This is a genomic window from Pseudomonas sp. ZS1P83, from assembly GCF_054897825.1.
The window spans coordinates 1,024,633-1,082,054 of the sequence record NZ_CM142706.1 but is presented as its reverse complement, the minus strand read 5'-3'; the positions used below and the strand labels follow the sequence as shown (position 1 = coordinate 1,082,054).

Annotated in this window: 51 protein-coding genes and 1 pseudogene (2 of these 52 only partly in view); 18 read left to right on the top strand and 34 right to left on the bottom strand. The window is 58.1% G+C overall.

Annotated features, from left to right (window positions below):
• A protein-coding gene (locus tag ACYZT0_RS05230) for a hypothetical protein (RefSeq protein ID WP_462044917.1) crosses the window boundary here: on the top strand, window positions 1–435 show its 3' portion. It extends 150 nt beyond the left edge of the window; only the last 435 of its 585 coding nucleotides appear in the window; its start codon lies off the left edge, out of view; it ends in the stop codon at window positions 433–435.
• Between the two features lie 68 nt (window positions 436–503).
• Window positions 504–1,817 carry a PQQ-dependent sugar dehydrogenase gene (locus tag ACYZT0_RS05225; RefSeq protein ID WP_462044916.1) on the top strand — a complete coding sequence of 438 codons (1,314 nt, stop codon included), beginning with the start codon at window positions 504–506 and terminating at the stop codon, window positions 1,815–1,817.
• 4 nt (window positions 1,818–1,821) lie between these two features.
• Here ACYZT0_RS05225 and ACYZT0_RS05220 read toward each other — a convergent pair whose 3' ends face one another.
• The 7 genes from ACYZT0_RS05220 to ACYZT0_RS05190 form a co-directional block, all read right to left on the bottom strand.
• A complete protein-coding gene (locus ACYZT0_RS05220; RefSeq protein WP_462044915.1) occupies window positions 1,822–2,475 on the bottom strand; it encodes an O-methyltransferase in 654 nt (217 codons plus the stop codon).
• A gap of 15 nt (window positions 2,476–2,490) precedes the next feature.
• On the bottom strand, window positions 2,491–3,027 hold the full coding sequence (locus ACYZT0_RS05215; RefSeq protein ID WP_462044914.1) for a C40 family peptidase: 537 nt from the start codon (window positions 3,025–3,027) through the stop codon (window positions 2,491–2,493).
• Between the two features lie 165 nt (window positions 3,028–3,192).
• A complete protein-coding gene (locus ACYZT0_RS05210) occupies window positions 3,193–3,843 on the bottom strand; it encodes a C40 family peptidase (protein WP_462044913.1) in 651 nt (216 codons plus the stop codon).
• 214 nt (window positions 3,844–4,057) lie between these two features.
• Window positions 4,058–4,762, bottom strand: coding sequence for a DnaA regulatory inactivator Hda (gene hda, locus ACYZT0_RS05205; protein WP_008148645.1), 705 nt, complete (start codon window positions 4,760–4,762; stop codon window positions 4,058–4,060).
• A gap of 305 nt (window positions 4,763–5,067) precedes the next feature.
• Window positions 5,068–5,409, bottom strand: coding sequence for a hypothetical protein (locus tag ACYZT0_RS05200; protein ID WP_462044912.1), 342 nt, complete (start codon window positions 5,407–5,409; stop codon window positions 5,068–5,070).
• 459 nt (window positions 5,410–5,868) lie between these two features.
• Complete coding sequence (locus tag ACYZT0_RS05195) at window positions 5,869–6,942, bottom strand: AI-2E family transporter (protein WP_462044911.1); 1,074 nt, start codon at window positions 6,940–6,942, stop codon at window positions 5,869–5,871.
• A 39-nt stretch (window positions 6,943–6,981) separates the two neighbouring features.
• Window positions 6,982–8,040, bottom strand: a complete 1,059-nt coding sequence (locus ACYZT0_RS05190; protein WP_462044910.1) for a DUF2066 domain-containing protein — start codon at window positions 8,038–8,040, stop codon at window positions 6,982–6,984.
• A 382-nt stretch (window positions 8,041–8,422) separates the two neighbouring features.
• On the opposite strand from ACYZT0_RS05190, the gene purM reads away from it, so the two are divergent.
• From purM to ACYZT0_RS05175, 3 genes are read left to right on the top strand one after another with little or no spacing between them, the layout of a single operon-like run.
• The gene (gene purM, locus ACYZT0_RS05185; protein ID WP_133836547.1) at window positions 8,423–9,481 is read left to right on the top strand and encodes a phosphoribosylformylglycinamidine cyclo-ligase; all 1,059 of its coding nucleotides are present in this window, start codon (window positions 8,423–8,425) and stop codon (window positions 9,479–9,481) included.
• Window positions 9,482–9,492: 11 nt separating this feature from the next.
• Window positions 9,493–10,143 (top strand): phosphoribosylglycinamide formyltransferase, encoded by a 651-nt coding sequence (gene purN / locus ACYZT0_RS05180; protein WP_462044909.1) that lies wholly within the window; start codon window positions 9,493–9,495, stop codon window positions 10,141–10,143.
• 8 nt (window positions 10,144–10,151) lie between these two features.
• A complete protein-coding gene (locus tag ACYZT0_RS05175) occupies window positions 10,152–10,865 on the top strand; it encodes a DUF3108 domain-containing protein (RefSeq protein ID WP_462044908.1) in 714 nt (237 codons plus the stop codon).
• A 64-nt stretch (window positions 10,866–10,929) separates the two neighbouring features.
• On the opposite strand, the gene ACYZT0_RS05170 is transcribed toward ACYZT0_RS05175, so the two are convergent.
• Window positions 10,930–12,108 carry a cystathionine gamma-synthase gene (locus ACYZT0_RS05170; RefSeq protein WP_462044907.1) on the bottom strand — a complete coding sequence of 393 codons (1,179 nt, stop codon included), beginning with the start codon at window positions 12,106–12,108 and terminating at the stop codon, window positions 10,930–10,932.
• Window positions 12,105–13,481 carry a pyridoxal-phosphate dependent enzyme gene (locus ACYZT0_RS05165; RefSeq protein WP_462044906.1) on the bottom strand — a complete coding sequence of 459 codons (1,377 nt, stop codon included), beginning with the start codon at window positions 13,479–13,481 and terminating at the stop codon, window positions 12,105–12,107. Before ACYZT0_RS05165 ends, ACYZT0_RS05170 begins: the two co-directional genes overlap by 4 nt.
• A 276-nt stretch (window positions 13,482–13,757) precedes the next feature.
• Here ACYZT0_RS05165 and ACYZT0_RS05160 point away from each other — a divergent pair, with 276 nt between their 5' ends.
• Window positions 13,758–14,174, top strand: coding sequence for an OsmC family protein (locus ACYZT0_RS05160; RefSeq protein WP_462044905.1), 417 nt, complete (start codon window positions 13,758–13,760; stop codon window positions 14,172–14,174).
• A gap of 61 nt (window positions 14,175–14,235) precedes the next feature.
• Window positions 14,236–15,096: a pirin family protein gene (locus ACYZT0_RS05155; RefSeq protein WP_462044904.1), complete on the top strand. Its 861-nt coding sequence runs from the start codon at window positions 14,236–14,238 to the stop codon at window positions 15,094–15,096.
• Window positions 15,097–15,225: 129 nt separating this feature from the next.
• Here the strand turns inward: ACYZT0_RS05155 and ACYZT0_RS05150 are convergent, their stop codons facing one another.
• The 4 genes from ACYZT0_RS05150 to ACYZT0_RS05135 all read right to left on the bottom strand — a co-directional run bounded on the left by ACYZT0_RS05150 (window position 15,226) and on the right by ACYZT0_RS05135 (window position 18,933).
• On the bottom strand, window positions 15,226–15,954 hold the full coding sequence (locus ACYZT0_RS05150) for a dienelactone hydrolase family protein (RefSeq protein ID WP_462044903.1): 729 nt from the start codon (window positions 15,952–15,954) through the stop codon (window positions 15,226–15,228).
• Between the two features lie 67 nt (window positions 15,955–16,021).
• Window positions 16,022–17,926, bottom strand: a complete 1,905-nt coding sequence (htpG, locus tag ACYZT0_RS05145) for a molecular chaperone HtpG (RefSeq protein WP_462044902.1) — start codon at window positions 17,924–17,926, stop codon at window positions 16,022–16,024.
• Window positions 17,927–18,007: 81 nt separating this feature from the next.
• A complete protein-coding gene (locus ACYZT0_RS05140; protein ID WP_462044901.1) occupies window positions 18,008–18,460 on the bottom strand; it encodes a PaaI family thioesterase in 453 nt (150 codons plus the stop codon).
• A complete protein-coding gene (locus ACYZT0_RS05135) occupies window positions 18,457–18,933 on the bottom strand; it encodes a PaaI family thioesterase (RefSeq protein ID WP_462044900.1) in 477 nt (158 codons plus the stop codon). The genes ACYZT0_RS05140 and ACYZT0_RS05135 overlap by 4 nt, the downstream gene beginning before the upstream one ends.
• Before the next feature lie 157 nt (window positions 18,934–19,090).
• Between ACYZT0_RS05135 and ACYZT0_RS05130 the strand changes: the two genes are divergently transcribed.
• Window positions 19,091–19,324, top strand: a complete 234-nt coding sequence (locus ACYZT0_RS05130; protein WP_064679026.1) for a hypothetical protein — start codon at window positions 19,091–19,093, stop codon at window positions 19,322–19,324.
• A 77-nt stretch (window positions 19,325–19,401) separates the two neighbouring features.
• Here the strand turns inward: ACYZT0_RS05130 and ACYZT0_RS05125 are convergent, their stop codons facing one another.
• From ACYZT0_RS05125 to sdhC, 13 genes are all read right to left on the bottom strand, one after another.
• Window positions 19,402–19,803 (bottom strand): MAPEG family protein, encoded by a 402-nt coding sequence (locus tag ACYZT0_RS05125; protein ID WP_462044899.1) that lies wholly within the window; start codon window positions 19,801–19,803, stop codon window positions 19,402–19,404.
• The gene (locus ACYZT0_RS05120) at window positions 19,803–20,540 is read right to left on the bottom strand and encodes a DUF599 domain-containing protein (RefSeq protein WP_462044898.1); all 738 of its coding nucleotides are present in this window, start codon (window positions 20,538–20,540) and stop codon (window positions 19,803–19,805) included. The genes ACYZT0_RS05125 and ACYZT0_RS05120 overlap by 1 nt, the downstream gene beginning before the upstream one ends.
• Window positions 20,541–20,665: 125 nt before the next feature.
• The gene (locus ACYZT0_RS05115; protein ID WP_462041914.1) at window positions 20,666–21,934 is read right to left on the bottom strand and encodes an IS110 family RNA-guided transposase; all 1,269 of its coding nucleotides are present in this window, start codon (window positions 21,932–21,934) and stop codon (window positions 20,666–20,668) included.
• A gap of 415 nt (window positions 21,935–22,349) precedes the next feature.
• A complete protein-coding gene (gene brnQ / locus ACYZT0_RS05110) occupies window positions 22,350–23,663 on the bottom strand; it encodes a branched-chain amino acid transport system II carrier protein (protein WP_462044897.1) in 1,314 nt (437 codons plus the stop codon).
• Window positions 23,664–24,085: 422 nt separating this feature from the next.
• Entirely contained in the window at window positions 24,086–24,967 is an 882-nt protein-coding gene (gene sucD / locus ACYZT0_RS05105) for a succinate--CoA ligase subunit alpha (protein WP_003210566.1), read from the bottom strand.
• On the bottom strand, window positions 24,967–26,133 hold the full coding sequence (sucC, locus tag ACYZT0_RS05100; protein ID WP_103498765.1) for an ADP-forming succinate--CoA ligase subunit beta: 1,167 nt from the start codon (window positions 26,131–26,133) through the stop codon (window positions 24,967–24,969). The genes sucD and sucC overlap by 1 nt, the downstream gene beginning before the upstream one ends.
• Window positions 26,134–26,333: 200 nt before the next feature.
• Entirely contained in the window at window positions 26,334–27,770 is a 1,437-nt protein-coding gene (gene lpdA, locus ACYZT0_RS05095; protein WP_462044896.1) for a dihydrolipoyl dehydrogenase, read from the bottom strand.
• Window positions 27,771–27,880: 110 nt separating this feature from the next.
• A complete protein-coding gene (gene odhB, locus ACYZT0_RS05090) occupies window positions 27,881–29,113 on the bottom strand; it encodes a 2-oxoglutarate dehydrogenase complex dihydrolipoyllysine-residue succinyltransferase (RefSeq protein ID WP_462044895.1) in 1,233 nt (410 codons plus the stop codon).
• A gap of 42 nt (window positions 29,114–29,155) precedes the next feature.
• Window positions 29,156–31,987: a 2-oxoglutarate dehydrogenase E1 component gene (locus ACYZT0_RS05085; RefSeq protein ID WP_462044894.1), complete on the bottom strand. Its 2,832-nt coding sequence runs from the start codon at window positions 31,985–31,987 to the stop codon at window positions 29,156–29,158.
• A gap of 275 nt (window positions 31,988–32,262) precedes the next feature.
• Window positions 32,263–32,967: a succinate dehydrogenase iron-sulfur subunit gene (locus tag ACYZT0_RS05080; protein ID WP_140681891.1), complete on the bottom strand. Its 705-nt coding sequence runs from the start codon at window positions 32,965–32,967 to the stop codon at window positions 32,263–32,265.
• Between the two features lie 11 nt (window positions 32,968–32,978).
• Window positions 32,979–34,754 (bottom strand): succinate dehydrogenase flavoprotein subunit, encoded by a 1,776-nt coding sequence (gene sdhA / locus ACYZT0_RS05075; protein ID WP_140681893.1) that lies wholly within the window; start codon window positions 34,752–34,754, stop codon window positions 32,979–32,981.
• A 3-nt stretch (window positions 34,755–34,757) separates the two neighbouring features.
• Window positions 34,758–35,126: a succinate dehydrogenase, hydrophobic membrane anchor protein gene (gene sdhD, locus ACYZT0_RS05070; protein WP_054049453.1), complete on the bottom strand. Its 369-nt coding sequence runs from the start codon at window positions 35,124–35,126 to the stop codon at window positions 34,758–34,760.
• Window positions 35,120–35,494, bottom strand: a complete 375-nt coding sequence (sdhC, locus tag ACYZT0_RS05065) for a succinate dehydrogenase, cytochrome b556 subunit (RefSeq protein WP_462044893.1) — start codon at window positions 35,492–35,494, stop codon at window positions 35,120–35,122. The genes sdhD and sdhC overlap by 7 nt, the downstream gene beginning before the upstream one ends.
• A gap of 363 nt (window positions 35,495–35,857) precedes the next feature.
• Here sdhC and gltA point away from each other — a divergent pair, with 363 nt between their 5' ends.
• The gene (gltA, locus tag ACYZT0_RS05060; RefSeq protein WP_401358427.1) at window positions 35,858–37,147 is read left to right on the top strand and encodes a citrate synthase; all 1,290 of its coding nucleotides are present in this window, start codon (window positions 35,858–35,860) and stop codon (window positions 37,145–37,147) included.
• Between the two features lie 532 nt (window positions 37,148–37,679).
• Here gltA and ACYZT0_RS05055 read toward each other — a convergent pair.
• From ACYZT0_RS05055 to ACYZT0_RS05045, 3 genes are all read right to left on the bottom strand, one after another.
• Window positions 37,680–39,338, bottom strand: a complete 1,659-nt coding sequence (locus ACYZT0_RS05055) for a cation acetate symporter (RefSeq protein WP_462044892.1) — start codon at window positions 39,336–39,338, stop codon at window positions 37,680–37,682.
• Window positions 39,335–39,646 carry a DUF485 domain-containing protein gene (locus ACYZT0_RS05050; protein ID WP_462044891.1) on the bottom strand — a complete coding sequence of 104 codons (312 nt, stop codon included), beginning with the start codon at window positions 39,644–39,646 and terminating at the stop codon, window positions 39,335–39,337. Before ACYZT0_RS05050 ends, ACYZT0_RS05055 begins: the two co-directional genes overlap by 4 nt.
• Window positions 39,647–39,884: 238 nt before the next feature.
• Window positions 39,885–40,736: a glycine betaine ABC transporter substrate-binding protein gene (locus ACYZT0_RS05045; RefSeq protein WP_462044890.1), complete on the bottom strand. Its 852-nt coding sequence runs from the start codon at window positions 40,734–40,736 to the stop codon at window positions 39,885–39,887.
• Window positions 40,737–41,037: 301 nt separating this feature from the next.
• Here ACYZT0_RS05045 and ACYZT0_RS05040 point away from each other — a divergent pair, with 301 nt between their 5' ends.
• The gene (locus tag ACYZT0_RS05040; RefSeq protein ID WP_462044889.1) at window positions 41,038–42,633 is read left to right on the top strand and encodes a glycoside hydrolase family 17 protein; all 1,596 of its coding nucleotides are present in this window, start codon (window positions 41,038–41,040) and stop codon (window positions 42,631–42,633) included.
• Window positions 42,634–42,758: 125 nt separating this feature from the next.
• On the opposite strand, the gene ACYZT0_RS05035 is transcribed toward ACYZT0_RS05040, so the two are convergent.
• Window positions 42,759–45,389, bottom strand: coding sequence for an RHS repeat-associated core domain-containing protein (locus tag ACYZT0_RS05035; RefSeq protein WP_462044888.1), 2,631 nt, complete (start codon window positions 45,387–45,389; stop codon window positions 42,759–42,761).
• A 196-nt stretch (window positions 45,390–45,585) separates the two neighbouring features.
• Entirely contained in the window at window positions 45,586–45,954 is a 369-nt protein-coding gene (locus ACYZT0_RS05030; RefSeq protein ID WP_462044887.1) for a hypothetical protein, read from the bottom strand.
• 224 nt (window positions 45,955–46,178) lie between these two features.
• Between ACYZT0_RS05030 and ACYZT0_RS05025 the strand changes: the two genes are divergently transcribed.
• Both ACYZT0_RS05025 and ACYZT0_RS05020 read left to right on the top strand, forming a co-directional pair.
• Window positions 46,179–47,477, top strand: a complete 1,299-nt coding sequence (locus ACYZT0_RS05025; protein ID WP_462044886.1) for an alpha/beta fold hydrolase — start codon at window positions 46,179–46,181, stop codon at window positions 47,475–47,477.
• Window positions 47,470–48,258: an MlaA family lipoprotein gene (locus ACYZT0_RS05020; RefSeq protein WP_462044885.1), complete on the top strand. Its 789-nt coding sequence runs from the start codon at window positions 47,470–47,472 to the stop codon at window positions 48,256–48,258. Before ACYZT0_RS05025 ends, ACYZT0_RS05020 begins: the two co-directional genes overlap by 8 nt.
• 7 nt (window positions 48,259–48,265) lie before the next feature.
• Here ACYZT0_RS05020 and ACYZT0_RS05015 read toward each other — a convergent pair.
• Window positions 48,266–48,844: pseudogene (locus tag ACYZT0_RS05015) on the bottom strand (DUF808 domain-containing protein); the annotation flags it as partial.
• 134 nt (window positions 48,845–48,978) lie between these two features.
• Here ACYZT0_RS05015 and ACYZT0_RS05010 point away from each other — a divergent pair.
• The gene (locus tag ACYZT0_RS05010) at window positions 48,979–49,584 is read left to right on the top strand and encodes a TetR/AcrR family transcriptional regulator (protein ID WP_462046502.1); all 606 of its coding nucleotides are present in this window, start codon (window positions 48,979–48,981) and stop codon (window positions 49,582–49,584) included.
• Between the two features lie 129 nt (window positions 49,585–49,713).
• Here the strand turns inward: ACYZT0_RS05010 and ACYZT0_RS05005 are convergent, their stop codons facing one another.
• Entirely contained in the window at window positions 49,714–50,172 is a 459-nt protein-coding gene (locus tag ACYZT0_RS05005) for an REP-associated tyrosine transposase (RefSeq protein ID WP_462044884.1), read from the bottom strand.
• A 196-nt stretch (window positions 50,173–50,368) separates the two neighbouring features.
• Complete coding sequence (locus tag ACYZT0_RS05000; RefSeq protein ID WP_462044883.1) at window positions 50,369–50,809, bottom strand: GlcG/HbpS family heme-binding protein; 441 nt, start codon at window positions 50,807–50,809, stop codon at window positions 50,369–50,371.
• 266 nt (window positions 50,810–51,075) lie between these two features.
• On the opposite strand from ACYZT0_RS05000, the gene gcl reads away from it, so the two are divergent.
• From gcl to pyk, 5 genes are all read left to right on the top strand, one after another.
• A complete protein-coding gene (gene gcl / locus ACYZT0_RS04995; RefSeq protein ID WP_462044882.1) occupies window positions 51,076–52,851 on the top strand; it encodes a glyoxylate carboligase in 1,776 nt (591 codons plus the stop codon).
• 126 nt (window positions 52,852–52,977) lie between these two features.
• Window positions 52,978–53,760: a hydroxypyruvate isomerase gene (hyi, locus tag ACYZT0_RS04990; protein ID WP_461973454.1), complete on the top strand. Its 783-nt coding sequence runs from the start codon at window positions 52,978–52,980 to the stop codon at window positions 53,758–53,760.
• A gap of 50 nt (window positions 53,761–53,810) precedes the next feature.
• A complete protein-coding gene (locus ACYZT0_RS04985; protein WP_462044881.1) occupies window positions 53,811–54,701 on the top strand; it encodes a 2-hydroxy-3-oxopropionate reductase in 891 nt (296 codons plus the stop codon).
• A 160-nt stretch (window positions 54,702–54,861) separates the two neighbouring features.
• Window positions 54,862–56,142: a glycerate kinase type-2 family protein gene (locus ACYZT0_RS04980; RefSeq protein ID WP_462044880.1), complete on the top strand. Its 1,281-nt coding sequence runs from the start codon at window positions 54,862–54,864 to the stop codon at window positions 56,140–56,142.
• On the top strand, window positions 56,132–57,422 hold the 5' portion of the coding sequence (gene pyk / locus ACYZT0_RS04975) for a pyruvate kinase (RefSeq protein ID WP_462044879.1). It continues 125 nt past the right edge of the window; only the first 1,291 of its 1,416 coding nucleotides appear in the window; its start codon is at window positions 56,132–56,134; its stop codon lies off the right edge, out of view. The genes ACYZT0_RS04980 and pyk overlap by 11 nt, the downstream gene beginning before the upstream one ends.

Here is a 57,422-nt window from a genome sequence, read left to right as displayed (position 1 = left end):
TCCGCCGCTGCGTGGATGGCGGAAATGGTTACACTGCAACAAACACCGACCCGTAAACAGACCGAAGAAGGCGAACGCAATGGCCGCGCCGATCTGTTTATCGCTACCCGCGAAGAACGCGCTTACCTTCAGACGAGCCAGCGCTGGCCACGCGTCAACAGCCTGAACCTGACTCAAGCATTGCAGGACATCACCAGCGACGCCAAGCGCATCAGCTACGCCAGCGACCTGAAACTCGGCTGCCTGTTCGTTGCGCCACAAAAGGCTCAACAAAGCACTACTCCGGAAGAACTCCAGGACATGGTCCACGACCTGCAAAAGGAACACACCTGCGCGGTGGCCTGGTATTTCCCCTACGCCTATCGCAAGTTGCGCAACGAAGCCGGCAACTATCACCCCGGCATTGCCGTGCTGCTCAAGGAAGCCCGCGGCTGACCGGTTGAACCATCGCGCACCTGCGCTTCTCTATTGATTAGAACAATGCATTCATAGGGAAGATCAGCATGCGCAAGCCTCAGTTCGCTCTCGTCATCGTGTTCGCCGGAGGGCTTGCCGCCTGTGGTGAAACCTCCAGGCTGCAAGTCTCCGACGGCACCGGCCCGTCGCCCAAGCTGCCAGAACCAAACAAAACCCTGATCCCGACGGTGAACATCGCCCCGGCGATCGGCTGGCCGAACGGCGCGAAACCCATCGCTGCGACAGGGACTCAGGTGGCGGCCTTTGCTGAAGGTCTCGATCACCCGCGCTGGCTCTACGTGTTGCCCAACGGCGACGTGCTGGTCGCCGAAACCAATGCCCCGCCCAAACCCGATGACGGCAAAGGCATCCGTGGCTGGGTCATGGGCAAAGTCATGGGCCGTGCCGGCGCCACAGTCCCGAGCCCGAACCGCATCACGCTGCTGCGGGACAAGGACCACGACGGCATCGCCGAAACCCGAACGGTGTTTCTGGAAAACCTAAACTCACCCTTCGGCATGACCCTGGTCGGCAATGACCTGTACGTCGCCGACACGGACCGCTTGCTGCGCTTCCACTATGAAAACGGCGAGACGGCGGTCAAGTCACAGCCAATGAAGGTGATAGACCTGCCGGGCGGTACGCTGAATCACCACTGGACCAAAAACGTCATCGCCAGCAAGGACGGCAGCAAGTTGTACGTCACGGTGGGCTCCAACAGCAACGTGGCTGAAAACGGCATGGACAAGGAAGAAGGTCGCGCGGCGATCTGGGAAGTGGATCGTGCCACCGGCAACCATCGAATCTTCGCCTCGGGGATTCGTAATCCGAACGGTCTGGCCTGGGAGCCTCAGAGCGGCGCACTGTGGACGGCGGTCAACGAGCGCGACGAAATCGGCAGCGACCTGGTGCCGGACTACATCACTTCGGTCAAGGACGGCGCGTTTTATGGCTGGCCTTACAGCTATTACGGCCAGCACGTCGACATTCGCGTCGAGCCGCGAAACCCCGACCTCGTGGCCAAGGCCATTGCTCCGGACTACGCGGTCGGCCCGCATACCGCATCGCTGGGCCTGACGTTCGCTGAAGGCAACACGCTGCCAGCGCAGTTCAAGGAAGGCGCATTCATCGGCCAGCATGGCTCATGGAACCGTAAGCCGCACAGTGGCTACAAAGTGATTTTCGTACCGTTCAACGCGGGGAAACCGATCGGGCAGCCGATTGATGTGCTCACAGGGTTCCTCAATGACGAGGAAAAAGCCATGGGCCGTCCCGTAGGCGTGGTGATTGATCAGCAGGGTGATTTGTTGGTAGCGGATGACGTGGGGAACAAGGTGTGGCGCGTATCGGCGGCCAAGTAAACGCTTAGCGCTTACGGCACAGGGTCAATCCATCGCCCAACGGCAACAATGACAGATCCACACGCGAGTCATCCTTCAAGGCGCGATTGAGCGCCTGGATGGCTCGGGTGTCTTCGCTCTCGGGATTTTCCTCAAGCACCCGTCCGCTCCACAGCGTGTTATCAAACACCGCCAGACCACCGACGCGCAGCAGTCGCAGGGCGTGCTCCAGATAACGTGGGTAGTTGGCTTTGTCGGCATCAATGAAGATCAGGTCGAACGGCTCTTGCTGATCCAGCAGGGCCAAGGTTTCCAGCGCGGGCGCCAAGCGTAGGTCAATCCGCTCGGCAAGCCCCGCCTCCTGCCAGTAACGACGTGCGATGGCATTGTAGTCGCCGGGAATGTCGCAGCAGATCATCGAGCCGTCATCCGGCAATGCAGCCACCATGCACAAGGCGCTGTAACCGGTGAAGGTGCCGACTTCCAGTAGACGCTTGGCGCCGGTGAGTTTCACCAGTAACGCGAGGAACTGGCCCTGCTCCGGCGCCACTTGCCAGCGAGCCATGGGCAGCGCCTGGGTTTCATCACGCAGACGCTTGAGCAGCGGCGTTTCGCGCAGGGAAACGTCGAGCAGGTATTGATACAGGGAATCGTCGAGATTGAGTGTGCGAGCGGTCATGACAACCTCTGCAATTTAGGGGTTGCGTGCCAAGTGCTCCGGTTGCAAGACGCGCTTGGCACTCAGATAGGCTTTCTGCCAGTAAGCTTTGGACAAGCTGTCAAGCTTCACCGTGCCGCCGGTGGCGGGCGCATGGACGAAGCGACCTTCGCCGACGTAGATCCCGGCGTGGCTGACCTGGGAGCCGCCATTGGTGGCGAAGAAGATCAGGTCGCCGGTTTGCAGTCCTTCCTTGCCCACGTTGGCCGCCTGCATGCTAATCATCTCGCGCGTGGTACGCGGCAGGGAAATGCCGGCGACGTCACGGTAGACATAACCGATCAGTCCGCTGCAATCGAAACCCGAATCCGGCGTGTTGCCACCCCAACGATACGGCGTGCCCACCAGGCCGAGCGCGCGGAACAATACGTCTTCTGCCTCAGGGGAGAATGCTTGGGAGGAACCGAAAACAATGGGCGCGCGAACCACCGGCGCAGGAGGCGGTGTACGGCTGGCGCAGGCGCTGAGCAGCGCTGCGAAGCACATGATTGCGAGGCGGGCCGACGTCGACATAAGGAGAACATCCTGATCTGGCTGCGGCTTTTTCTGCCGGGAGGACAGAAAAGAAAACCGCCTGCGCAGGACGCAGGCGGTTTGCCATCAATAATAGATCAGGATTCTAGCGGCTACGCGGCAAACTTCAAGTAAGACTTTAAGTTCACCTTACAAAATGTCCGCTTACTTGCGTGCCGTGACGATAGTCGGGGCTGCAGTTGGCGCCATCGCCAGTGCGCGCTTGGCTTCGATGAAGGTCTTGCTCCAATAGCTGTCGCCCAGACTATCGATCCGGACACCACCGCTGCGGCGGCTGCTGGAATGGATGAACTGGTTGTCACCCAGGTAGATCCCGGCGTGACTGACGCGGCCGCGACGGCCATTGGTGGCGAAAAACAGCAAGTCGCCAGGCTTCAGTTTGCTGCGCGAAACCAACGGAGCGTCCACGTTGATCATTTCGCGAGTGGAGCGTGGCAGGTTGAGGCCGGCTTCTTCACGAAACAGGTAACCGATGAAGCCACTGCAATCAAAGCCGGCTTCGGAGGTGCCGCCGAAACGGTAACGGGTACCGATCAGGGACATGCCGCGTTCGAGGATGCTGTCGGCCAGAACCGGAAGCTGGTACGACTTGCCGCCAGCGAAGTCTGCCAATTCTTTTTCGGTGGCCGCCTCTTCCTGTTCAAGCGCTTGCTGATAAAGAACGGAAGATTGGGCAGTAACAGAATTTTTAGCCTGCTGTTGCTGCTCTTGCTGGGACACTGGAGAGTGAGCAGCGCAACCGAACAACAGGGTGACGAATGCGAGGGGCACGAGGGGTGCAAAGCGATTTAGCATGGGCACGACCGTGGCTGATAGTTGTAAAGAAGGCGAGACTATGCCCGCTATCAACCTCATTTGCAAATTCAATCGATCTTGATGTGACTTATCGGTTTCTCGTTTACATCTAAGCGCTTAAGTCCGTTTTAGACGTTGGCGCAGCCTGCAACCCCGCAGGAAAGCTGGATTCTTGACGCCTGAAATATGCCAAAACCCGCGACAGGCTTGGGTTTTACCAGCCTAACGTTTCTTTCAGAAAGGGGATCGTCAGCTTGCGCTGAGCTTGAAGGGAGGCCTGATCGAGGCGTTCAAGCAGCTCGAAAAGCGCGCTCATGCTGCGCGTACCGCGGGTCAAAATGAAATGCCCGACTTCATCGGTCAAGTGCAGACCGCGACGAGATGCGCGCAGTTGCAAGGCACGCAATTTGTCTTCGTCGGAGAGCGGACGCATCTGAAAGATCAACGCCAACGTCAGACGGGATTTGAGGTCCGCCAGCTTCACCGGCAGTTCGCGCGGGGATGTCGAAGCGGCGATCAGCAGGCGTCGACCGCTGTCACGCAGACGATTGAACAGATGGAACAGCGCCTCTTCCCAATCCGCCCGACCGGCTACCGCCTGCAAATCATCCAGGCAGACCAGTTCGTACTGTTCGAGGTTGTCGAGGATGGCGATGCCACGATCAAGCAGCTCGGCCAACGGCAAATACACCGCTGGCTCACCCAGTTGTTCGAAGCGCAGGCAGGCCGCCTGCAACAAATGCGTACGCCCTACCCCGTCCTTGCCCCAGAGATAAATCAGGCTTTCGGTCCAGCCGGCGTCGGCTTCGCATAGCCGCTCGACATAGCCGAGTGCAGCGGCATTGGCGCCTGGATAGTAATTGATAAAGGTAGCGTCATCACGCAGACGCACACCTAGGGGCAGCTGAATCGGTTTCATGCTGACTGAACAGTTCCAAAGGAACCGTTAGTGGCCTCTGTGTAAAGTTTGCGAAGTTTATACCCGTGAAGCTGACCGCACAATGCGACAGACCACAAGCAAAATCAAAGGTTTGCGTTAACACACTGGTTTTATGACAGTTTCTTTGCCGGCGCATGTGACAGCCGCGCGAGGGATTTGGGTCAACCTGGCGTTGAACCAGGCTGCCCGCGACGCGTGATCAGAGCCCCTTAAAGCTTAATGCTGTTCACTTGAGGTTGGGTACATATCCGTTTCTGCGGTCACGGCGGCTTATGGTTCCGCTTTTACAGCGGGTCACTTGGAAAAGCGCCAAGTAACCAAACGCTCTCGCCCCTGACGTACGGTGCCTCGCCTAGGCTCGGCATGCCCTCGCTCCGGTCCTGCTCCGTGGGCCCGCCGCCATCGGCCATCCATGGCCGGGGGCGGCTACCGCGGCATCCTTGCCGCGGTGCCCACTGCGCAGAACCTGCGCTCGGCCTTCCGACGGGGCAGATCAAGATCAAAAGCCAGAGCCAGAGCCAAAGCAACAGCAACAGCAACAGCAACAGCAACAGCAACAGCAACAGCAACAGCAACAGCAACAGCAACAGCAACAGCAACAGCAAGATCAACAGCTTCGCGAGCAAGCTCGCTCCCACATAAAGCAGATCAGCGTACGGCTTTCGCTCTTCACCACTCAACAGGCCGAGCGTTAGCTCGCCAGCAGTTTTTGATCTTGATGCACCGCCCCCTCGAGAGGCCGAGTGGAGGTTCTGCGCAGTGGGCAACCCGGCATGGATGCCGGGTTAGCCGCCCCCGGCCATGGATGGCCGATGGCGGCGGGCCCACGGAGCAGGACCGGAGCGAGGGCATGCCGAGCCTAGGCGAGGCACCGAACGTCAGGGGCAAGAGCGCTTGGTTACTTGGCGCTCTTCCAAGTGACCCGCTGTAAAAGCGGAACCATAGGCGGCCGTGACCGCAGCAACGGATATGTACACGATCAACAAAAGCCAGGTCGGCCGCCTCGCTTTTGCGCTTGATCCACCGCCCCATCGCTACGCAAGTGTGTGCCTGGAAACATCGAGCTTAAGTGAACAGCATTACCCTTAAAGCTCGGGCTCATCAACACCGCTGTACATATCCGAATCTTTATACAAATCATGCACATGGCGCACTAGAACCATGATCACCGCCGCCACCGGCAGCGCCAGCAGCACACCGGTAAAACCGAACAACTCACCCCCTGCCAAAATCGCGAAGATCACCGCCACCGGGTGCAGACCAATCCGGTCGCCCACCAGCAATGGCGTCAACACCATGCCTTCCAGCGCCTGCCCGACCATGAACACCGCGACGATACCGATCATGGGATACAGATCGCCACCGAACTGGAACAACCCGGCTACCAAGGCCGCACCAATCCCGATGACAAACCCCATGTACGGCACGATCGCCGCCAGACCGGCAATCAAACCGATCAACAGTCCCAACTCCAGCCCGACCAGCATCAGGCCCGCCGCGTAGATGACGCCCAACGCCACCATCACCAGCAACTGTCCGCGCACGAACGCACCCAGCACTTCATGGCATTCACCCGCAAGGATCACAACGCGCTCTTCGCGATCACGGGGCAGCAGGCTGCGGATCTTGGCCATCATCAGGTCCCAGTCTCGCAGCAGATAGAAAGCCACTACCGGGATCAGCACCAGATTCGCCAGCAAGCCAATCAATGCAAGGCCGGAAGCCGTTGCCTGACTCAGCACCACACCGACAATGTCGGTGGTCTGGCCCATGTGCTCGCTGATCGCAGCCTTGAGTTTGTCGAATTTCCAGAAGCCATCCGACAACCCGAACTTCGATTGCGCCCACGGCAGGGCGGTGTGCTGTAACCAGTCGAGCATCTGAGGCGCCAGTTCGTACAAGCGAAACAGTTGCTTGGCGAGCATCGGCACCAACACCAGCAGCAATGTCGTGAAAATCAAAGTAAACAGCGCGAACACCGCCACCACGCCCCAGGTCCGCGACAGCCCGGCCTTCTCCAGCCGATCCACCAATGGATCGAACAGATAAGCCAATAGCAGCGCCACTAGAAAAGGCGTCAGGATCGGATGCAACAGCCAGACAAACGCGCAGAGCAGGATTATCCCGCCCAACCAGAACCAACGCCGCGTATCGGCCATGTACAACTCCCTATGCATCTATATAAAGAAAAAAAACCGTTACCAACGGAATCGCAACTGCGGCACAGGTGCCGGAGTGGGCGCTACTACCGGCGCCGAACCCTCGGCCGGCTGAACCGGTGCGACTGGCGCCGGCGCTTCACCGGCCGGAACCTCCTGCAACTTCGCCAGTGACAATTGCGCCTTCAATTGCTCGGCGCTGCCATTGACCCGGTAGAGAATCCGGTCACCGTCGACACTTTGCAGACGCGCACCAAACGGCTCCAGCAAACGCCCCAGCGCCGCGTAGTGCTCCAGATTCATGCCCTGCACTTCGAGCAATTGTTCGCCCGAAGCACCTGGCTTGACCACAAACCGCGGCGCCAGCCGTTGACTGACCGCCAGCATCACCGCATCGGCCACAGCGGCCTGATCCGCGCCCTGAACACTGCCCGCCTCCTTCTTGTCACCCAGCCACAACTGCCACTTGGCTTGCCACTGGCCGCCCTCTTCACGGGCATGCACCGCGAGCAAAGCGTCAGCGTTGTAACGCTCCGATGCCCCGCGCAGTGGCGTTGCATCCGCACTTTCCAGAGTTGGCGCAGTGGCGACAATCTGCTCATTCAGATCGGCCAGCGGCAGGCGCAGCGGCAGACCACGGTGTTGCGCCGCTCGACGCAGCGGTGCAGCACTGGCCTGGCCATCGCCCACCAGGCTCGAACCCTCGGTGGAATCGTTCAACCACCAACTGAGTATCGATGGCCGGTTCGCCCCCCACAGAGACAGCCCGGCGCGGCGCAACGCTTGCTCGGTGGTGGCCGGGTCGAAATCGACTTTCAGCACTTCCGGTGGGCCGGCGTCAAAGCCGTACTGACTGATGATCTGCTGCGGGTCCTTGCGCAATGCCGCCAACCCCGGGCTTTGCGCAGCCTTGGGATCACCGGTCAGACGCAACACCAACGTATCCAGCGCTTGCTGGGTCGCCTGATCGCGTACCTCAGGGGATTGACCACTGACAGGCTGTCGCACCTGATACAGGTTTTTGACGGTCTCGGCATGACTCGCCAGGCTGACCAAAGACAAACAGCCCGCAAACAAATATTTAGAAAAAAAACGCATGGAGGATTCCTGACGACAAGAGCGGCTGGAACAGGCCGCGTGAACCAGATTGAGCAAGGCTGTGACCACGCCCCCAAGCAAAACATTCACCCGACCCCGGTAAGTTTTTGCACTGTCATAACGATAGACGGTTAATAGCGATACCTTATACAGCCATGAAGGATGCGGCCAACACGGGCAATAAAGGTTTTTTTAAGCCGATATGCCCCTGCCGTCGGCGTGAGGATGGCCGCTGCCCCTCAAGCCTGATAAAATCGCGCGCCTTCGCAGACCGGCAACAGCCGGGCACTCTGAAATATGCGCTTGGCAATCGCCTTCGTCAGTTTCGGTGGTCCCACTGGACTCGGTCGTTACCCCTGAATCCCCCCTAAAGGCCTGGATCATGAGCAAGCAACCCTCCCTGAGCTACAAGGACGCCGGTGTAGACATCGACGCCGGTGAAGCATTGGTCGAACGCATCAAGAGCGTCGCCAAGCGCACTGCGCGCCCGGAAGTCATGGGCGGCCTGGGCGGTTTCGGCGCCCTCTGCGAAATCCCGGCCGGCTACAAGCAGCCCGTACTGGTTTCCGGTACCGACGGCGTCGGCACCAAGCTGCGTCTGGCGCTGAACCTGAATAAACACGACAGCATCGGCATCGACCTGGTTGCCATGTGCGTGAACGACCTGGTGGTCTGCGGCGCCGAGCCGCTGTTCTTCCTCGACTACTACGCTACCGGCAAACTCAACGTCGAAACCGCGACCCAGGTCGTGACCGGCATTGGCGCTGGCTGCGAACTGTCCGGCTGCTCCCTGGTCGGCGGCGAAACCGCTGAAATGCCTGGCATGTACGAAGGCGAAGACTACGACCTGGCCGGCTTCTGCGTCGGCGTCGTGGAAAAATCCGAAATCATCGACGGTTCGAAAGTCGCTGCCGGCGATGCCCTGCTCGCCCTGCCGTCTTCCGGCCCGCACTCCAATGGCTACTCGCTGATCCGCAAGATCATCGAAGTGTCCGGTGCCGACATCGAAAACATCCAGCTCGACGGCAAACCACTGACCGACCTGCTGATGGCCCCGACCCGTATCTACGTGAAGCCGCTGCTCAAGCTGATCAAGGACACCGGCGCCGTCAAAGCCATGGCCCACATCACCGGTGGTGGCCTGCTGGACAACATCCCGCGCGTTCTGCCAAAAGGCGCTCAAGCCGTGGTTGACGTCGCGAGCTGGACCCGTCCTGCCGTGTTCGACTGGCTGCAAGAGAAAGGCAACGTTGACGAAAACGAAATGCACCGCGTGCTGAACTGCGGCGTCGGCATGGTCATCTGCGTTGCTCAAGAGCACGTTGAAACTGCGCTGAACGTTTTGCGCGAAGCCGGCGAGCAACCTTGGGTCATCGGCCAGATCTCCACCGCTGCCGAAGGCGCGGCTCAGGTTGAACTGAAGAACCTCAAGGCACACTGATGCAAGAGCGGATGTCCCAGACCTGTGATGTGGTGGTGCTGTTGTCCGGCACCGGCAGTAACTTGCAGGCCTTGATCGACAGCACGCGCACCGGCGACAGCCCGGTCCGCATCGCTGCGGTTATTTCCAACCGCGCCGACGCCTACGGCCTGCAACGCGCCAGGGACGCGGGCATCGACACCCGCACCCTGGATCACAAGGCTTTCGAAGGCCGCGAAGCCTTCGATGCCGCGATGATCGAATTGATCGACGCTTTCAACCCCAAACTCGTGGTACTGGCCGGCTTCATGCGCATTCTCAGCGCTGATTTCGTGCGCCACTACGCGGGTCGCCTGTTCAACATCCATCCCTCGCTGCTACCCAAATACAAAGGGTTACACACTCATCAGCGCGCACTGGAAGCTGGCGACACCGAGCACGGCTGCTCCGTGCACTTCGTCACCGAGGAACTCGATGGCGGACCACTGGTCGTACAGGCAGTAATACCGGTAGAGTTGCACGATTCGCCGCAGAGTCTGGCGCAGCGAGTTCATACCCAGGAACACCTGATATACCCGCTGGCTGTACGCTGGTTTGCCGAAGGTCGTTTAGCACTCGGCGAACAAGGTGCTTTACTGGATGGAAAGTTACTAGCGGCCAGCGGCCACTTGATTCAAACCTAGGAGATTTTATGCGTCGCGCCCTGCTCTTCGCTTGCGCTCTGCTCGCACTGCCTTTTGCGCAGGCTGCAGAACTTCAACCTTTCTCCGCCAGCTACACCGCTGACTGGAAGCAGTTGCCCATGAGCGGCACCGCTGAACGCAGCCTGACCAAGCAAGCCAATGGCGCCTGGAAGCTCAGCTTCAAGGCCTCCATGATGATCGCCAGCCTGACCGAAGAAAGCACCCTGACCCTGGACAAGGACACACTGCTGCCGCAGTCCTACCACTTCGAACGTGGCGGTCTGGGCAAAGCCAAGAAAGCTGACCTGGATTTCGACTGGACCAACAAAATGGTCACCGGCACCGATCGCGGTGACACGGTCAAGATCCCGCTCAACCGCGGCATGGTCGACAAATCCACTTATCAGCTGGCCCTGCAGCACGACGTGGCCGCTGGCAAGAAAAGCATGAGCTATCAGGTCGTCGACGGTGGCGAAGTCGATACCTATGACTTCCGCGTGCTGGGTTCGGAAAAAGTCGACACCAAGGCTGGCCAGATCGAAGCGATCAAAGTCGAGCGCGTGCGCGACCCGACACAAAGCAAGCGCATCACCGTCCTGTGGTTCGCCAAGGACTGGGATTACCTGCTGGTTCGTCTGCAACAGGTTGAAACCGACGGCAAGGAGTACAACATCATGCTCCTCGACGGTACGGTCAACGGCAAGGCTGTCAAAGGCAGCTAATCCGGAGCGACACGAAAATCCGGAATCCGATGAGGATTCCGGATTTTTTTATGCCCGCTGTCATTCAAATCTGCGCCAGCGCCTGGGCCAGGTCGGCGCGCAGGTCTTCGACGTCCTCGACACCCACTGACAAACGCACCAGCGCATCGCCGATGCCGAGCTGCGCGCGAGTGCCTGCGGGGATGCTGGCGTGGGTCATGATCGCCGGGTGCTCGATCAGGCTTTCCACCCCACCCAGACTTTCGGCCAGGGCGAAGATCCGTACACTCTCGAGGAAACGCGTGGCGCCCGCCAGGTCGCTGTTCAGATCGAGGGAAATCATCCCGCCGAAACCGCGCATCTGCCGCTGCGCCAGTTCGTGCTGCGGGTGCGACGGCAGGCCCGGATAATAGACGCGCGCCACCTGCGGCTGACGCTCCAGCCATTGCGCCAGATCCAGCGCGTTATTGCAGTGGCGTTCCATGCGCAGCGCCAGGGTCTTCACGCCGCGCAGGGTGAGGAACGCGTCGAACGGCCCGGCGATAGCGCCTACTGAGTTCTGCAGGAAGCCCAGACGCTCCGCCAGGTCTGCGTTTTTTCCGGCGACCGCGATACCGCCGATCACATCGGAGTGGCCGTTCAGGTACTTGGTGGTCGAGTGCAGCACGATGTCGAAGCCAAGCTCCAGCGGGCGCTGTATCCAGGGGCTGGCAAACGTGTTGTCGGCCACACAGATGATGCCTCGCGCGCGACAGATGCGCGCGACAGCGGCGAGGTCCGTCAGGCTCAGCAAGGGATTGCTTGGCGTCTCGACCCAGACCATCTTCGTGTCGGGCTGCAGTGATGCTTCGAATCCCGCCAGGTCAGTCAGATCGACAAAGCTGAAGCGATGCCCGGCGCTGCGTTTACGCACCTTATCGAAGAGTCGAAAGGTGCCGCCGTACAAATCATTGCCAGAGACGATGTGCGAGCCCGCGTCGAGCAGCTCGAGCACCGTGGAGATCGCCGCCAGCCCGGAGGCGAACGCGAAGGCTTGGGTGCCGCTTTCGAGGTCCGCGACACAACGCTCCAGCGCAAAGCGCGTCGGATTGTGCGAGCGTCCGTAATCGAAGCCCTTGTGCACACCGGGGCTCTGCTGCAAATAGGTGGAGTTGGCGTAAATCGGCGGCATCAGCGCCCCAGTGGAAGGGTCGGGCGTCTGCCCGGCATGGATCACACGGGTGGCGAAGGCGCGGGGTACAGCGGTTTCATCGTGCTGACTCATGCTAGGGATCTCCGTAAGTGATTGATCATGTCGACTCGAGTGATCAAGCCATGGAAGCCCGAGGCGTCGGCGATGATCGCCACCAGCCCACGGTCGAGCTCCGCCCGCAGTTCAGCCAGGCTGGCGCCGGGAGGCAGGGTTTGAAGCTTATCGGTCATCGCGCTGGACACGCTCGTGCGAAAGTGCGAAGCATCTTCTTGCATGCCAAGCAGAATATCGGACTCGTCGATCACGCCAACCAGCCGCTGTCCGCCCTCCAGTACCGGCAGTTGCGAGACATCAGCCAGGCGCATGCGCTGAAAAGCGGTGAGCAGCGTGTCGTCCGGGCCCACGCTGATCACCCGGCCATCCTCGAAGCGTCGCGAGATCAGGTCGCGCAGATCGCCGTAATGTTTGTACTGCAGCAGGCCCTGATCGTTCATCCACTGGTCGTTGTAGACCTTCGACAGGTAGCGGGTTCCGGTGTCGCAGACGAAGCTGACGACCCGCTTCGGCTCGGTTTGCTCGCGACAGTAACGCAGCGCCGCCGCCAGCAGTGTGCCGGTCGAGGAACCGCCGAGAATGCCTTCGGCGCGCAGCAGTTGGCGGGCATGATCGAAGCTTTCCTCGTCGCTGATCGAGTAGGCGTGGCGCACGCTGGACAGGTCGGCAATCGACGGAATGAAGTCCTCGCCGATGCCCTCCACCGCCCACGAACCGGGCGTGCCCAAGGTGCCGCTGCGGCTGTATTCAGCCATCACCGAGCCGACCGGATCGGCCAGCACCATGGCCAGGTTCGGTTGCACGCGGCGAAAGAAGCGGGTCAGCCCGGTCAGCGTGCCGGCCGAACCGACGCCGACGACGATGGCGTCCAGATCATGCTGAGTCTGCGCCCAGATCTCCGGCGCAGTGCTGCATTCGTGGGCCAGCGGGTTGGCCGGGTTGTTGAACTGATCGGCGAAGAAGGCGTCGGGAATGTCCTGCGCCAGCCGCGCAGCAACGTCCTGGTAATAATCGGGATGACCCTTGCCGACATCGGAGCGGGTGATGTGCACCTCGGCGCCCATCGCCTTGAGGTGCAGGACCTTCTCGGTGGACATCTTGTCCGGCACCACCAACACCACCCGGTAACCCTTGGCACGGCCGACCAACGCCAGGCCGAGGCCGGTGTTGCCGGCGGTGGCCTCGACGATGGTGCCACCGGGTCGCAGGCGGCCATCGCGCTCGGCGGCGTCAATCATCGCCAGGCCGATGCGATCCTTGATCGAACCGCCGGGGTTCTGCGATTCGAGCTTGAGGAACAGCGTGCACGGGCCAGTATCGAAACGGCTGACGCGCACCAGCGGCGTATTGCCAATCAGTTCGAGTACGGCGGGACGGGAGTCAGTGGGCATGTCGTCACCTCGCTACGCAAATTAGCACTGGATGGACAGCAACCGGCGGCGAATCATCGCGCGCCAGTCACAAGCAAAGTCTCGCTTGGACCATAGGCCGGGATGGCGCCACCCGCAACTTGCACAGCCAGCCGGTCGTGTCGCCCGAACGACAATGCCCGCAGCCGCAACCTGGTTCAGCCTGTAAGAAAGTGGAACGTGTATCCGTAGGAATGCTCTATAACTTCAAGGTCTTTTTTGATCGAATGATTTTTCCTGTTGCCTACGAGGTTTCCCATGACTGTCACCGTCAACACCGTCTCCGCCGAAGGTTTTCGTCACAGCGTCCAGATCGATGACCACGAACTCTTTGCCGACGAACCGACATCCGCCGGCGGCGAAGGCTCGGCGCCCGAGCCACACGATTACTTCGACGCAGCCCTGGGTGCCTGCAAGGCCCTGACCCTGAAGATGTACGCGAAGAAGAAAGACATCCCGCTGACCGGTGTCACGGTCGAAGTCAAACGAGACAACAGCGAAGAGCAGAAGGGTAAATATGCCCTGCACGTCAAACTGACACTCAAGGGTGTGCTCACCGACGCCCAGCGCGATGAGCTGCACCGCGTGGCCGACCGTTGCCCCGTCCACAAGCTGATGACCACCACCGAGGTGAGTATCGAAACCCATCTGGCCGAAGGCGCTTTCAGCCAATAGCGGCAAGGGCTGTGCAGGCGGGTTATGCTCCACGCGTCACCCGCTTAGCCTGGAATACACCATGAACACTGCGCTCGTGATCCGCCCCCGCACCGAAGATGTCGAAGGCCAGCCGATTCTTCGGCCGCTGCCGTCCGCCAAATGCCGCAGCGTCGGGCCTTTCGTGTTTTTTGACCACATGCTGCAAACCCGTTATCCGGCTGGTAAAGGCATGAACATCCGACAGCATCCGCACATTGGTCTGTCCACCCTCACCTACTTGTTCGAAGGGCAAATCCAGCACAAGGACAGCCTCGGCTCCGATCAAGTGGTGGACGCCGGTGATGTCAGCTGGATGACTGCAGGCAGCGCGATTGCCCACGTCGAGCGCACGCCTGAGGCGTTGAAGGACAAGGGCTTCACGATGCACGGTTTACAGATTTGGCTGGCCTCACCGAAAGATAAAGAGCACGGTCCCGGACACTACAGTCACCATCCGGCGGCCACGCTGCCGGTCAGCGATAACCTTGGGGTGAAGATCCGGATGATTGCCGGGTCAGGCTTTTGCCTGGAATCACCGGTCCCGGTGCTTTCTCCTACGCTGTATGCCGAATTGAACCTGCAAACGGCGACGACGCTGCTGATTCCTAACGAGCATGAAGAGCGGGCGTTATATGTCCTGGACGGCGAGGTGCAACTGGAGGGCGAGCTGATAGAACCGCATTCGCTGGTGGTGTTGCCGGTTGGGGAAGAGATGACGCTGTTCGCAGAGAGCGACTGTCATGCCGTGCTGTTTGGTGGGGCGCCGCTGGATGGGCCACGGCGGATCAACTGGAATTTTGTGGCGAGTGATCCGGCGTTGATCGATGAGGCTCGTCGGCGCTGGGCGGCCGGGGATTGGCCGACGGTTCCGGGGGAAAGCGAGCGGATAGAATTACCCTAATTTGCATCGCCTGTGATCGTTCCCACGCTCCGCGTGGGAATGCAGCCCGGGACGCTCCGCGTCCCTGCCGAAGCGGACGCAGACCGTCCATTGAAGCATTCCCACGCAGAGCGTTGGAACGATCAACGGTTAACCTTTAAACACTTCATCCAGCAAATTATGCATCGACGTAAACGCACGCCCCGCCGTCTTCGCGTCATACATCATCATGCCCGGCACATTGGCATGCGGATCGGTGAAGGAATGCACCGCGCCACCGTAGCTCAACAGTTGCCAATCCACGCCCGCCGCATTCATTTCTTCTTCAAACGCCGGCAGTTGCTCTTTCGGCACCAATGGGTCGGATGCACCGTGCAGCACCAACACCGAGCCTTTGATGTTTTTTGCGTCCGCCGGATTCGGCGAATCCAGCGTTCCGTGAAACGACACCGCAGCTTTCACTGGCGCACCGGTACGAGCCAGATCCAGGGCGCAGCAACCGCCGAAGCAGAAACCAAAGGTTGCCAGTTTCGAGGCATCGACCGCCGCTTCGTCCTGGATTTGCAGTTGATCTAACGCTGCTTGCATGCGTTTGCGCAACAACGGGCGGTCATGCTTGAGCGGCATCATTGCGGCACCCGCCTCGTCGCCGTTCTGCGGACGGACCGACTGGCCGTAGAGGTCCGCGATCAACACCACATAACCCTTGGACGCCACGGACTTGGCGATCTCCTCGGCACCGGCGCTGACACCCATCCAGTTCGGCGCCATCAACAACCCCGGACGCGGGCCTTTATGGTCAGCGTCGAAGGCGAGACGGCTTTCATACGACTGGCCATCAATCTGATAAACGACGGAACGAACAGTGATTTGGCTCATGACTCACTCCCAGTAAAAGACACCAGAATAAAAAAAACCCGCCGAAGCGGGTTTTTGTACAACGCAGTTAAACCGACAGTTCAACCAACAGCTTGTTGAGACGGCGCACGTACGCCGCCGGGTCTTTCAAGCTGTCACCGGCTGCCAGGGCCGCCTGATCGAAGAGAATGTGCGACAGATCGCCAAAGCGCTCATCGCTCTGCTCGTTGTCGAGCTTCTCGATCAGCGGGTGAGCCGGGTTGAATTCAAAAATCGGCTTCGATTCCGGAACCTTCTGACCGCTGGCTTCCAGGATCTGACGCATCTGCATGCCCAGGTCCTGCTCGCCGATGGCCAGAATCGCCGGGGAATCGGTCAGACGGTGCGAAACCCGCACTTCAGCAACGGAGTCGCCCAGTGCAGTTTTCAGACGCTCAACCAGACCTTCTTTGGACTTGGCAACTTCTTGCGCGGCTTTCTTGTCCTCTTCCGAGTCAAGGTTGCCGAGGTCCAGGTCACCGCGAGCCACGTCGACAAAGCTCTTGCCGTCGAAGTCGCTGAGGTAGCTCATCAGCCACTCGTCGATGCGGTCGGTCAGCAGCAGCACTTCGATGCCTTTCTTGCGGAAGACTTCCAGGTGCGGGCTGTTTTTGACTTGCGCATAGGTTTCGCCGGTCAGGTAGTAGATCTTGTCCTGACCTTCCTTGGCGCGAGCCAAGTATTCGGCCAGACCCACCACTTGCTCGCCTTCTTCACCGTTGGTCGATGCGAAACGCAGCAAGCCAGCGATTTTCTCTTTGTTGGCGAAGTCTTCTGCCGGGCCTTCTTTCATGACCTGGCCAAAGTTTTTCCAGAAGCTTTTGTATTGCTCAGGCTCGTTCTTCGCCAGCTTTTCCAGCATGTCGAGAACGCGCTTGGTCAGCGCCGACTTCATGGAATCGATGATCGGGTCTTTCTGCAGGATTTCCCGCGACACGTTCAGCGACAGGTCGTTGGAATCGACCACGCCTTTGATGAAGCGCAGGTACAGCGGCAGGAACGACTCGGCCTGATCCATCACGAACACGCGTTGCACATACAGCTTCAGGCCTTTCGGCGCTTCACGCTGGTACAGATCGAACGGAGCACGGGCCGGCACATAGAGCAGCGAGCTGTATTCGAGCTTGCCTTCGACCTTGTTGTGGCTCCAGCTCAGCGGGTTCTCGAAGTCGTGAGCGACGTGTTTGTAGAACTCCTGGTATTCCTCGTCCTTGACCTCGGTACGCGGACGGGTCCACAGGGCGCTGGCGCGGTTGACGGTTTCCCATTCAACGGCCGGTTGCTCTTCGCCTTCGACGGCTGCCACTTCTTTCGGCAACTCGATCGGCAGCGCGATGTGGTCGGAGTACTTCTTGATGATGTTGCGCAGGCGCCAGCCATCGGCGAATTCGTCTTCAGCCGCCTTCAGGTGCAGGACGATGCGGGTGCCGCGCTCGGCTTTCTCAACGGTGGCAACCTCAAAATCGCCTTCACCCTTGGACGACCAGTGCACGCCTTCGTTGGCAGCATCGCCGGCACGACGGCTGAACACGTCAACTTTGTCGGCGACGATGAATGCAGAGTAGAAACCCACACCGAACTGACCGATCAGGTGCGAGTCTTTTTTCTGATCGCCGGAGAGATGTTTCATGAAATCGGCAGTGCCGGATTTGGCGATGGTCCCCAAGTGGGTGATCGCCTCTTCTCGGCTCATGCCGATGCCGTTGTCTTCGAGGGTGACGGTTTTAGCGTCCTTGTCGAAGCTCACACGGATTTTCAGCTCGGCGCCACCTTCCAGCAACTCAGGCTTGGACAAGGCTTCGAAACGTAATTTGTCTACAGCGTCAGAGGCGTTCGAGATCAATTCGCGAAGGAAAATTTCCTTGTTGGAATACAGCGAATGGATCATGAGGTGCAGCAGCTGCTTCACCTCGGTCTGGAAGCCCAGGGTTTCCTTTTGAGTTTCCACACTCATGGTCATCAAACTCCAATCAGATGGCAGTGGCCGCGACCTTCAGGGTCGACGGCGGGTTGTCATCAGAGTTTGGGGCTGAGTTCAGGATTTCAAGGGCTCTTCGATTTTGAAATGAGCACGGGCCGTGGCAATCGGTTCGGCTTCGGTACTTTGCCAGGCCGTAATCGCAACGTTGGCCACCCGGCGACCCTGACGGCAAACCTGGCATCGGGCCCAGGTGTCGCGAAACTGCCCCGCACGCAGGTAGTCGAGGGAGAAGTCGATGATCTTCGGCACGCCTGGCGAACCGGTGAAAATCAGCAGGTGCAACGCTGCGCACAGTTCCATGAACCCGGCGATCACGCCGCCATGAATCGCCGGCAATAAAGGGTTACCAATGTTGTCCTTGTTGGCCGGCAAGCGAAACAGCAGATCATCCCCCACCCGCGAACATTCGACGCCGATCAGTTTGGCGTAAGGAATCAGGTGCAGCAGCGAGGCGTAGTCGCCCTGTTCATGTGCTTTCTGAAGTTGTTCCTTGAAGGCGTCGGTCATTTCGCACCTCTGGCGATGACGCCGCCAAAACCTTTGGTGCCTTTGATGGCTTTGCCCATGCGCATGAAGGTGCCCACCACATGGGCGATGGGTTGCTCGGGATCGTCCTGATAGGCGAAACCGCGGGCAAAGATCACATCCGTGGTCACCCGGTAGCACTGAGCAAAACCGAAGACATCTTTGTGAGGTTCAGCAGCGTGCATGTAGTCGATGCGCAAGTCGAGGGTCGGACAGACCTCAAATTCGGGTAGCACGCAGAGGGTGGACATGCCGCAGGCAGTGTCCATCAGCGAGGTCAGCGCTCCGCCATGGATCACGCCAGTTCGCGGGTTGCCAACAATTTGAGGACTGTACGGCAGGATGACGGTTAGCCCGTCGCTGCTGGCGCTGTGAACCCGCAGCCCAAGTACCTGACAATGCCGCAGCGCCGATAGAAATCGCGTAGCGCGCTCAAAAACGGGGTTTTCAGCCATTTTGATCCAACTCTTCTTAGTGTTCAGGCAACGCACTTGGCGTTTAGTAAAAGTTCCCGACAGAATAATCTTATATATCTGTATGAATTGAGGAACTTAACGCTGCAGGCTGCGCTCGAAAGACCAGTAGATATATTTCCATAAGGAGAAACACCCCATGCGTAAGACTTTAGCTATTGCCTTGATGTTGACCGCTTCCCTCGGTCTCGCAGCCTGCGATAAAAAATCCGAGGACAAAGCTCAAGATGCTAACCAACATGCTGAGCAAGCTCAGCAAGACATGAACAAAGCTCAGGATAAAGTGAACGACGCTGCGAAAGAAAACGCCGAAGCCGCCAAAGCTCAGGCTGAATCGAACGAAGCTGCAGCAAAAGAAGCACCTAAAAACTAAAACAGTTTTTAGCGTGATAAAGAAAACCCGCCAAGTGCGGGTTTTCTTTTGTCTGCTTTTTTTTTGCAGTGCAGGCGTTACAGCAAAATAGTTCTAAAAGTCGGACTAATCATTAACAGCAACGAACACACGAGTCCGACGAACCACACCAGACTCCGTTGCCAGGCCAGGTCAACCCAATAGCACAGCAAATAAATGATTCGCGTAATCACGAAGACGATTGCCAGCAAGTCGATCAGCCACCCCGCCGTCTGCGTGGTGTGAGCCATCAACACCCCCACCGCGAACAGAATAAACGCCTCAAAACAGTTTTGATGAGCCGCCAACGCACGGGCACCAAAGCCTGTCAGTTGCGCCTGTTGCTGACGCGGCAGATGGTTGTCGTAACCGCCCAGCTCGTTCATCGCCTTGGCCACGGGAATCTTTGCCACGAAAATCAGCAAGGCACTGATAAACACACACCAGAACGGAATACTCATCAAGCGGCCTCTTTGTTCGCTTCGGGCAATGGCGCCTCTGTAGGTGTATAGACCATCACGTCGAGAACGTCGGAATGAAACTCCCGGCGATACAACACCAGCACCACACCGGCGCTCATCAACATGAACAGCCATGGGCTGACGAACCAGGCCAGCATGGTCATGCCGAAGTAGTAAGCGCGCAGGCCGAAGTTGAACTGGTTGGCGGCCATGGAGATGACGCGCGCCGCTCGGGCCGCGAAGGCTTTACGCTCCTGCTCGGAAACGTGACGCTCACCGACCATTGGCGCCGAGCCAATCAGAATCGCCGCGAAGTTGTACTGGCGCATGCACCAGCTGAACGTAAAGAACGCATAGACAAACACCAGCGCCAGACACAGCAACTTGATCTCCGACATCCCTTGGGAGGCCTGCTGCACCATCGGGATATCCGCCAACAACGACACTGCCCTATCGGAGGCTCCGAGCACCGTGAGAATGCCGGCGAGGATAATCAGTGTGCTGGAGGCGAAGAATGAGGCATTGCGTTCCAGGTTACCGACCACGCTGGCATCAGCGATGCGGTTGTCGCGCAACAGCATGCGGCGCATCCAGTCTTCGCGATAAAGGTGCAGCACACTGGCCAGACACGCGGTGTCGCGGCCCTTCCACGACGCATAGCGGGTGTAGCCGCCCCAGCAGATGACGAACCAGAGCGCGGCGAGGATGTGGATCATATTGGCGTGGATGAACGACATGCAGGTCCTTGTGATGTAGATGCTGAACACCGAAACCTTGTGGGAGCGAGCCTGCTCGCGAAAGCGGTGGATCAGCCAACATTTCAGTTGAATGTAAAACCGCCTTCACGCCCTGAGCCTTTCCGTCAACACGGTTTTGCTGTGTCCGGCTCGCTGGTCAACGGTGAGCCGTGCCGGAGCAAGGCTTGTAAATAAACCTTTTCGTCGTACACGGTGCTGCTCTTCCAGCACTGATAAACGATCCGGATCCACTTGAACGCCAGGGCCCTGAGGGCCGCTTGGTATGAGCAGCCTTTGGCCCTTTGCTGGCGATAATAAGCCTCTGCCCACACCGATTGATTGATGCTGTGTGCAGCCCACTCAACAAAGGTCTGGCGCAAAAAAGTTGCGCATTGATAGCGCCAGTGGACGACTTTTTTCTTGCCACTGCGTTCGGTGACCGGGGCAATCCCGGCATATCGCTGCACAGCACTGGCATCCTTGAAGCGATCACGCTGCTCACCAAAGGCGACCATCAACCGTGGTGCAAGCTGCTGTCCCGCGCCGGGCAAGGCCTTGAAGAGTCGATAGTCGGCCAGGGTGTTGGCAGTTTTTTCGATCTCCCGATCAAAATCTTTGATCGCCGTGATGACCCCTTTCAGTTGCGAGACCAGGGCCAGCACATACAGCGCTGAAGGACTGACCACGCCTGGATCTTCAGTCAACGGCATGGCTTTGGCGATCAATGCCAAACGCTGCTGATTGAGCTCAGCATGGCGAACATTATGCGCGTGAAGGAACTTCAAAACGCTGGCTGGCCGAGCGTGCTTAAGCACTTCAAATGTCGACCAGCGCGCCAAAAACTCACAGAAAACCAGCGTGTCATGGTCATGAAACAGCTCAAGAGCCAACGGATAATACTGTTTGAGCATGCAGACCAGACGATTGCTGATCTTGACCCGGTCATCGACCAACCCGCGGCGATGTTCGGTCAGGCTGGCGAGCGAACGCATGGCGGAGCTTTGCTGGACCAGTTGAGGAAACCGTTCGGGGTGATTCAGCAACAGCTCAAGCGCCCATTGAGCATCCGTTGGATCATCCTTGGCGCCACTGGGGACGAAGGTTTTACGGTGCCGGGCCAAGATGCTCGGATTGATCGGAAAGATACAAAAAAACTCATATTTTTGCAGAGCCGCTATCAGTGGCCCTTTGTTCAACTCCACGGCGATCGCGATCGGGCCACCGTAACGTTGATGCAGCGACTTGGCCCAGCGATCAATCGACTCGGGCTTGTGGTCGATGACCTCGAAACTCCGCTGCGCCTCTCCAGCAATCTGCAAACAGATGTCGTGCTTGGCGTCTGCCCAATCAATTCCGATATAAGCAGTGAAATTCTGAGACAGGAGCGTTTGCATGGAACACCTCCACAGGCGCTAAAGTACATGCAGGGACATGCATGCTTGCGTCCAGCGAAGGCGATATAGAGAGCCGTGTCGGGCTTTCCCTGAGAATTCGTTAGAGGGCGCAAGCGCACCTGTGGACTCGAAGGTGAAGGCGTAATCATCGAGTGCTGCGCGAGCATATTCGTAGCCCGCAGGTGCATGTTCCTTCCTCGCCGACAGCCAACTTCCAGCGAAGTCAGTATGGAAGAGAAAGGAACGGACTACCTATATCGCGAGCAGGCTCGCTCCCACATGGGATTTGCAGTGCTTCGACGTTAGCTGACAAAAAAAGACACTGCATCACGCCCATAAAAAATGCCCCGAATCGATTGATACGGGGCATTTCCATGTGTGTTCATGGCCTGCTTGTGGCAGGCCATAAAGCGGCTTAAGCCAGGGCTTCTTCGCGCTTGCCCAGCAGACGATCGCAGACCACCGCGACGACCAGGGTCATGACCGACGGCACCAGCCAGGCCAGGCCCTGCTCGCTCAGCGGCAGGTGGGACATCTGAGTCGGCATCCAGTCCGCCAGGCCCGCGCCCTTGAGGGCGTCGATCAGGCCGAAGATGAACGACACCAGCATCACCGGGCCGACGATGCGGCCCTGCTCATGCCAGAAGTCCTTGCAGAAGCTCAGGGCTACCAGGGCAATGCACGGCGGGTAGATCGCGGTCAGCACCGGGATCGAGAACGCAATCAGCTTGGTGAGGCCCAGGTTGGACACCAGCAGCGAGAACACGGCCAGGATGATGACCAATGTCTTGTAGGACAGCGGCAGCACACGGCTGAAGTATTCGGCGCAGGCGCAGGTCAGACCCACCGCCGTCACCAGACAGGCCAGGGAGATCAGCACCGCCAGAAAGCCGCTGCCCAGAGAGCCGAAGGTGTGTTGCACGTAAGCGTGCAACACCGCCGCGCCGTTGGTGGCACCTGCGGCCACTTCATGGCTACCCGAACCGAGACGGAACAGGCTGACGTAAACCAGCGCCAGACCCACGCCGGCAATCAGCCCGGCAATGATCGCGTAACGGGTAATCAACACCGGCGACTCGACGCCACGGGAACGGATCGCGTTGACGATGACAATGCCGAATACCAGTGCGCCCAGGGTATCCATGGTGAGGTAACCATTGATGAAGCCTTGGGAGAACGGTGCCGCCACGTATTCCGGGGTGGCTACGCCGACATCACCGGCCGGCAATGCAAACGCTGCGATGCCGAGAGCGGCCAGGGCGATGATCTTCAGCGGCGCGAGGAAACGTCCTACGGTATCCAGCAGTCGGCCCGGATAGAGCGAGATGAAGAACACCAGAAGGAAGTACACCGAACTGTAGAGGAACAACGCCAGCGGGCTCTCGCCAGTCAGCGGCGCCAAGCCCACTTCGAACGACACGGTGGCGGTACGCGGTGTCGCGAACAGCGGGCCGACAGCGAGGTAGCACGCGGCCGCCAGCAGGCCACCGGCGATTTTACCGATCGGGCTGCTCAAGGCATCCATGGCGCCACCGACCTTGGCCAGGGCGACAATGGTGATCACTGGCAAGCCGACCGCGGTGATCAGAAAGCCCAGCGCCGCCATCCAGACATTTGGACCGGACTGCAGACCGACGATAGGCGGGAAGATGATGTTGCCAGCCCCGACAAACAGGGCAAACGTCATAAAACCAAGTGCCAGGATGTCCTGGCCTTTCAACACTTTCATTAAGGAAATACCACACTACTGAATCGGAATTTAGAGAGGGATTTCCCTGAGGGTGGGGGAAATGCTGTCGGTCCGTATAGGACTGACCCGTTTAGCGCGTAGCAACCTTGTGGGTCGCGGACACAAAAATGGCTGTTAGCCTAACGAATTTGCCCGACAAACGCACTGTTAGGGTGCGAACTATGCGATACGCGACATTTCTGTGTCGCGTTTACATATTTAATTTACCTGCCTCGGACCAGATCGTTCCCACGCTCTGCGTGGGAATGCATCACGTGACGCTCTGCGTCACATCCAAAAGCGAAACGCGGAGCGTCCCCGGCGGCATTCCCACGCGGGAGCGTGGGAACGATCATCCCGGAAACGACAAAGGCCACCCGAAGGTGGCCTTTGTCTGGTGAAGCGTCAGTTAAGCGCGAGGCTTACTTGACTGCCCAACCGGTCAGCTCGGACAAAGCCTTGCCGATGTCTGCCAGCGAACGCACGGTTTTAACGCCTGCGTCTTCCAGGGCAGCAAACTTCTCGTCTGCAGTGCCTTTGCCGCCAGAGATGATTGCGCCAGCATGGCCCATGCGCTTGCCTGCAGGGGCAGTCACACCAGCGATGTAGGAAACAACCGGTTTGGTCACGTGTGCCTTGATGTAGGCAGCCGCTTCTTCTTCAGCCGAACCGCCGATCTCACCGATCATTACGATCGCTTCGGTCTTCGGGTCTTCCTGGAACAGCTTCAGGATGTCGATGAAGTTCGAACCCGGGATCGGGTCACCACCGATGCCGACGCAAGTCGACTGACCGAAACCGGCGTCAGTCGTCTGCTTCACAGCTTCGTAGGTCAGGGTGCCGGAACGGGAAACGATACCGACTTTACCTGGCAAGTGAATGTGACCTGGCATGATGCCGATCTTGCATTCGCCTGGAGTGATCACGCCTGGGCAGTTAGGACCGATCAGGACTACGCCCAGCTCGTCGCACTTGACCTTGGCATCCAGCATATCCAGGGTAGGAATGCCTTCAGTGATGCAAACGATCAGCTTGATGCCGCCGAAGGCTGCTTCCAGGATGGAGTCTTTGCAGAAAGGAGCTGGAACGTAGATCACGCTGGCGGTGGCGCCAGTGGCAGCTACAGCGTCTTTCACGGTGTTGAACACTGGCAGGCCCAGGTGCTCGGTGCCACCTTTACCAGGAGTAACGCCACCTACCATCTTGGTGCCGTATTCGATGGCTTGCTGGGTGTGGAAACTACCTTGCGAACCGGTAATACCCTGGCAGATAACTTTGGTGTCTTTATTGATCAGGACGCTCATTATTTGCCCTCCGCAGCTTTGACAACTTGTTGAGCAGCGTCGGTCAGGCTGGTAGCAGCGATGATGTTCAAACCGCTTTCTGCCAGTACTTTAGCGCCCAGCTCAGCGTTGTTGCCTTCAAGGCGAACAACAACCGGGATTTTCACGCCGACTTCTTTCACAGCGCCGATGATGCCTTCGGCAATCATGTCGCAACGAACGATGCCGCCGAAGATGTTGACCAGTACTGCAGCGACGTTAGTGTCGGACAGGATGATCTTGAACGCTTCGGTCACGCGTTCTTTGGTAGCACCGCCGCCCACGTCGAGGAAGTTGGCTGGTTTGCCGCCATGCAGGTTGACGATGTCCATGGTACCCATGGCCAGGCCAGCACCGTTGACCATGCAACCGATGTTGCCTTCCAGCGCTACGTAGTTCAGTTCGAACTTGGCAGCGTGCGCTTCGCGCGGATCGTCTTGCGACGGATCGTGAAAAGTCTTCAGCTTAGGCTGACGGTACATCGCGTTGGCGTCGATGTTGATCTTGGCGTCGAGGCAATGCAGATCGCCGTCAGCCTTGATCACCAGCGGGTTCACTTCCAGCAGAGCCAGGTCGTGATCCTTGAACAGTTTGGCCAGACCTACGAAGATCTTGGCGAACTGAGTAACTTGCTTGCCTTCCAGACCCAGCTGGAATGCCAGCTCGCGACCCTGGAATGGCTGAGCGCCAACCAGTGGATCGATAGTGGCCTTGAGGATTTTCTCAGGGGTGTCGTGAGCGATTTTCTCGATGTCCACGCCACCTTCGGTGGAAGCCATGAACACGATACGACGGCTCGAACGGTCAACGACAGCGCCCAGGTACAGCTCTTTAGCGATATCAGTGCACGATTCAACCAGGATTTTGGTGACTGGCTGACCATTGGCATCAGTCTGGTAAGTCACCAGACGCTTGCCCAACCACTGTTGAGCGAATGCTTTAGCGTCTTCTTTGCTGCGAACCAGCTTGACGCCGCCCGCTTTACCGCGACCACCTGCGTGAACCTGGGCTTTGACAACCCATTCGGTCCCGCCGATTTTGTCGCACGCTTCTGCTGCTGCTTCCGGGGTGTCTACGGCGAAACCCTGGGATACTGGCAGGCCGTATTCAGCGAACAGCTGCTTACCCTGATACTCGTGAAGATTCATGCTAATTACCGTCTTCGTTAGGTACTGCGCATTCGGTGCTGCACTTGTTCAAGTGCCGCACCACCTGTGACTGCTGCTTGCGTAGGTGTTCCGGATAACCGGTGAGACTACGCAAGGCTGCGTCCGGCGGACATTCCGCGGTGAGTCTTGCACGCAAGGCTCACGACGGGCCTTCCGCCGTGGTTTCTTATTGTCTTGTCTTAACGCTTCTTGCGGTTGGCGATGTGAATGGCGCCGCCATTCACTGCCAGAGCAGCTTCGTGCAGGGCTTCGGACAGGGTCGGATGGGAGAAAACCATCATGCCCAGGTCTTCGGCACTGGTGCCGAATTCCATACCGATCGCGCCCTGCTGAACCAGTTCTGCAGCGCTCGGGCCAATCACGTGGACGCCCAATACGCGGTCAGTCTTGGCATCAGCAATGACTTTCACGAAACCGCCGGTGTCGTTGGCTGCCATGGCACGGCCACTGGCTGCAAACGGGAAAGTGCCGACGTTAACTTCAACGCCTTCAGCTTTCAAGGTTTGCTCGGTTTTACCGACCCACGCGATTTCCGGGTGAGTATAAATAACAGACGGGATCAGGTCATAGTTGATCTGGGCTTTGTGGCCCTTGATGCGCTCTACAACCATGATGCCTTCTTCGGACGCCTTGTGCGCCAGCATCATGCCGCGAACCACGTCACCGATCGCGAAAACGCCCGGAACGCTGGTCGCGCACTGGTCGTCAACGAAAACGAAACCACGTTCGTCGATCGTCACACCGCTGTCAGCCGCCAGCAGCTCGGTGGTCACCGGACGGCGACCAACGGCAACGATCAGCTTGTCGAAGGTGATGTTCTGTTCGCCATTGGCATCGGTGTAGTTCACAACGACTTCGTCGCCATTCACTTTGGAACCGGTGACGCGAGCGCCCAGCTTGATGTCCAGACCTTGTTTGGTCAGGGTTTTGTAGGCTTCTTTGGAAACCGCTTCGTCAGCCGCTGGCAAGAACTTTTCCAGTGCTTCCAGAACCACGACTTCAGAACCCAGACGGGACCAGACCGAACCCAGTTCCAGACCGATTACGCCAGCGCCGATCACGCCCAGACGCTTGGGTACCGATTGGAATTCCAGCGCGCCAGTCGAATCGACGATCACGTTCTGGTCAACCGGAGCCGGTGGAATGTCGATCGGACGCGAGCCCGAAGCCAGAATCACGTTCTCGGCTTCAATGATTTCGACGGTGCCGTCTGGCTTGGTCAGTTCAACTTTCTTGCCGGCCAGCAGTTTGCCGTGGCCTTGCAGGGAAGTGACGCCGTTCGCCTTGAACAGGGTTGCAACGCCAGAGGTCAGGCCTTTGACGATGTTGGCTTTACGGCCAACCATTGCAGCCACGTCCATGGTCACGCCAGCGTGATTGATACCGTGGATCGCGAAGCCTTCTTTGGCTTCCTTGTATTTCCAGGAGCTGTCCAGCAGCGCCTTGGATGGAATGCAACCGACGTTCAGGCAAGTACCGCCGAGGGCGAGTTTGCCTTCCTTGTCGGTGTATTTCTCGATGCAGGCAGTGGAGAGGCCCAGTTGCGCTGCTTTAATGGCAGCCACGTAGCCGCCAGGGCCCGCGCCAATCACTACCACGTCGAATTTCTGAGTCATGTGTCATTCCTTTTCGAATCAAACCGGACGGCCCCTTTTGGGGACCGTCGTGGGACGAAGCTGGTCATTACAGAAGGGCCGTCCATCACTGGACGGCCCGTGCAACGAAATCAGATATCCAGCAGCAAACGAGCCGGGTCTTCCAGCAGGTTCTTGATGGTAACCAGGAAGGTCACAGCTTCTTTGCCATCGATCAGACGGTGATCGTAGGACAGAGCCAGGTACATCATCGGACGGATAACGACTTGACCGTTGATCGCCATAGGACGCTGCAGAATGTTGTGCATGCCCAGGATAGCCGCTTGTGGCGGGTTGACGATCGGGGTCGACATCATCGAACCGAAGGTACCACCGTTAGTGATGGTGAACGTACCGCCGGTCATCTCGTCCATCGACAGTTTGCCGTCACGAGCCTTCTTGCCAAAGGTGGCGATGCCGCCTTCGATTTCAGCCAGGCTCATCAGTTCGGCGTTACGCAGAACCGGTACAACCAGACCGCGGTCGCTGGAAACTGCAACACCAACGTCGGCGTAGCCGTGGTAAACGATGTCGGCACCGTCGATCGAGGCGTTGACAGCCGGGTAGCGTTTCAGCGCTTCGGTGGCCGCTTTCACGAAGAACGACATGAAGCCCAGGCGCACGCCATTGTGGGACTTCTCGAACAGGTCCTTGTACTTCGAACGCAGCGCCATGACTTCGGTCATGTCGACTTCGTTGAACGTGGTCAGCATCGCCATGTTCGACTGAGCTTCAACCAGACGCTCGGCAACCTTGGCACGCAGACGGGTCATTGGAACGCGTTTTTCAACGCGGTCACCGGCGGCGAACACTGGAGCAGCGGCGGCAGGCGCAGCAGCCTTGGCAGGCGCGGCAGCCGGAGCGGCTTTCTTGGCAGCAACAGCAGCGACTACGTCTTCCTTGGTCACACGACCGCCTTTGCCAGTACCGGCAACGGAAGCGATGTTGATGCCGTTTTCTTCAGCCAGCTTGCGAGCAGCCGGTGCAGCAACAGGATCGTCTTCGCCTTCTGCCGCTGGAGCAGCAGCCTGTGCAGCGGCCGGAGCAGCGGCCGGAGCAGCGGCAGCGGCTGGAGCGGCAGCAGCGCCGCCCGCTTCGATGGAGCCCAGGACTTCGTCGGACAGAACGGTGTCGCCTTCGTTTTTGACGATAGCGCCCAGCACGCCGTCAGCGGTGGCCAACACTTCCAGTACGACTTTGTCGGTTTCGATATCGACGATCAGGTCATCGCGCTTGACGGCGTCGCCCGGCTTTTTGTGCCAGGTGGCAACGGTGCCATCGGCAACCGATTCCGGGAAAGTGGGGGCTTTGATTTCGATAGCCATTATCTGTGGGTCCTTAAATTCGGTTTCAGGTGCGCGAAGGCGTTAAACAGTAAAGGCGTCTTGCAGCAGTTTTTCTTGCTGCTCAGCGTGCATCGATGCGTAACCACAAGCAGGTGCAGCAGAGGCATCACGGCCCGCGTATTCGAGTACGAGAGACTTGTTGTGATTGCCAACGATGCGACGCATGTGGTGTTGGCTGCAGTACCAGGCACCCTGGTTCATCGGCTCTTCCTGACACCAAACGATATGTTTGAGGTTGGTGTACGGAGCCAGGACTTCGTTCAAGTCGTCCTCAGGGAATGGGTACAGCTGCTCGATACGCACGACGGCGATGTCATCACGACCTTCGGCACGGCGTTTTTCCAGCAGGTCGTAGTAGACCTTGCCGCTACACAGAACAATGCGCTCTACCTTTTTCGGGTCTTGAGCATCGATTTCCGAGATAACGGTCTGGAACGAACCTTCGGCCAGATCTTCCAGAGTCGAAACTGCCAGTTTGTGACGCAGCAGCGACTTCGGCGTCAGGACGATCAATGGCTTGCGCAGCGGGCGAATCACCTGACGACGCAGCAAGTGGTAGATCTGAGCCGGCGTCGTCGGCACCGCTACCTGAATGTTGTGCTCGGCGCACAGTTGCAGGTAACGCTCCAGACGAGCCGAAGAGTGCTCCGGCCCCTGACCTTCATAACCGTGCGGCAGCAGCATGGTCAGACCGCAGAGACGGCCCCACTTGTGCTCGCCACTGGTAATGAACTGGTCGATAACCACCTGGGCACCGTTGGCGAAGTCGCCGAACTGGGCTTCCCAGAGAACCAGCGCCTCAGGCGTGGTGGTCGAGTAACCGTATTCGAACGCCAGTACGGCTTCTTCGGACAGGAACGAATCGTACAGATCGAAACGTGGCTGGCCCTTGTACAGGTTTTGCAGCGGGATGTAGGTGCCCGAGTCTTTCTGGTTGTGCAAGACAGCGTGACGGTGCGAGAACGTACCGCGGCCGATGTCCTGACCGGTCATGCGAATCGGGTGACCTTCGAACGCCAGGGTCGCGTACGCCATGGTTTCGGCGTAACCCCAGTTGATCGGCAGGCCGCCGACTTGCATCTTCTGACGGTCTTCGTAGATTTTCGAGACCTGGCGCTGAACCACGAAGCCTTCCGGAATTTCCAGCAGCTTGGCGGACAGTTCCTGCAAGGTTTTCAGATCGAAGCGAGTGTCGTGACGCGCGGTCCAGGCATGGCCCAGATACGGACGCCAGTCCACGAACAACTCTTTGTTCGGCTCTTTGACCAGGCTTTTTACAACATGCAGACCGTTGTCCAACGCGTTGCGGTATTCGTCGACTTTCGCCTGAACACGCTCAACGTCCAGTACACCGCCCTGGGTCAGACGATCGGCATACAGTTCACGCGTGGTGCGCTGCTTGGCGATTTGCTGATACATCAGAGGCTGGGTACCGCTTGGCTCGTCGGCCTCGTTGTGGCCGCGACGACGGTAGCAGACCAGGTCGATCACCACGTCGCGCTTGTACTGCATGCGGTAGTCGATGGCCAGCTGGGTCACGAACAATACGGCTTCCGGATCATCACCATTCACATGGAGGATCGGCGCCTGGATCATCTTCGCAACGTCAGTCGCATACTCGGTGGAACGCGAGTCCAGCGGGTTGCTGATGGTGAAACCGACCTGGTTGTTGATCACGATGTGCACGGTGCCGCCGGTCTTGAAACCGCGAGTCTGCGACATCTGGAAGGTTTCCATGACCACGCCTTGACCGGCGAATGCCGCGTCACCGTGGATGGAGATCGGTAGAACCTTCTCACCGGTAGGGTCGTTGCGACGATCCTGACGAGCGCGAACCGAACCCTCGACCACTGGAGATACAATTTCCAGGTGGGACGGGTTGAACGCCATGGCCAGGTGAACTTCACCGCCGGTGGTCATCACGTTGGACGAGAAGCCCTGGTGATATTTAACGTCACCGGAACCCAGCTCGACCTTCTTCTTGCCTTCGAACTCGTCGAACAGCTCGCGCGGGTTCTTGCCGAAGGTGTTGACCAGTACGTTGAGACGGCCACGGTGGGCCATACCGATAACGATTTCCTTGGTGCCGTAGGAGCCGGAACGCTGGATCAGCTCGTCGAGCATCGGAATCAGACTCTCGCCGCCTTCCAGACCGAAACGCTTGGTACCCGGGTATTTGGTCCCCAGGTATTTTTCCAGACCTTCGCCGGCGGTGACGCGCTCGAGCAGGTGGCTCTTGATGTCGGCGGAGTACGTCGGACGGCCGCGCACGCTTTCCAGACGCTGCTGGAACCACTGGCGCTGCTCGGAATCGGTGATATGCGTAAATTCAGCGCCGATGGTGCGGCAATATGTCTGCTGCAACGCTTCGTGAATTTCGCGTAGGCTCGCCTCCTCTTTGCCGATGAACAGGTCGCCGGCACGGAAGGTCGTATCAAGATCGGCATTGGTCAAGCCGTAATGATTGATCGACAGGTCTGCAGGTGCAGGACGCTGCCACAGCCCCAGCGGGTCAAGCTGGGCTGCCTGGTGGCCACGCATACGGTAGGCCTGGATCAATCGCAGCACTTCAACTTGCTTCTTCTCGTGCTCACTGCTCACGCTGCCGGCGGAAACCGGTTGGGCGCGGCGCTGGTTCTTTGCCAGCAAGACGAAATGATCGCGAATTGTCGAGTGCGAAACATCGGTGGCAGTGTTGCCGTCAGCGGGCAACTTCTGAAAGTAGGTGCGCCACTCTTCTGGCACAGCGTTAGGGTCGTGCAGGTAGAGCTCATAGAGCTCTTCCACATAGGCAGCGTTACTACCGGATAGGTAGGCGCTGTTCCACATGCGCTGCATCACGCTTTCTTGCATGCTTGGTCACCCTCGGTTAGGGGAACACCACCGGCGTCGACACCGAGCACGCTTGCAGAAGTCCGAATGCAGCGACTAAAACAAGCCACTTAGGATCACGCTGATAGTCCGGGTACCAGCCCGGATGCCCCTGCTTGTCTCATTTCTTCAAAATAAGAGCCGCAGCCTTATAAGCTGCTGCTCAGGTTAAAACTACGGCGCCGGTTGAAGCCTGCGCCGCAGCATCTACGGGTACAGCGGTACTGCATTTACAACAGCCGGGTACAGCAGGTGAATCACACGCCGCTTTGCAGCAACATGTTACGTACGTGACCGATGGCCTTAGTCGGGTTCAGGCCTTTCGGGCAGACGTTGACGCAGTTCATGATCCCGCGGCAGCGGAATACGCTGAACGGGTCATCCAGCGAAGCCAGACGCTCGGCAGTCTTGGTGTCGCGGCTGTCTGCCAGGAAGCGATACGCTTGCAGCAGAGCAGCTGGACCCAGGAACTTGTCCGGGTTCCACCAGAAGGACGGGCAAGAGGTCGAGCAGCAAGCGCACAGGATGCACTCGTACAGACCGTCGAGCTTTTCACGTTCTTCAGGGGTCTGCAGACGCTCGATGGCCGGAGCCGGCGTGTCGTTCTGCAGGTATGGCTTAACCTTCTCGTATTGCTTGTAGAAGATGCTCATATCGACGACCAAGTCACGGATAACCGGCAAACCTGGCAGCGGACGAACGATCAGCTTGTTACCTTTTACGACAGCGGACAGCGGCGTGACGCACGCCAGAGCGTTTTTGCCGTTGATGTTCATGCCGTCGGAACCGCAAACACCTTCACGGCAAGATCGACGATAGGAGAAACCCTCGTCCTGCTCTTTGATCAGGGCCAGCACGTCCAGCACCATCAGGTCTTTACCGTTGGTATTGACCTGGAATTCCTGCATGAACGGCGCGGCGTCCTGATCAGGGTTGTAGCGATAAACACTGACTTGCAACATGGCGGCCACCCTTAATAAGTCCGAATCATTGGTTCAAAGGTCGGGACTGTTTTTGGCGAGAAGTTCACGGCACGCTTGGTAACGCGCTTTTCACCCGGGAAATAAAGGGTGTGGCACAGCCAGTTAACGTCATCGCGCTCTTCGAAGTCTTCACGGGCGTGAGCGCCGCGGGACTCTTTGCGGATTTCTGCGGCGATGGCGGTAGCTTCGGCCACTTCCAGCAGGTTCTGCAATTCCAGCGCTTCGATACGAGCGGTGTTGAACGCCTGGCTCTTGTCGTTGATCTTGACGTTGGCGATACGGCCACGCAGATCAGCCAGCTGAGCAATACCCTTCTGCATGTATTCGCCGGTACGGAATACACCGAAGTAGTTCTGCATGCAGCTTTGCAGCTCTTTACGCAGGGTGGCGACGTCTTCGCCCTCGGTACGCGAGTTCAGGCCATCGAGACGCGCCAGGGCAGCGTCGATGTCGGACTGGCGAGCGCGAGTGTAATCGACGCCTTCTTTCAGGGTCTGTTCCAGGAACAGGCCGGCAGCACGACCGAATACCACCAGGTCGAGCAACGAGTTACCGCCCAGACGGTTGGCACCGTGAACCGATACGCAGGCCACTTCGCCTACTGCGAACAGACCAGGGATGATCTGGTCAACGCCGTCGGCGTCCTGGGTGATTGCCTGACCGTGAATGTTGGTCGGCACGCCGCCCATCATATAGTGGCAGGTTGGAACGACCGGAATCGGCGACACGGCTGGATCGACGTGGGCGAAGGTCTTGGACAGTTCCATGATGCCTGGCAGACGGCTGTGCAGAACTTCTTCACCGAGGTGATCGAGTTTCAGCATTACGTGGTCGCCATCCGGACCGCAACCGTTGCCGGCGATGATTTCTTTAACCATCGAGCGAGCAACCACGTCACGACCAGCCAGGTCTTTGGCGTTCGGAGCATAACGCTCCATGAAACGCTCGCCGTGCTTGTTGATCAGGTAACCGCCTTCACCGCGGCAACCTTCAGTAACCAGTACACCAGCGCCGGCGATGCCGGTTGGGTGGAACTGCCACATTTCAATGTCTTGTACCGGCACGCCAGCACGCAGAGCCATGCCGACGCCGTCACCGGTGTTGATCAAGGCATTGGTGGTGGACGAGTAGATACGACCTGCACCGCCGGTCGCCAGTACGGTGGCGTTAGCGCGGACGTACGAGGTTTCGCCGGTTTCGATGCAGATGACGATCATGCCGACAAAGGCACCATCTTCGTTCTTCACCAGGTCGACACCGTAGTATTCGTTGAGGAATACGGTGCCGGCCTTCAGGTTGGCCTGGTACAGGGTGTGCAGCAGTGCGTGACCGGTACGGTCGGCAGCGGCGCAAGTACGGGCAGCCTGGCCACCTTTACCGAAGTCTTTCGACTGACCGCCGAACGGACGCTGATAGATGCGGCCTTGTTCGGTACGGGAGAACGGCAAACCCATGTGCTCGAGTTCGAAGACCGCTTCCGGGCCTACGGAACACATGTATTCGATAGCGTCCTGGTCACCGATATAGTCGGAACCCTTGACGGTATCGTACATGTGCCAGCGCCAGTCATCGTTCGGATCTGCCGAGGCGATGGCGCAGGTGATGCCACCCTGGGCGGAGACAGTGTGCGAACGAGTCGGGAAAACCTTGGTAACCACGGCAGTCTTGTGACCGCCCTGTGCCAGCTGCAGCGCAGCGCGCATGCCAGCACCGCCGCCGCCAATAATAATGGCGTCGAACGAAAGCGTATTAACTGTAGTAGACATGAATCAGATACCCCAAAGAATCTGCACACCCCAGACGAAGTAGGCGAACATCGCAACGCCGCATACTGCCTGGAAGAGGAAACGTACTGCAGTCGCGGACTTGCCCAGCGCCATCGGCGTCAGGTAGTCGGTCGCGATGGTCCACATGCCAACCCAGGCGTGAGCGCCCAGAGCCACCAGGGCCAGCAGACTGAAGATACGCATCCCGTTGCTTGCAAACAGCTCGTGCCATTGGGCGTAGCCAATGCCAGGGTGCGTTGCGAGGTATCCGATCAGGAAAATGAAATAAGCCGCGAGAACAACCGCAGACACACGCTGCGCCATCCAGTCATAGAGACCGGAACGCGACAGGTTCGTTACGCTGGTTACCATATCCAAACTCCCGCCAGAACGATCAACACCGCAGATACGGCGATAATGATTTTCGAGCCCAGCTTGCCGCCTTCCAGCGTCTCACCGATGCCCATGTCCATGATCAAATGGCGCACGCCGGCTACCATGTGATACAGCAAGGCGGAGAGGAGACCCCATGCTACGAACTTGGCCAGCGGACTGGTCAAGCATTCCTTCACCTCGACAAAACCTTCCTCGGAACCCAGAGATTTGCCCAATGCATACAGCATGAAGCCAAGGCCCAGGAAGAGGATAATGCCGGAAACACGGTGAAGAAACGACGTAACGCCGGTGATGGGGAGTTTGATGGTCCTTAGGTCTAGGTTTACAGGTCGTTGGCTTTTCACGGCTTTTTTTCACACTGAAGAGCCCCTAACAATCAGGGCAAAGTTGTTGGGGAGTGCACTGGTCAGGTACCCACCACCCAGGGAGTGCGACCCCCAATAAAGCAGGCCCAAAAGCCCCTGGCGGTCGGTGGCCGAGTATAGACAGTTAGGCTACTAATGACAACGCAATCGCCTTCCCCTAATAGCTCATTGCACAAGTCGGATAAAAGGCGTAAATGGCAGTCAATTTCGAGGAAAAAGTCCAGTTAAAGCCTTCTGGAGCAAGACTTTAGGCAAATTGACATTCGAATTTATCTCACTATAGTGGTGCGGGCCCTGCGTGGGGGGTCTGTCTGATGATTTCAAGCATAAATAGGAGGCCACATGGCTGACAAAAAAGCGCAGTTGATCATCGAGGGCGCAGCCCCCGTCGAGCTGCCCATTTTAACCGGCACCGTTGGTCCCGATGTAATTGATGTTCGGGGCCTGACGGCCACGGGCCGTTTCACCTTTGACCCTGGCTTCATGTCGACCGCCTCTTGCGAGTCGAAGATCACCTATATCGACGGCGACAACGGCATTTTGCTGCACCGCGGCTACCCGATCGAACAGCTGGCTGAAAAGTCGGACTACCTGGAAACCTGCTATCTGCTGCTCAACGGCGAACTGCCGACCGCAGAACAGAAGGCCCAGTTCGTCAGCACCGTGAAGAACCACACCATGGTTCACGAGCAGCTGAAGACTTTCTTCAACGGCTTCCGTCGCGACGCCCACCCAATGGCCGTCATGTGCGGTGTAGTTGGCGCCCTCTCGGCCTTCTACCACGACTCCCTGGACATCAATAACCCGCAGCATCGCGAAATCTCCGCGATCCGCCTGGTTGCCAAGATGCCAACACTGGCAGCGATGGTTTACAAGTACTCGATGGGCCAGCCCATGATGTACCCGCGCAACGACCTGACGTACGCGGAAAACTTCCTGCACATGATGTTCAACACCCCGTGCGAGATCAAACCGATCAGCCCGGTACTCGCCAACGCCATGGACAAGATTTTCATCCTCCATGCCGACCACGAGCAGAACGCATCGACCTCTACCGTACGCCTGGCCGGCTCTTCGGGCGCCAACCCGTTTGCTTGTATCGCTGCCGGCATCGCTGCACTGTGGGGCCCTGCCCACGGCGGCGCGAACGAAGCTGTTCTGACCATGCTCGATGAAATTGGCGATGTGTCGAACATCGACAAGTACATCGCCAAGGCCAAGGACAAGAACGATCCGTTCAAACTGATGGGCTTCGGTCACCGGGTTTACAAAAACCGCGACCCACGCGCCACAGTCATGAAGCAGACCTGCGACGAAGTACTGAAAGAACTGGGCATCACCAACGATCCGCAACTCAAACTGGCCATGCGCCTGGAAGAGATCGCCCTGACCGACCCGTACTTCATCGAACGCTCGCTGTACCCGAACGTCGACTTCTACTCGGGGATCATCCTCAAGGCGATCGGCATTCCAACCAGCATGTTCACCGTAATCTTCGCCTTGGCGCGGACTGTCGGCTGGATCTCCCACTGGAAAGAAATGCTCTCCAGCCCGTACAAGATTGGCCGTCCGCGCCAGCTGTACACCGGCTACGAGTCGCGTGACATCACCAAGCTGGAAGACCGCAAATAAGACCTGTCTTGCGATAACGTCTTAAGCTGCACCGGGAACGGCCTCTATGTAGATAGAGGCCGTTTTTGTTTGTGCGGGAATGGCGGCTCTTTGATCGTGATCTTTTGATCTTTTGATCTTTTGATCTTGCCGTTGCGCTGGCTTTTGATTTTGATCCACCCGCCCTATATCGGGAGGCTGAGTGGAGGCATTCATCCGGGGATTGGCGCGCAGCGCCGTTCGACGCAGTCGAACTCATTGCATGTAGGTCGTAGCGAAGCAGACCGGAGGGCAATGCCCCCGGATGGATGCCGGAGCGAAGGAACGCCGAGCCTTAGCGAGGGGCCGGACGCTCGGGGCGAGACCTTTTGGTTACTTTTGGGGCGTTTGCCAAAAGTGACACGCTGTAAGAGCGGAACCATAATCAGCCGTTACCGCAGCAACGGATATGTACACAATCAAACCGCCCGACAAGCCGTCCAACAAAAAATGCCCCGATCTCTCGACCGGGGCATTTCTGTTTAACGGAGCTTACATAAGCAAACCTGAAGCCTTAGTGAGCAACCGCCCCACTCGCCCCCAAACCAGTCTGCGAACGAACAAACTGAGGGAAAAACAGCGCCCGCTCATTGTCAGCCGCGGTCGACTTGTCAGTAATCGAGAAGAACCAGATCCCGATAAACGCAATGGCCATGGAGAACAACGCCGGGTACTCATACGGGAAGATAGCCTTCTCGTGATGCAGGATCTGCACCCAGATGGTTGGCCCAAGGACCATCAAACCAACGGCACTGATCAGACCCAGCCAGCCGCCGATCATCGCACCACGCGTGGTCAGCTTCTTCCAGTACATGGAAAGCAGTAGCACCGGGAAGTTACAGCTCGCCGCGATGGAGAACGCCAGGCCCACCATGAACGCAATGTTCTGGCTTTCGAACAGAATGCCCAGACCGATCGCCAGCACACCCAGACAGATAGTGGTGATTTTTGAGACGCGGATCTCGTCCTTGTCGTTGGCCTTGCCCTTCTTGATCACGCTGGCGTAAAGGTCGTGAGACACCGCCGTAGCACCGGCCAGTGTCAAACCAGCCACCACAGCCAGAATGGTTGCGAACGCGACTGCCGAGATGAAGCCCAGGAAGATACTGCCACCGACCGCATTAGCCAGGTGCACCGCCGCCATGTTGTTGCCGCCCAACAGCGCGCCAGCAGCATCTTTAAAGGCAGGGTTGGTGCTGACCAGCAGGATCGCGCCGAAGCCGATGATGAACGTCAGGATGTAGAAGTAACCAATGAAGCCGGTTGCATACAGCACGCTCTTGCGAGCTTCTTTTGCGTCACTCACGGTGAAGAAGCGCATCAGAATGTGCGGCAGGCCCGCGGTACCGAACATCAGTGCCAAGCCAAGGGAGAATGCCGAGACCGGATCTTTCACCAGGCCGCCCGGGCTCATGATTGCTTCACCTTTAGGGTGAACCTTGATCGCCTCGGAAAACAGCAAGCTGAAGTCGAAGTTGACGTGCTTCATGACCATCAGCGCCATGAACGTGGCACCGGACAGCAGCAACACCGCCTTGATGATCTGCACCCAAGTGGTCGCCAGCATGCCGCCGAACAGCACGTACATGCACATCAGAATACCGACCAGGATCACGGCGACGTAGTAGTCGAGACCGAACAACAGCTGAATCAGCTTGCCGGCACCGACCATTTGCGCGATCAGGTAGAACGCCACCACCACCAGCGAACCGCAAGCGGACAGCGTGCGGATCTGGGTTTGCCCGAGGCGGTAGGACGCCACATCGGCAAAGGTGTATTTACCCAGGTTACGCAGGCGTTCGGCGATCAGGAAAAGAATGATCGGCCAGCCCACCAGGAAGCCGATCGAGTAGATCAGGCCGTCGTAGCCGGAGGTGAACACCAGGGCGGAAATACCCAGGAAGGACGCCGCCGACATGTAGTCGCCGGCAATCGCCAGGCCGTTCTGGAAGCCGGTGATCTTGCCACCCGCCGCATAGTAGTCCGCCGCCGAATTGTTGCGCTTGGAGGCCCAGTAGGTGATGCACAGGGTCAAACCGACGAACGCCACAAACATCAGGATCGCGGAAACGTTGAGCGGTTGTTTATGCACTTCGCCGGTAAGGGCTTCAGCCGCCCAGGCGCCAGGTGCAAAGGCTGCGATGCTCAATAGAGCCATTAGACGCCGGATCATTGCTGAGCCTCCTTGAGAATCGCATTGTTCAGGTCGTCGAATTCGCCATTGGCGCGTCGTACATAGATTGCAGTCAGGATAAAGGCCGAGAGAATCAGCCCGACACCAATGGGTATCCCCCAGGTAATCGAAGAATCGGGGCTGATTTTCGCGCCCAGAATATGCGGCCCGTAAGCAATCAAAAGGATGAATCCGGAGTAAAGCCCAAGCATGATCGCCGAAAGAATCCAGGCGAATCGTTCTCTCTTGCTAACCAGCTCCTTGAAGAGCGGGCTGTTTTGAATCGAGAGGTAAATGCTGTCGTTCATTGTTTTTATCCTCGCAGCACAGATGAAGTTGTAACGTCATCCACTCTATGCGGCTGCGGAACTGGTTCCAGACGACCTTAGTATTAGAACGACATGACGGTATTGCCATTTCTCAGCAAATAATAATTAGCCTGCTTTGCACCCATCTTCTTTCTACAGGAACGCGGGAATACAAAAGGCCGCTTGGCAGTGATACCAAGCGGCCTCGGAAGGTGCTGACCAGACGCGTCAGCTCAAATCATTTGATCCAGTCTGCAACGCGTTCCGGGTGTTTGGCCACCCAATCCTTCGCTGCGGCTTCAGGTTTGGCACCATCCTGAATGGCCAACATGACTTCGCCGATTTCGTCTTTCGACGCCCACTGGAAGTTCTTCAGGAACTTGGCAACTTCCGGAGCCTTGGTGGCCAGTTCTTTGCTGCCGATGTTGTTCACGGTTTCAGCCGCGCCATAAACGCCTTTCGGGTCATCCAGGAAGCGCAGTTTCCACTTGGCGAACATCCAGTGCGGCACCCAACCGGTGACGGCGATGGATTCGTTTTTCTTCTCGGCACGGGTCAGCTCGGCAATCATGCCGGCGCCGGAACTGGCCTTGAGTTGATACCCGGTCAGATCGTAGTCCTTGATTGCCTGTTCGGACTTGAGCATCACACCTGAACCGGCGTCGATACCAACGATGCGTTTTTTGAAGCTGTCGTCGGTTTTAAGATCGTCAATGGATTTGGCCTTGACGTACTCCGGCACGATCAGGCCGATTTTCGCGTCTTTGAAGTTCGGACCGTAATCGACGACCTGATCCTTGTTCTTGGTCCAGTAATCGCCGTGAGTCACAGGCAGCCACGCAGACATCATGGCGTCGAGCTTGCCGGTGGCCACACCCTGCCACATGATCCCGGTTGCGACGGCTTGCAGCTTCACGTCATAACCCAGCTTCTGCTTGATCACTTCGGCCGCCACATGAGTGGTGGCAACGCTGTCGGACCAACCGTCAACGTAGCCGATGCTCAGGGTTTTGCTCTCGGCATTGGCGAATGTGGAGCCAATCGCAAGTACCAGAGCGGCACTCGCGCCTAAAAGTCGTCGCATCTTCATCGTTACTTCCCCGAAAGTGCTGCGCTCGACGGATGCCGAGTCGCGTCAACGTATTGTTATGGTGCACAGCGCCCCCATCACGCCCACCGCAAACTCCGTCCGAACATCAGCGCGATTTATCTATGAGAACACTGACGCCTCGATCATCAACCTGACGACACTGGCGACCTTCTCTGCCAGCGACCTCAAGGCATCGAGAAACGACATCAGAACGCCATTAATCTAGACCACCGGAAGTCCGCCGGCCAATCCGCCCGAACTTTGCATGTCAAAATTATGCAGGCCACCAAGCACGCGGCAAATGAAGGTAACATGCGCGGCTTTGCTCCCAGACGGCCTGACCATGCCCGCGACATCACGTTTTCCTTTTTTTGCTTATCTATTCGCCTGCCTGCTGGGGCTTTTTGCCCTCGGTGGCTTCTGGTACGGCCTCGGTAAGCCGGTGTTGCTGCCGGATGTGGCCAGCGCGACGCACAAGCTGCAATGCGCCTCCTACACCCCGTTCGACAAAGATCAATCGCCGTTCGATCAGCCGTTCAAGCTGCGCCCCGAGCGCATGGACGCCGACCTCGCGCTGCTGGCGACTCGTTTCGAATGCATCCGCACCTACTCGATGACGGGCCTTGAGGCCCTGCCCGACCTGGCGCGCAAGCACGGCCTGAAGCTGATGATTGGCGCCTGGGTCAACAGCAATCCGGTAGACACCGCCAAGGAAGTCGACCTGCTGATCGCCTCAGCCAACGCGAACGCGGACGTGGTGACCTCGGTGATCGTCGGCAACGAAACCCTGTTGCGTAAGGAGGTCACTGGCGCGCAGTTGGCCAAGCTTATTGATAAAGTCAAAAGCCAAGTCAAACAGCCTGTCACTTACGCCGACGTCTGGGAGTTCTGGCTCAAGCACCCGGAAATCGCCCCGGCAGTGGACTTCCTGACCATCCATTTGCTGCCGTACTGGGAAGACAATCCCTCGAATATCGACGCCGCGCTGCAACATGTAGCCGAGGTGCGTCAGGTGTTCGGTAACAAATTCGCGCCCAAGGACGTGATGATTGGCGAAACCGGTTGGCCGAGTGAAGGCCGTCAACGTGAAACCGCTCTGCCAAGCCGGGTCAATGAAGCCAAGTTCATTCGCTCTTTTGTCATCATGGCGGAGCAGCAAGGCTGGCATTACAACCTGATCGAAGCTTTTGACCAGCCGTGGAAACGCGCCAGCGAAGGTGCGGTCGGAGGTTACTGGGGGCTGTTCGACGCCGATCGTCAGGACAAGGGCGTGCTGGCAGGTCCGGTGTCGAACGTGCCGTACTGGTCGCAGTGGCTGGTGGTGGGCGGTTTGATCTTCCTCGGCACACTGATCCTCGGCGGGCGTGTTCGCAGCACTCGCGCAGCGTTGGTCCTGCCACTGCTGGGTGCGCTGGCGGCTTGCTCGATTGGCGCCTGGGGCGATCTGGCGCGTGTCACCACGCGGTTTGCCAGTGAATGGTTGTGGGTGGCGCTGCTGACGGGTTTGAATCTGTTGGTGCTGGCCCATGCCGCGCTGACCCTGAGCGCACGCACCGGTTGGCGTGAACGTGCATTCAATGCGCTGGAACGTCGGGCTGGCTGGTGGGTGGCAGCGGCGGGGTTTGCCGCTGCGGTGATGATGCTGGAGCTGGTGTTCGACCCACGCTACCGCAGCTTTCCAAGTGTCGCTTTCGTGCTGCCGGCGCTGGTTTATCTGTGCCGCCCGGTAAGCGTGCCGCGTCGGGAGATTGCCCTGCTGACCTTCATCATCGGCGCTGGCATTGCGCCGCAGCTGTATCAAGAAGGGTTGCAGAATCAGCAGGCCTGGGGTTGGGCGCTGGTGAGTGTGTTGATGGTTGCAGCGCTGTGGCGCAGTTTACGGGTTCGCAAGGGCTGATCTGCGAAGCGCCTATGGCGCTTTCGCACAAACTCTGCTCTCCCCTCGTTATGGAGCCCGAGAGCAGGAACCTCGCGATGTCGGACTACGCGGACTCGACACCGCCCCGAGGTAGATGACTACAATCAGTGCCTGCTCACTGGTGAACGAGACGGTACAGTTACTTTACTGTACGTTTTTTTGGGGTGATAACTTTTCCAGGCCGGCAAGTTAAAAAACTCATCTTGCGGCACTTCTCGATTTGCCACAAAAAATCTCACATTATTTTTAACTTCAGGTGTTTCTTTGCGCCTGAACACGTACCTGATTTCCGAAGCAGTAACGCTGGTACCGGCATCCGGCTTTTTCGAAACAATGTCGTCCAGAGTCCCCATCAGATTATCAATAGCGAAAAGGACCTTCTTGTCACGCTCAAAAATTTGAAACTCTAACCCCGCTTTACTCGAACGACGCCACATCGGAACATTGATCTGAAAGAAGTTCCCCGTCCCTTTCTCATCTTTTTGAAAGTATCTATTAGTCATAGCAAACTCCTTGTAAGCAATTCCACGTGCTGAATCTGCCAACTCTGCCTTTATTTGTTCATCAGTGTTGTATATTCCTGCCGTTACGATCGAACCAAAGGCTGCATCAGTCAAATCATTTTGTTTCAATACATTCCGTTTCTTCTCCCAGAACAATCTGGGAATACCTTCCCTCCAACGTGGCACCCTTGAAAACTCTTTAAACCCGACTTTCTCCAACGCTTTCAGTGCAAAATCCCGAGGCTCACGCAATCCAAATAAAATATCCCCCGCGTTAAAGGAAGATACCAGATCAGCGTAGTTGCCCTGACTCCCTCTATTAGCATTTGTGCTATTAAGCCCTACCTTATCAAAGAAGGTAACAGGACTGTTACGAGCCATACAATATAAATTCAAACCATCTACCACACCCGCAGGATCCGGACTCAGCCATCGATGCCACCACGGCACGTAATACCTCAAACCGTAATAATACAATCCGGTCGCATCCAGCTCCTTACCTGAATAGCGCACAGTCTTGTCACTTGCCTTTATTTTATCGCTTCCCGCCCACCACGCCGTGCAGCCGTAAGAATAAAAGACCTCCTCGCTTATAAGCTCCCCTCCATCATCAAGTTCCAAGCTGCTTGAACCTACTTGGTCGGTCAACGCATAGCGGTAATTGATAGTGTTTGTGCCTTGCTGTCGATTTTCCCGGAGTAGCACACGAACATTACACAGCTCTGTCTGCACATTGATAACGTGCAAAATTTTCTCACTATCAGTCCGGATTTCCAGTCCTCGCAAATAGCGAACCTCATGACTACGGATCAAACGACCGGCCAAAGTTGTGCGAATTTTTCGCTGCCTCTGTCCAGCATGATCATAAATGTAGTTCTCGGCATCGCTCGGTAAGCCAGCGCGCACTACCTGATCGACTCGCCGTAGTTGATTACGCTCGTCCCATAACAGGTCCTGTCCGGGCAGCAGTAGCCGCTTATTACCATTGGAGTCATGCCCCGCGGCAATTTCAGCCTCCGTCGGCAAATCTCTGTTGTTTGTTTGCACGAGGGCACGATTACTGTATTTCGACACGCTCATACGCTGAGTGCGGTTTCCAAGCGCAGCGCAATGAACCTGCTTGATGAGATTTCCACCACAATCGTAGCTAAAGGTCTCAGTATAACTTTCCAATTGACCTGGATCCGCCGGTGATTGGAACTCTGGCAAATACGGCCCAACGCTGCCGCCGACCACCTGCCAACCAGTGGCGTGAATTAACTGATAAAGAGTGTCGTACAGGAAAGTTCTGATCGGTTCTATTTTCTGGTTGCGGAAGTAGCGAATGGGCAGCGCCTTGTCTTCAATAGACACAATATTTCCGACAGGGTCATAGCAGTAGATCAAGTGTTGCAGAAGTGGTTGCCCCGAAAGCTGCGACTTCAACTCCTCCAATCTTCCATCGACGGGAGAATGATGGGCGGAGCAAACAAGCCCATTGGCGAAGGTTTGCTGCTCAACTTTATCGAAGGCGTTATAACAAATTTCGGTCAGCAGGTCGTCTTCTGGTCCATCTACACCTACTCTCACTTTTATTCCGGCAACCTGCCCGTCAACCGTGTAATTAAAAGTTTGGGCATTTCGCTCTGCGTCGATCTGGCAGAGCAACTGGGATGTCGCGCTGTAGCTATAACAAGTCGTGGCGCCACGCCCTTCTTCACGAAGAAGATCACGATCAGCCTCTTGAGGCGGCCAATCCGTTTGTTGTTCCGTGCTATCGAGAAAATGCCGGGTACTCTCAAGCAGCTCGCCCTTCAACGAGAATGAACCAAGTAACATCGTCCCAGCGCTGTCATCGTGGCGAATCAATTGCCCACATTGATTTCGATCGACAAACGGCGCGCCATTGCCACCATAGGAAAAATAGCCACTGACCCTTTCGTCCTCCCACTGTACATGCACCGATTCCTTGATCGGACGAATGAGGTCATCGTATTCAATATGGGTATATGTGAGCTTACTGTCCCAACTATCGCAGTGCTGGCCAGCAGGTCCTGGCAAATGCAAGCGATAACCGGCATCAACGCTATCAGTCAGTAGCGTTTCGCCGGAAAGATTGAATACCGTTCTGAGGTTTGCCGAGATATCAGGTTCTGTTCCGAGAAGTTCAAACAGACGAGGGTCAAAAAGGTGAGTGGCACGCCCAGCGCTATCATAGGTCTGACGAGTGACACGGCTATCGAGAGGATCCAAGACAGTCTTTCGGTGATAGGCCACAGTGCGTACAGTAAGTGCACGCGGGTCAATCACCGACAATGTGGGAGTACGAGCGTGCATATTGATTTCTCCTGACAGGATCAACGCTTTGCTTTACAGCAGCGGCTCGGCTATTTAGATCCGAGCTTTGGAAAGCGTCAACTGTCAGAAATAACAGGTATGGCAAGAAAATTTAACGAGCGTTGGTCTTTCTCACTAACCGCAATCCCGCAATCACCACCGCAAAAACAGCCAACGTCGTGTTGTACAACGCCAATGCGGGAAACCCGACCACCAGCGCCAGCACCGCCAACCACCACCCTGCCCGGCCCGGAACCACAAAGCCGATCACGGCCGCCGTCAATGCCGCCCAGCCCAACACTTTGAAGTGAATCATCAACCCCAGGCTCGAACGAATCTGGCATTCCCAGCGACTCGCTTCGTCCACACAGATGCCGACCCATTGAGCATCCTCCATAAAGCCATAACGCGCGCCATAACTGGCGGCCAGCCATAACGGCAGGAGAACGAGCAGCAGAATCACAGGCAGACGGCGGGACATGAAGCACTCCAATAGACGAAAACGGCGGCCAGCTTAATCTCCCACCAGCGGTAAGCAAACGCGCGCAGCAGATAATTGGTCACGAAATAGCTGCAAAGTGTATCGTCCAGCTACCATTACTCCGAAATTAGGCCTGATGGGGGCCGATCCATGGCACTTTGGCGCAAACCCCGTGGTCATAGCCTGCGAACTTCATTCGGCACCTTTCTCTAAGAGATCTAGTCATGCTCCGTTCCTTGCGCTTCGCCGCCCTGTTTGGCGGCCTTATTTTGAGTGCGTCCGCACTGGCGGTCGACATCGACGCCGCCAGTTATGGCTACCCCTTGACGAACCCGTTCGAGGCGACCATTGCCACGACACCGCCGGACTTGCGCCCGGAGTTGCCGCTGGATGACGACATCAATCAGGCCGACCGCAGCGTCAGGTTGCGCCCGGAGCGTGAATTCGATCTGCCGGACAACTTCTGGCCGGTGAAGAAACTCACCTATCGCATTGCCACCCAGGATAAAGCCGCACCGCTGATCTTCCTGATCGCCGGCACCGGCGCGCGCTATGACAGCAGCCACAACGAATACCTGAAAAAGCTCTACTACAAGGCCGGCTACCATGTGGTGCAACTGTCGTCGCCCACCAGCTTCGACTTCATGAGCGCCGCCTCACGTTTCGCTACACCCGGCATTACCAAGGAAGACGCCGAAGACTTGTATCGGGTGATGCAGGCTGTACGGGCACAAAACCCGAAAGTCCCCGTCACTGATTACTACCTGACCGGATACAGCCTGGGCGCACTGGATGCGGCATTCGTCGCGCACCTGGACGAAACCCGCCGCAGCTTCAACTTCAAGAAAGTCTTGTTGCTCAACCCGCCGGTCAATCTCTACACCTCGATCACCAACCTCGACAAGCTTGTACAAACGGAAGTCAAGGGCATCAACAACAGCACAACGTTCTATGAACTGGTGCTGAACAAACTGACCCGCTACTTCCAGCAGAAGGGCTATATCGACCTCAACGATGCCCTGCTTTATGACTTCCAGCAGTCCAAGCAGCACCTGAGCAACGAACAGATGGCCATGCTGATCGGCACCTCGTTCCGCTTCTCGGCGGCCGACATTGCCTTCACCTCGGACCTGATCAACCGTCGCGGCCTGATCACCCCGCAGAAAACCCCGATCACCGAAGGCACCAGCCTCACGCCGTACCTCAAGCGTGCGCTACAGTGCGACTTCGACTGCTACATCACCGAACAAGTGATCCCGATGTGGCGTGCACGAACCGATGGCGGGAGTCTGCTGCAACTGATCGATCAGGCCAGCCTGTATGCCTTGAAGGATTACTTGCATGACAGCCCGAAAATCGCGGTCATGCACAACGCCGACGACGTGATCCTCGGCCCGGGTGACCTGGGTTTCCTGCGCAAGACCTTCGGCGACCGCTTGACTGTTTATCCACTGGGCGGCCATTGCGGCAACCTTAATTACCGCGTCAACAGCGACGCCATGCTGGAGTTCTTCCGTGGCTAAATACCTCCTGCTTATCGCAGCGTTACTCTGTGCAGGCGTCGCCAATGCCGACAACAGCAAAGCCAACGCACCGGTTGTCATCGACAGTGACGGCTTCAAGGAGCCGCTGAGCAAACTCAAATTCAACCCGGGGCTGGATCAGCGCGAGTTCGAACGTTCGACGCTCAACGCGCTGAACGTCTACGACCCGCTGGAAGAGTGGAACCGCCGCGTCTACCACTTCAACTACCGCTTCGACCAATGGGTGTTCCTGCCCGTAGTTGACGGCTATCGCTACATCACTCCGAGCTTCCTGCGTACTGGCGTCAGCAACTTCTTCAACAACCTCGGTGACGTACCGAACCTGTTGAACAGCTTGCTGCAGTTCAAAGGGCAGCGCTCGATGGAAACCACCGCACGGCTGCTGCTCAACACCACCGTCGGCATCGCCGGCCTGTGGGACCCGGCCACCGCCATGGGCCTGCCACGCCAGAGCGAAGACTTCGGCCAGACGCTGGGCTTCTACGGTGTACCGGGCGGCGCCTACTTCGTGCTACCGATCCTGGGCCCTTCGAACATCCGCGACACCGGAGGCCTGGCAGTGGACTTCACCGCCGAGAACGCGATCAACTTCCTGAACGTCGCTCAAGTCAGCGAAAACCACCCGGAAATCTGGGTCCTGCGCAGCGTCGACAAACGCTACCAGACCGGCTTCCGCTATGGCCAACTGAACTCGCCGTTCGAGTACGAGAAGGTGCGTTACGTCTACACCGAGTCGCGCAAGTTGCAGATCGCCGAGTAATCCCGGCGGCCACCAGGCCATAAACGCCGATGGTCATGACGATGGCAATGCCCGAAAGCACGATGACTTGCTGGGTCAGCGAGGCATCTGCCACGGTGCCCAGGGTGATTGCGATAATTTCTGCAGAGAGAATGAAGTCGGTGCGGATGGCGCCTTTGATCTTGTCCTGCTCGAACGCCACCAGATCGACCGCCGAATCAGCCACGGCCTCGACCAGCTCAGCATGTTCCGCCTGGTCTTCAGCTTTGCTGTGCAGGAATTTGTGGGCGAGTTTCTCGAAACCTTCGAAACACAGGTAGGCGCCGCCGATCATCAACAATGGTGTGACCAACCAGGGAATGAACGCGCTGATGGCCAGAGCTGACGGCACCAGGATCAGTTTGTTGAGGAACGAGCCCTTGGCCACCGCCCACACGACCGGAATTTCCCGCTCGGCACGCACGCCGGAAACCTGCTGGGCGTTGAGCGCCAAATCGTCACCGAGCACGCCGGCGGTCTTTTTGGCGGCCATTTTGGTCATCAACGCCACATCGTCGAGTACCGCGGCGATGTCGTCGATCAGCACCAGCAAACTGCTTCCTGCCATGAATCAGGTTTCCTTCTTGAATGAATGCCGCGCAGCATAGCGCGGCCGGGAGCCGCACGGGGCATTCTTGAGCGCCGCGCGAGGCCGGTGCTACCATGCGCAACCGCCAGAACAGGCAAGGAACCCCCTGGTTTATGAGCACTATCCGCGAGCGCAACAAACAACTGATCCTGCGTGCCGCCAGTGAAGAATTTGCCGACAAGGGCTTCGCTGCGACGAAAACCAGTGACATCGCAGCCAAGGCGGGATTGCCCAAGCCCAACGTCTACTACTATTTCAAATCCAAGGAAAACCTCTACCGCGAGGTCCTGGAAAGCATCATCGAGCCGATTCTGCAGGCCTCGACACCATTCAATGCCGACGGCGTGCCCAGTGAAGTGCTGAGCGGCTACATCCGCTCGAAGATCCGCATCTCCCGCGACCTGCCCTTCGCCTCCAAGGTGTTCGCCAGCGAAATCATGCACGGCGCCCCGCACCTGAGCGCCGATCTGGTGGAACGGCTCAACGGCCAGGCCAAGCACAACATCGACTGCATCCAGACCTGGATCGACCGCGGCCAGATCGCCCCCATCGACCCCAACCACCTGATGTTCAGCATCTGGGCCGCGACGCAGACCTATGCCGACTTCGACTGGCAGATTTCTGCGGTGACCGGAAAGGCCAGGCTCGATGAGGCGGATTATGAGGCGGCGGCGCAGACGATTATCCGGTTGGTGCTGAAGGGGTGTGAGCCGGACTGATAGACCGCGGCGCCCCCTTCGCGAGCAAGCCCGCTCCCACAGGGTGGATCTGTGCACACAGGCTCTTTGAGCAACCGAGATCCATTGTGGGAGCGAGCCTGCTCGCGATGGGCGCGACCCGGTTTCTGATCAAACCCAAATAGCATCCCACAGCGGATAGTCGCCAAGGCGCTCGACCAATCCCGCCCGCAACGGATTCGCGACAACATATCGAGCAAGCTTTACCAGGTCTTCCTCACGACGCAGCGCTCGATCATGAAAGCCGTGCTGCCAAAGGCTGATCTTACGACCGGTGGACAAGCTCACCGCTTTGGTACTCAAAGATTTGGTCTTTTGCATCAGCCCACTCAGCGACCCCTGCTGCAACTCGATCAACCAGTGAAAGTGATTGGGCATGACAACCCATGCCAATGAGTTAGCACAGCCTTGGTCCTGCGCGGCGCGAAATTGTGCGACGACTAATCTGCCCAAGGCAAAGTCGTTGAAAACAGGTTCTCTATCGAGAGTGTTGGTGGTCAGCAGATAAATTCGGTTGGGTTCGGCGAAACGGCCGATGCGCAATCGGTGTGAAGCAGCCAGATCCGGCATTCCTTTGCCCTTTTCATGATGAAGTCATGAAGAAGGCTAGACCTGTAAATGCCAAAGGATGGAGCAGACTTTTAGCTGGATGTGTCTGGGAGATTGCCTTCGCGAGCAGGCTCGCTCCCACAGTTGACCTCTGTCGTTCAGATAGTCCCTGTGGGAGCGAGCCTGCTCGTGAAAGCGGTCAATCATTCACCACAAATCAAGCAGTCACTCCAGCATCCGCCCGCAACCCCATCGCCTCGATCGCACTGATCGCACATTGCTCATCAACATCAGAAAGATCACCGCTGATGCCAACCGCCCCCAGCACGTTCCCGTCCTGATCCCGAATCAACACGCCTCCCGGTGCCGGCACAACACTGCCCTGCCCCAGGCTATTCAAAGCGGCGATAAACGCCGGGCGTTGTTGGGCGTCCAGCGCCAGCAGGCGTGAGCCTTTACCCAGGGCGATGGCGCCCCAGGCTTTGCCGATGGCGATCTGCGGGCGCAGCAGGCTGGCGCCATCTTCGCGTTGCAGGCTAACCAAGTGCCCACCTGCATCCAGTACTGCGATGGTCAATGGAGCCGCCGAGATTGTACGCCCCGCGGAGATGGCCTGACTGATCAGGTTGACTGCAACTTTCAAGGTTAAAGCGCTCATGGTGCCGTCCTCATTTTGTTGTAGGGAAAACGGTTGGACTGCTTTCTGTTCAGCAGTCCGATGCAACAAATAGAACACAATGAGTTATTTTTTTGTATACAATAATTCTCGAAAGGCGCCACATGCGACGAAAAGCCACAGCAGTATGGGCTTCCGACGAATGAAACGACCGCTTGAGAAAATGGATTGACCTGCGCCGTCCGCCGTGAATACACTCTGCGCAAAGCCACTTGTATACAATTACAAAACGTACGAGGCACAAAATCATGAGCAAAATGAGAGCAATCGAAGCCGCCGTTCTGGTGATGCGCCGTGAAGGGGTTGATACCGCTTTTGGCATCCCCGGCGCCGCAATCAATCCGCTGTACTCCGCCTTGCAGAAGGTCGGTGGCATCGATCACGTCCTCGCTCGCCACGTTGAAGGCGCCTCGCACATGGCCGAGGGCTACACCCGCACCAAGGCCGGCAACATCGGCGTGTGCATCGGCACTTCTGGCCCTGCCGGTACCGACATGGTTACCGGGCTCTACAGCGCCTCGGCCGACTCGATTCCGATCCTTTGCATCACAGGGCAAGCACCCCGCGCCCGTATGCACAAGGAAGACTTCCAGGCTGTCGACATCACCGCGATCGTCAAGCCAGTGACCAAGTGGGCAACTACCGTTATGGAACCGGGCCAAGTGCCTTATGCGTTCCAGAAAGCCTTCTACGAAATGCGCTCCGGCCGTCCAGGCCCTGTGTTGATCGACCTGCCGTTCGACGTGCAGATGGCCGAAATCGAATTCGACATCGATGCCTACGAACCACTGCCACTGGCCAAGCCAACCGCTAACCGCGTGCAAATCGAGAAGGCGCTGGCCATGCTCGACCAGGCTGAGCGTCCATTGCTGGTTGCCGGTGGTGGCATCATCAATGCCGACGCCAGCGAGTTGCTGGTGGAATTCGCCGAGCTGACTGGCATTCCAGTGATTCCGACCCTGATGGGCTGGGGCACCATCCCGGACGATCACCCTTTGATGGTCGGCATGGTCGGTCTGCAAACCTCGCATCGCTACGGCAACGCCACGATGCTTAAGTCCGACCTGGTGCTGGGTGTCGGTAACCGTTGGGCTAATCGCCACACCGGTTCGATCGACGTTTACACCGAAGGCCGCAAATTCATTCACGTTGACATCGAACCGACCCAGATCGGCCGCGTGTTCACCCCGGACCTGGGCATCGTTTCCGACGCCGCTGCCGCGCTGACCGTGTTCATCGAAGTCGCTCGCGAATGGCAAGCCGCCGGCAAGCTGAAAAACCGCAGTGCCTGGTTGCAAGACTGCCAGCAGCGCAAAGCCAGCCTGCAGCGCAAGACTCACTTCGACAACGTGCCGGTCAAGCCGCAGCGCGTGTACGAAGAAATGAACCAGGTGTTCGGCAAAGACACCTGCTATGTCAGCACCATCGGTCTGTCGCAGATTGCCGGCGCGCAGTTCCTGCACGTCTACAAACCGCGTCACTGGATCAACTGCGGTCAGGCAGGTCCTCTGGGCTGGACCATTCCAGCAGCGCTGGGCGTGGTCAAGGCTGATCCGACCCGCAAGGTCGTGGCGCTGTCGGGCGACTATGACTTCCAGTTCATGATCGAAGAGTTGGCGGTGGGGGCGCAGTTCAAGCTGCCGTACATCCACGTTGTGGTCAACAACTCGTACCTGGGGCTGATTCGTCAGTCTCAGCGTGGTTTCGACATGGACTACTGCGTGCAACTGGCCTTCGATAACCTGAACGCTCCTGAACTCAACGGTTACGGTGTCGACCACGTCGCAGTCGCTGAAGGCCTCGGCTGCAAGGCGCTGCGTGTGTTCGAACCGGGTCAGATCCAGCCTGCCTTGCGCAGGGCTCAGGAAATGATCGAAGAGTTCAAGGTGCCGGTCATCGTCGAGATTATTCTGGAGCGCGTGACCAACATTTCCATGGGCACCGAGATCAACGCCGTCAACGAATTCGAAGACTTGGCGCTGGTTGGTAACGATGCGCCGACAGCGATTTCGTTGCTGGATTGATGATCGTTCCCACGCTCTGCGTGGGAATGCAGCCTGGGACGCTCCGCGTCCCAAGCGGACGCAGAGCGTCCATAGAGGCATTCCCACGCAGAGCGTGGGAACGAGAACTTAAAACGGGAGACCACCATGCCGCGTTTCGCAGCCAACCTGTCCATGCTGTTCACCGAGCAGGATTTTCTTGCCCGTTTTGAAGCTGCCGCCAAGGCCGGCTTCAGTGGTGTCGAATACCTGTTCCCTTACGACTTCAGCTCCGCCGACATCAAAGCCAAGCTGGACGCCAACGGTCTGACCCAGGTGCTGTTCAACTTGCCGGCCGGTGACTGGGCCAAGGGTGAACGCGGTATCGCGTGCCTGCCGGATCGGGTTGAAGAGTTCCGCGCCGGTGTCGACCTGGCGATTGCTTACGCAAAAGTGTTGGGCAACACCCAGGTCAACTGCCTGGCCGGTATTCGTCCACAAGGCGTCGACGATGCCACCGTGGAAAAAACCTTTGTCAGCAACCTCAAGTACGCGGCCGACAAGCTGCAAGCGGCGGGCATCAAACTGGTGATGGAAGCGATCAACACCCGCGACATCCCGGGTTTCTACCTGAACAACACGGCGCAAGCCCTGTCGATTCGCGAACAGGTCGGCAGCGCCAACCTGTTCCTGCAATACGACATCTATCACATGCAAATCATGGAGGGCGATCTCGCCCGCACCATGGCCGCGCACCTGGGCGAGATCAACCACATCCAGTTGGCCGACAACCCTGGGCGCAACGAACCGGGTACCGGTGAAATCAACTACCGCTTCCTGTTCGAACACCTGGACCGCATCGGTTATCAGGGTTGGGTTGGCTGTGAATACAAGCCGCTGACCACTACTGAAGCAGGTCTGGGCTGGTTGAAAACTCATAACGCTATCTGAAGCGCTCCCCATGTATGAGGGGGCAGCTATAAAAACAAGAGGAATTTCTCATGGCTAAAATTGGATTTATCGGCACCGGCATCATGGGCCACCCAATGGCATTGAACCTGCAGAAAGCCGGTCACAGCCTGTTCCTGTCGGCGCATCACGACCCAGCCCCGGCCGACTTGGTTGCCGGTGGCGCCGTCGCCTTGGCGAACCCGAAAGAAGTGGCGCAAGAAGCCGAATTCATCATCGTCATGGTGCCGGATACCCCGCAGGTCGAAGACGTGCTGTTCCGCGCCGACGGCGTTGCGGCCGGTGTCGGCAAAGGCAAAATCGTGATCGACATGAGCTCGATCTCGCCGACTGCCACCAAAGCCTTCGCCGCCAAAATCAACGAAAAAGGCGCTCAATACCTTGATGCGCCAGTGTCCGGCGGTGAAGTCGGTGCCAAGGCTGCGACCCTGAGCATCATGGTCGGTGGCGACGCTGACGCTTTCGAACGCGCTCTGCCGCTGTTCCAGGCGATGGGCAAGAACATCACTCTGGTGGGCGGCAACGGCGACGGTCAAACCGCCAAAGTGGCGAACCAGATCATCGTTGCGCTGAACATCCAGGCCGTGGCCGAAGCCCTGCTGTTTGCGTCGAAAAACGGTGCCGATCCCGCCAAGGTCCGTGAAGCGCTGATGGGCGGTTTCGCGTCCTCGAAGATCCTCGAAGTGCACGGCGAGCGCATGATCAAAGGCACCTTCGACCCAGGCTTCCGCATCAGCCTGCACCAGAAGGACCTGAACCTGGCCCTGGCCGGCGCACGCGAGTTGGGCATCAACCTGCCGAACACCGCCAACACCCAACAAGTGTTCAGCACCTGCGCGGCCATCGGCGGCAGCAACTGGGACCACTCGGCGCTGATCAAGGGCCTGGAACACATGGCGAATTTCTCGATTCGCGATAAGTAAGCCACCTCCCCGCTCCCCTGTAGGAGCGAGGCTTGCCCGCGAAGGGATCGCCTCGGTGCAGCAGAAACACCGTGGTGTCCGGTTCGCGGGCAAGCCTCGCTCCTACAGAGGGCGATGCAAGGCCCGATATCCCCTATAACAAGAAATCCGGGAGCCCGCCATGTCGGTCAATCCGCAACAATTCCTGCGCGAGCTGTTTGCTACAGCCATCGACGCGGCCCATCCGCAGCAAGTCCTCGAAGCTCATTTGCCTGCCGATCGCAGCGGTCGGGTGATCGTCATCGGCGCCGGCAAAGCCGCCGCAGCCATGGCCCAAGTGGTGGAGCGTTGCTGGCAGGGTGAAGTGTCAGGTCTGGTGGTGACGCGTTACGGTCACGGCGCCCCGTGTGAAAAAATCGAAGTGGTCGAAGCCGCTCACCCAGTGCCCGATGCTGCCGGTCTGGCGGTCGCCAAACGCGTATTGGAACTGGTCAGCAACCTGAGCGAAGACGACCGCGTGATCTTCCTGCTCTCGGGCGGTGGCTCTGCCCTGCTGGCTTTGCCGGCGGCCGGTATCACCCTCGCCGACAAGCAGTCGATCAACAAAGCCCTGCTCAAATCCGGCGCCACCATCGGCGAGATGAACTGCGTACGCAAACACCTCTCGGCGATCAAGGGCGGCCGACTCGGCAAAGCCTGCTGGCCCGCCACGGTTTATACCTATGCGATTTCCGATGTCCCGGGCGACCTCGCCACGGTCATCGCTTCCGGCCCGACCGTGGCTGACCCAAGCACCTCTGCCGAAGCGCTGGCAATCCTAAAACGCTACGGTATTGAAGTCCCGGCCTCGGTACGCAACTGGCTGCAGAGCCCGGAATCGGAGACGGTCAAACCCGGCGATCCGAGCCTGGCGCGCAGTCATTTCCAGTTGATCGCCCGTCCGCAGCTGTCGCTTGAAGCCGCTGCGGTGAAAGCACGTCAGGCCGGTTTCAGTCCGCTGATCCTCGGCGACCTGGAAGGCGAGTCCCGCGAAGTGGCCAAGGTTCACGCCGGTATCGCTCGTCAGGTCGTGCTGCACGGTCAGCCGCTGGCAGCGCCTTGCGTGATCCTCTCGGGCGGCGAAACCACGGTCACCGTACGCGGTAATGGTCGTGGCGGACGCAACGCCGAATTCCTGCTGAGCCTGACCGACAACCTCAAAGGCCTGCCCGGCGTTTACGCGCTGGCCGGTGACACCGATGGCATTGACGGATCCGAGGATAACGCCGGCGCGATCATGACCCCGGACAGTTACGCCCGCGCCGCCGCACTCGGTTTGAGCGCCAGCGACGAGTTGGACAACAACAATGGCTACGGCTATTTCGAGGCGCTCGATGCGCTGATCGTCACCGAGCCGACCCGCACCAACGTTAACGACTTCCGAGCCATCCTGATTCTCGAGAACCCTGAAAATGACGCCTGACAAGAAGGTTAAAATCCTCGCCACCCTCGGTCCTGCCACTGACGGGATCGACGACATCCGTGAGCTGGTTCAGGCCGGGGTCAACATCTTTCGCCTGAACTTCAGTCATGGTGATCACGCCGACCACGCTCAGCGCTATCAGTGGATTCGTGAAGTCGAGCGCCAGCTGAATTATCCGTTGGGCATTCTGATGGACCTGCAAGGCCCGAAACTGCGGGTCGGCAAGTTCGCCGAGGGCAAGGTGCAACTGCATCGCGGTCAGGCTCTGCGTCTGGACCTGGACCCGACGCCGGGCGATGAGCGCCGGGTCAACCTGCCCCACCCGGAAATCATCGCGGCGCTGGAACCGGGCATGGACCTGCTGCTGGACGACGGTAAGCTGCGTCTTCGTGTGGTCACCAAATACTCCGACGCAATCGATACCACTGTGCTCAATGGCGGCGAGCTGTCAGACCGCAAAGGTGTGAACGTGCCACAAGCGGTGCTCGACCTGAGCCCCCTGACGGCCAAGGATCGTCGCGATCTGAGCTTCGGTCTGGAGCTGGGTGTGGACTGGGTGGCGCTGTCGTTTGTGCAGCGTCCGGAAGACATTCGCGAGGCGCGCGAACTGATCGGCGACAAAGCGTTTCTGATGGCCAAGATCGAGAAGCCATCGGCCGTGACTCAACTGCGCGAGATCGCCGAATTGAGCGACGCGATCATGGTTGCTCGCGGTGACCTGGGCGTGGAAGTGCCGGCCGAAAGCGTGCCGCAAATTCAGAAAAACATCATCAGCATCTGCCGTCAGCTCGGCAAACCGGTGGTGGTGGCCACGCAGATGCTGGAGTCGATGCGCTTCTCCCCTGCCCCGACCCGCGCTGAAGTCACTGATGTGGCCAACGCTGTGGCCGAAGGTGCGGATGCGGTGATGTTGTCGGCGGAAACCGCGTCCGGCGAATACCCACTGGAAGCCGTGCAGATGATGAGCAAAATCATTCGTCAGGTGGAAAACGGCCCGGACTATCAGACCCAACTGGACGTGAGTCGGCCGAAGGCTGAAGCGACTGTTTCTGACGCGATCAGCTGCGCGATTCGTCGCATCAGCAATGTGCTGCCGGTGGCGGTGCTGGTGAATTACAGCGAGTCCGGCACGTCGAGTTTGAGAGCCGCGCGGGAACGGCCGACGGTGCCGATCCTGAACCTGACGCCGAACCTGCAAACCGCTCGCCGGTTGACGGTGGCGTGGGGCGTGCACTCGGTGGTCAATGATCGGCTGCGGCAGGTGGATGAGGTGTGCTCAA

What these genes read in the sequence shown, in the direction of transcription:
- ACYZT0_RS05220 (WP_462044915.1), bottom strand. Translation starts at nt 2,475, where the DNA reads ATGACCGCTCGCACACTCAATCTCGACGATTCCCTGTATCAATACCTG.
- ACYZT0_RS04985 (WP_462044881.1), top strand. Translation starts at nt 53,811, where the DNA reads ATGGCTAAAATTGGATTTATCGGCACCGGCATCATGGGCCACCCAATG.
- sdhA (WP_140681893.1), bottom strand. Translation starts at nt 34,754, where the DNA reads ATGTCTACTACAGTTAATACGCTTTCGTTCGACGCCATTATTATTGGC.
- ACYZT0_RS05040 (WP_462044889.1), top strand. Translation starts at nt 41,038, where the DNA reads ATGAAGGTAACATGCGCGGCTTTGCTCCCAGACGGCCTGACCATGCCC.
- ACYZT0_RS05050 (WP_462044891.1), bottom strand. Translation starts at nt 39,646, where the DNA reads ATGAACGACAGCATTTACCTCTCGATTCAAAACAGCCCGCTCTTCAAG.
- ACYZT0_RS05215 (WP_462044914.1), bottom strand. Translation starts at nt 3,027, where the DNA reads ATGTCGACGTCGGCCCGCCTCGCAATCATGTGCTTCGCAGCGCTGCTC.
- gcl (WP_462044882.1), top strand. Translation starts at nt 51,076, where the DNA reads ATGAGCAAAATGAGAGCAATCGAAGCCGCCGTTCTGGTGATGCGCCGT.
- ACYZT0_RS05160 (WP_462044905.1), top strand. Translation starts at nt 13,758, where the DNA reads ATGACTGTCACCGTCAACACCGTCTCCGCCGAAGGTTTTCGTCACAGC.
- ACYZT0_RS05130 (WP_064679026.1), top strand. Translation starts at nt 19,091, where the DNA reads ATGCGTAAGACTTTAGCTATTGCCTTGATGTTGACCGCTTCCCTCGGT.
- ACYZT0_RS05135 (WP_462044900.1), bottom strand. Translation starts at nt 18,933, where the DNA reads ATGGCTGAAAACCCCGTTTTTGAGCGCGCTACGCGATTTCTATCGGCG.
- ACYZT0_RS05085 (WP_462044894.1), bottom strand. Translation starts at nt 31,987, where the DNA reads ATGCAAGAAAGCGTGATGCAGCGCATGTGGAACAGCGCCTACCTATCC.
- ACYZT0_RS05000 (WP_462044883.1), bottom strand. Translation starts at nt 50,809, where the DNA reads ATGAGCGCTTTAACCTTGAAAGTTGCAGTCAACCTGATCAGTCAGGCC.
- ACYZT0_RS05210 (WP_462044913.1), bottom strand. Translation starts at nt 3,843, where the DNA reads ATGCTAAATCGCTTTGCACCCCTCGTGCCCCTCGCATTCGTCACCCTG.
- ACYZT0_RS04980 (WP_462044880.1), top strand. Translation starts at nt 54,862, where the DNA reads ATGTCGGTCAATCCGCAACAATTCCTGCGCGAGCTGTTTGCTACAGCC.
- ACYZT0_RS05165 (WP_462044906.1), bottom strand. Translation starts at nt 13,481, where the DNA reads ATGCCCACTGACTCCCGTCCCGCCGTACTCGAACTGATTGGCAATACG.
- hda (WP_008148645.1), bottom strand. Translation starts at nt 4,762, where the DNA reads ATGAAACCGATTCAGCTGCCCCTAGGTGTGCGTCTGCGTGATGACGCT.
- odhB (WP_462044895.1), bottom strand. Translation starts at nt 29,113, where the DNA reads ATGGCTATCGAAATCAAAGCCCCCACTTTCCCGGAATCGGTTGCCGAT.
- ACYZT0_RS05150 (WP_462044903.1), bottom strand. Translation starts at nt 15,954, where the DNA reads ATGAGCCAAATCACTGTTCGTTCCGTCGTTTATCAGATTGATGGCCAG.
- gltA (WP_401358427.1), top strand. Translation starts at nt 35,858, where the DNA reads ATGGCTGACAAAAAAGCGCAGTTGATCATCGAGGGCGCAGCCCCCGTC.
- sucD (WP_003210566.1), bottom strand. Translation starts at nt 24,967, where the DNA reads ATGAGCGTCCTGATCAATAAAGACACCAAAGTTATCTGCCAGGGTATT.
- purN (WP_462044909.1), top strand. Translation starts at nt 9,493, where the DNA reads ATGTCCCAGACCTGTGATGTGGTGGTGCTGTTGTCCGGCACCGGCAGT.
- ACYZT0_RS05170 (WP_462044907.1), bottom strand. Translation starts at nt 12,108, where the DNA reads ATGAGTCAGCACGATGAAACCGCTGTACCCCGCGCCTTCGCCACCCGT.
- ACYZT0_RS05125 (WP_462044899.1), bottom strand. Translation starts at nt 19,803, where the DNA reads ATGAGTATTCCGTTCTGGTGTGTGTTTATCAGTGCCTTGCTGATTTTC.
- ACYZT0_RS05055 (WP_462044892.1), bottom strand. Translation starts at nt 39,338, where the DNA reads ATGATCCGGCGTCTAATGGCTCTATTGAGCATCGCAGCCTTTGCACCT.
- brnQ (WP_462044897.1), bottom strand. Translation starts at nt 23,663, where the DNA reads ATGAAAGTGTTGAAAGGCCAGGACATCCTGGCACTTGGTTTTATGACG.
- ACYZT0_RS05155 (WP_462044904.1), top strand. Translation starts at nt 14,236, where the DNA reads ATGAACACTGCGCTCGTGATCCGCCCCCGCACCGAAGATGTCGAAGGC.
- htpG (WP_462044902.1), bottom strand. Translation starts at nt 17,926, where the DNA reads ATGAGTGTGGAAACTCAAAAGGAAACCCTGGGCTTCCAGACCGAGGTG.
- ACYZT0_RS05195 (WP_462044911.1), bottom strand. Translation starts at nt 6,942, where the DNA reads ATGGCCGATACGCGGCGTTGGTTCTGGTTGGGCGGGATAATCCTGCTC.
- ACYZT0_RS05030 (WP_462044887.1), bottom strand. Translation starts at nt 45,954, where the DNA reads ATGTCCCGCCGTCTGCCTGTGATTCTGCTGCTCGTTCTCCTGCCGTTA.
- ACYZT0_RS05120 (WP_462044898.1), bottom strand. Translation starts at nt 20,540, where the DNA reads ATGTCGTTCATCCACGCCAATATGATCCACATCCTCGCCGCGCTCTGG.
- purM (WP_133836547.1), top strand. Translation starts at nt 8,423, where the DNA reads ATGAGCAAGCAACCCTCCCTGAGCTACAAGGACGCCGGTGTAGACATC.
- ACYZT0_RS05025 (WP_462044886.1), top strand. Translation starts at nt 46,179, where the DNA reads ATGCTCCGTTCCTTGCGCTTCGCCGCCCTGTTTGGCGGCCTTATTTTG.
- ACYZT0_RS05175 (WP_462044908.1), top strand. Translation starts at nt 10,152, where the DNA reads ATGCGTCGCGCCCTGCTCTTCGCTTGCGCTCTGCTCGCACTGCCTTTT.
- ACYZT0_RS05140 (WP_462044901.1), bottom strand. Translation starts at nt 18,460, where the DNA reads ATGACCGACGCCTTCAAGGAACAACTTCAGAAAGCACATGAACAGGGC.
- ACYZT0_RS05190 (WP_462044910.1), bottom strand. Translation starts at nt 8,040, where the DNA reads ATGCGTTTTTTTTCTAAATATTTGTTTGCGGGCTGTTTGTCTTTGGTC.
- ACYZT0_RS05045 (WP_462044890.1), bottom strand. Translation starts at nt 40,736, where the DNA reads ATGAAGATGCGACGACTTTTAGGCGCGAGTGCCGCTCTGGTACTTGCG.
- ACYZT0_RS05225 (WP_462044916.1), top strand. Translation starts at nt 504, where the DNA reads ATGCGCAAGCCTCAGTTCGCTCTCGTCATCGTGTTCGCCGGAGGGCTT.
- sdhD (WP_054049453.1), bottom strand. Translation starts at nt 35,126, where the DNA reads ATGGTAACCAGCGTAACGAACCTGTCGCGTTCCGGTCTCTATGACTGG.
- ACYZT0_RS05115 (WP_462041914.1), bottom strand. Translation starts at nt 21,934, where the DNA reads ATGCAAACGCTCCTGTCTCAGAATTTCACTGCTTATATCGGAATTGAT.
- sucC (WP_103498765.1), bottom strand. Translation starts at nt 26,133, where the DNA reads ATGAATCTTCACGAGTATCAGGGTAAGCAGCTGTTCGCTGAATACGGC.
- lpdA (WP_462044896.1), bottom strand. Translation starts at nt 27,770, where the DNA reads ATGACTCAGAAATTCGACGTGGTAGTGATTGGCGCGGGCCCTGGCGGC.
- hyi (WP_461973454.1), top strand. Translation starts at nt 52,978, where the DNA reads ATGCCGCGTTTCGCAGCCAACCTGTCCATGCTGTTCACCGAGCAGGAT.
- ACYZT0_RS05005 (WP_462044884.1), bottom strand. Translation starts at nt 50,172, where the DNA reads ATGCCGGATCTGGCTGCTTCACACCGATTGCGCATCGGCCGTTTCGCC.
- ACYZT0_RS05080 (WP_140681891.1), bottom strand. Translation starts at nt 32,967, where the DNA reads ATGTTGCAAGTCAGTGTTTATCGCTACAACCCTGATCAGGACGCCGCG.
- ACYZT0_RS05010 (WP_462046502.1), top strand. Translation starts at nt 48,979, where the DNA reads ATGAGCACTATCCGCGAGCGCAACAAACAACTGATCCTGCGTGCCGCC.